Origin of the sequence: Duganella aquatilis (assembly GCF_009674565.1) — a bacterium.
In the GTDB taxonomy this organism is placed as follows: domain Bacteria; phylum Pseudomonadota; class Gammaproteobacteria; order Burkholderiales; family Burkholderiaceae_D; genus Rugamonas; species Rugamonas aquatilis.
In genome coordinates, this window is record NZ_WKJL01000011.1 from 1 (window position 1) to 56,373 (window position 56,373).

The 56,373-nt window shown below is 64.3% G+C and carries 55 protein-coding genes and 1 pseudogene (1 of these 56 only partly in view); 24 read left to right on the plus strand and 32 right to left on the minus strand.

Annotated features, from left to right (window positions below; all coding sequences use genetic code 11):
* Positions 1-42: 42 nt before the first annotated feature.
* The 3 genes and pseudogenes from GJ698_RS15625 to GJ698_RS15635 form a co-directional block, all read right to left on the minus strand.
* Positions 43-969, minus strand: a pseudogene (locus GJ698_RS15625) (ExeA family protein); the annotation flags it as partial.
* A 25-nt stretch (positions 970-994) separates the two neighbouring features.
* Positions 995-1,501: a hypothetical protein gene (locus GJ698_RS15630; protein ID WP_154358630.1), complete on the minus strand. Its 507-nt coding sequence runs from the start codon at positions 1,499-1,501 to the stop codon at positions 995-997.
* A complete protein-coding gene (locus GJ698_RS15635; RefSeq protein WP_154358631.1) occupies positions 1,501-1,686 on the minus strand; it encodes a hypothetical protein in 186 nt (61 codons plus the stop codon). The genes GJ698_RS15630 and GJ698_RS15635 overlap by 1 nt, the downstream gene beginning before the upstream one ends.
* 242 nt (positions 1,687-1,928) lie before the next feature.
* Between GJ698_RS15635 and GJ698_RS15640 the strand changes: the two genes are divergently transcribed.
* The 12 genes from GJ698_RS15640 (at position 1,929) to GJ698_RS15695 (ending at position 15,283) form a co-directional block, all read left to right on the plus strand.
* Complete coding sequence (locus GJ698_RS15640) at positions 1,929-3,023, plus strand: GIN domain-containing protein (protein WP_154358632.1); 1,095 nt, start codon at positions 1,929-1,931, stop codon at positions 3,021-3,023.
* A 311-nt stretch (positions 3,024-3,334) separates the two neighbouring features.
* Complete coding sequence (locus tag GJ698_RS15645) at positions 3,335-4,204, plus strand: glucosamine kinase nucleotide-binding domain-containing protein (RefSeq protein WP_154358633.1); 870 nt, start codon at positions 3,335-3,337, stop codon at positions 4,202-4,204.
* Positions 4,205-4,207: 3 nt separating this feature from the next.
* Positions 4,208-4,942, plus strand: a complete 735-nt coding sequence (locus tag GJ698_RS15650) for a GntR family transcriptional regulator (RefSeq protein WP_154358635.1) — start codon at positions 4,208-4,210, stop codon at positions 4,940-4,942.
* Entirely contained in the window at positions 4,939-6,036 is a 1,098-nt protein-coding gene (gene nagA, locus GJ698_RS15655; protein ID WP_154358637.1) for an N-acetylglucosamine-6-phosphate deacetylase, read from the plus strand. Before GJ698_RS15650 ends, nagA begins: the two co-directional genes overlap by 4 nt.
* A gap of 5 nt (positions 6,037-6,041) precedes the next feature.
* The gene (locus GJ698_RS15660; RefSeq protein ID WP_154358639.1) at positions 6,042-7,055 is read left to right on the plus strand and encodes an SIS domain-containing protein; all 1,014 of its coding nucleotides are present in this window, start codon (positions 6,042-6,044) and stop codon (positions 7,053-7,055) included.
* A 50-nt stretch (positions 7,056-7,105) separates the two neighbouring features.
* The gene (locus GJ698_RS15665) at positions 7,106-8,323 is read left to right on the plus strand and encodes an ABC transporter substrate-binding protein (protein ID WP_371865341.1); all 1,218 of its coding nucleotides are present in this window, start codon (positions 7,106-7,108) and stop codon (positions 8,321-8,323) included.
* A gap of 1 nt (position 8,324) precedes the next feature.
* A complete protein-coding gene (locus tag GJ698_RS15670) occupies positions 8,325-9,182 on the plus strand; it encodes a carbohydrate ABC transporter permease (protein WP_154358643.1) in 858 nt (285 codons plus the stop codon).
* Entirely contained in the window at positions 9,179-9,982 is an 804-nt protein-coding gene (locus tag GJ698_RS15675) for a carbohydrate ABC transporter permease (protein WP_154358645.1), read from the plus strand. The genes GJ698_RS15670 and GJ698_RS15675 overlap by 4 nt, the downstream gene beginning before the upstream one ends.
* The gene (nagZ, locus tag GJ698_RS15680; RefSeq protein WP_154358647.1) at positions 9,979-11,481 is read left to right on the plus strand and encodes a beta-N-acetylhexosaminidase; all 1,503 of its coding nucleotides are present in this window, start codon (positions 9,979-9,981) and stop codon (positions 11,479-11,481) included. The genes GJ698_RS15675 and nagZ overlap by 4 nt, the downstream gene beginning before the upstream one ends.
* Positions 11,482-11,502: 21 nt before the next feature.
* A complete protein-coding gene (locus tag GJ698_RS15685; RefSeq protein ID WP_154358649.1) occupies positions 11,503-12,795 on the plus strand; it encodes an MFS transporter in 1,293 nt (430 codons plus the stop codon).
* Positions 12,796-12,799: 4 nt separating this feature from the next.
* A complete protein-coding gene (locus GJ698_RS15690; protein ID WP_154358651.1) occupies positions 12,800-13,930 on the plus strand; it encodes an ABC transporter ATP-binding protein in 1,131 nt (376 codons plus the stop codon).
* 45 nt (positions 13,931-13,975) lie between these two features.
* Positions 13,976-15,283, plus strand: a complete 1,308-nt coding sequence (locus tag GJ698_RS15695; protein WP_154358653.1) for a tetratricopeptide repeat protein — start codon at positions 13,976-13,978, stop codon at positions 15,281-15,283.
* A gap of 49 nt (positions 15,284-15,332) precedes the next feature.
* Here the strand turns inward: GJ698_RS15695 and GJ698_RS15700 are convergent, their stop codons facing one another.
* Together GJ698_RS15700 and GJ698_RS15705 are read right to left on the minus strand one after the other, a co-directional pair.
* The gene (locus tag GJ698_RS15700) at positions 15,333-16,547 is read right to left on the minus strand and encodes a glycoside hydrolase family 18 protein (protein ID WP_154358655.1); all 1,215 of its coding nucleotides are present in this window, start codon (positions 16,545-16,547) and stop codon (positions 15,333-15,335) included.
* Positions 16,537-17,292, minus strand: coding sequence for a GntR family transcriptional regulator (locus GJ698_RS15705; RefSeq protein WP_154358657.1), 756 nt, complete (start codon positions 17,290-17,292; stop codon positions 16,537-16,539). The genes GJ698_RS15700 and GJ698_RS15705 overlap by 11 nt, the downstream gene beginning before the upstream one ends.
* A gap of 397 nt (positions 17,293-17,689) precedes the next feature.
* Here GJ698_RS15705 and GJ698_RS15710 point away from each other — a divergent pair, with 397 nt between their 5' ends.
* Entirely contained in the window at positions 17,690-20,431 is a 2,742-nt protein-coding gene (locus GJ698_RS15710) for a TonB-dependent receptor (protein WP_154358659.1), read from the plus strand.
* Between the two features lie 76 nt (positions 20,432-20,507).
* Positions 20,508-21,470: a cupin-like domain-containing protein gene (locus GJ698_RS15715; protein ID WP_154358661.1), complete on the plus strand. Its 963-nt coding sequence runs from the start codon at positions 20,508-20,510 to the stop codon at positions 21,468-21,470.
* Here the strand turns inward: GJ698_RS15715 and GJ698_RS15720 are convergent.
* Positions 21,467-22,321 (minus strand): NAD(P)-dependent oxidoreductase, encoded by an 855-nt coding sequence (locus GJ698_RS15720; RefSeq protein WP_154358663.1) that lies wholly within the window; start codon positions 22,319-22,321, stop codon positions 21,467-21,469. The two genes, GJ698_RS15715 and GJ698_RS15720, sit on opposite strands and share 4 nt — an antisense overlap.
* A 91-nt stretch (positions 22,322-22,412) precedes the next feature.
* Between GJ698_RS15720 and GJ698_RS15725 the strand changes: the two genes are divergently transcribed.
* Positions 22,413-23,345 (plus strand): LysR family transcriptional regulator, encoded by a 933-nt coding sequence (locus GJ698_RS15725; RefSeq protein WP_208023830.1) that lies wholly within the window; start codon positions 22,413-22,415, stop codon positions 23,343-23,345.
* A 3-nt stretch (positions 23,346-23,348) separates the two neighbouring features.
* On the opposite strand, the gene GJ698_RS15730 is transcribed toward GJ698_RS15725, so the two are convergent.
* Together GJ698_RS15730 and GJ698_RS15735 are read right to left on the minus strand one after the other, a co-directional pair.
* Positions 23,349-24,260 carry an NAD(P)/FAD-dependent oxidoreductase gene (locus GJ698_RS15730; RefSeq protein ID WP_154358665.1) on the minus strand — a complete coding sequence of 304 codons (912 nt, stop codon included), beginning with the start codon at positions 24,258-24,260 and terminating at the stop codon, positions 23,349-23,351.
* A complete protein-coding gene (locus GJ698_RS15735; protein ID WP_154358667.1) occupies positions 24,247-24,690 on the minus strand; it encodes an Rrf2 family transcriptional regulator in 444 nt (147 codons plus the stop codon). Before GJ698_RS15735 ends, GJ698_RS15730 begins: the two co-directional genes overlap by 14 nt.
* Positions 24,691-24,757: 67 nt before the next feature.
* Between GJ698_RS15735 and GJ698_RS15740 the strand changes: the two genes are divergently transcribed.
* Positions 24,758-25,711, plus strand: a complete 954-nt coding sequence (locus GJ698_RS15740; RefSeq protein WP_154358669.1) for a glycosyl hydrolase — start codon at positions 24,758-24,760, stop codon at positions 25,709-25,711.
* Between the two features lie 3 nt (positions 25,712-25,714).
* On the opposite strand, the gene GJ698_RS15745 is transcribed toward GJ698_RS15740, so the two are convergent.
* The 8 genes from GJ698_RS15745 to rpsP all read right to left on the minus strand — a co-directional run bounded on the left by GJ698_RS15745 (position 25,715) and on the right by rpsP (position 32,853).
* Positions 25,715-28,465 (minus strand): M16 family metallopeptidase, encoded by a 2,751-nt coding sequence (locus GJ698_RS15745; protein WP_154358671.1) that lies wholly within the window; start codon positions 28,463-28,465, stop codon positions 25,715-25,717.
* 75 nt (positions 28,466-28,540) lie between these two features.
* Entirely contained in the window at positions 28,541-28,870 is a 330-nt protein-coding gene (locus GJ698_RS15750) for a DUF3579 domain-containing protein (protein ID WP_154358673.1), read from the minus strand.
* Between the two features lie 164 nt (positions 28,871-29,034).
* Positions 29,035-30,000 (minus strand): CobD/CbiB family protein, encoded by a 966-nt coding sequence (locus tag GJ698_RS15755; RefSeq protein ID WP_154358675.1) that lies wholly within the window; start codon positions 29,998-30,000, stop codon positions 29,035-29,037.
* 52 nt (positions 30,001-30,052) lie between these two features.
* Positions 30,053-30,724 carry a CoA pyrophosphatase gene (locus tag GJ698_RS15760; RefSeq protein ID WP_371865330.1) on the minus strand — a complete coding sequence of 224 codons (672 nt, stop codon included), beginning with the start codon at positions 30,722-30,724 and terminating at the stop codon, positions 30,053-30,055.
* Between the two features lie 63 nt (positions 30,725-30,787).
* Positions 30,788-31,171 carry a 50S ribosomal protein L19 gene (gene rplS, locus GJ698_RS15765; RefSeq protein WP_154358677.1) on the minus strand — a complete coding sequence of 128 codons (384 nt, stop codon included), beginning with the start codon at positions 31,169-31,171 and terminating at the stop codon, positions 30,788-30,790.
* Between the two features lie 84 nt (positions 31,172-31,255).
* Positions 31,256-32,002: a tRNA (guanosine(37)-N1)-methyltransferase TrmD gene (gene trmD / locus GJ698_RS15770; protein ID WP_154358679.1), complete on the minus strand. Its 747-nt coding sequence runs from the start codon at positions 32,000-32,002 to the stop codon at positions 31,256-31,258.
* A gap of 24 nt (positions 32,003-32,026) precedes the next feature.
* Positions 32,027-32,590: a ribosome maturation factor RimM gene (gene rimM / locus GJ698_RS15775; protein ID WP_154358681.1), complete on the minus strand. Its 564-nt coding sequence runs from the start codon at positions 32,588-32,590 to the stop codon at positions 32,027-32,029.
* 14 nt (positions 32,591-32,604) lie between these two features.
* Positions 32,605-32,853, minus strand: coding sequence for a 30S ribosomal protein S16 (rpsP, locus tag GJ698_RS15780; RefSeq protein WP_154358683.1), 249 nt, complete (start codon positions 32,851-32,853; stop codon positions 32,605-32,607).
* Between the two features lie 222 nt (positions 32,854-33,075).
* Between rpsP and GJ698_RS15785 the strand changes: the two genes are divergently transcribed.
* Both GJ698_RS15785 and GJ698_RS15790 read left to right on the plus strand, forming a co-directional pair.
* On the plus strand, positions 33,076-33,504 hold the full coding sequence (locus tag GJ698_RS15785) for an NINE protein (protein ID WP_154358684.1): 429 nt from the start codon (positions 33,076-33,078) through the stop codon (positions 33,502-33,504).
* Positions 33,505-33,517: 13 nt separating this feature from the next.
* On the plus strand, positions 33,518-34,105 hold the full coding sequence (locus tag GJ698_RS15790) for a glycine zipper 2TM domain-containing protein (protein WP_154358686.1): 588 nt from the start codon (positions 33,518-33,520) through the stop codon (positions 34,103-34,105).
* A 17-nt stretch (positions 34,106-34,122) separates the two neighbouring features.
* Here the strand turns inward: GJ698_RS15790 and GJ698_RS15795 are convergent, their stop codons facing one another.
* A complete protein-coding gene (locus tag GJ698_RS15795; protein WP_154358688.1) occupies positions 34,123-34,335 on the minus strand; it encodes a type II toxin-antitoxin system HicB family antitoxin in 213 nt (70 codons plus the stop codon).
* 115 nt (positions 34,336-34,450) lie between these two features.
* Between GJ698_RS15795 and panE the strand changes: the two genes are divergently transcribed.
* Together panE and GJ698_RS15805 are read left to right on the plus strand one after the other, a co-directional pair.
* A complete protein-coding gene (panE, locus tag GJ698_RS15800; RefSeq protein WP_154358939.1) occupies positions 34,451-35,374 on the plus strand; it encodes a 2-dehydropantoate 2-reductase in 924 nt (307 codons plus the stop codon).
* Between the two features lie 14 nt (positions 35,375-35,388).
* Positions 35,389-36,366 carry a proline dehydrogenase family protein gene (locus GJ698_RS15805; protein WP_371865331.1) on the plus strand — a complete coding sequence of 326 codons (978 nt, stop codon included), beginning with the start codon at positions 35,389-35,391 and terminating at the stop codon, positions 36,364-36,366.
* Here the strand turns inward: GJ698_RS15805 and GJ698_RS15810 are convergent.
* The 10 genes from GJ698_RS15810 to ugpQ form a co-directional block, all read right to left on the minus strand.
* Positions 36,353-36,574: a hypothetical protein gene (locus GJ698_RS15810; protein ID WP_154358690.1), complete on the minus strand. Its 222-nt coding sequence runs from the start codon at positions 36,572-36,574 to the stop codon at positions 36,353-36,355. The two genes, GJ698_RS15805 and GJ698_RS15810, sit on opposite strands and share 14 nt — an antisense overlap.
* 153 nt (positions 36,575-36,727) lie before the next feature.
* Positions 36,728-38,518: an acyl-CoA dehydrogenase gene (locus GJ698_RS15815; RefSeq protein ID WP_154358692.1), complete on the minus strand. Its 1,791-nt coding sequence runs from the start codon at positions 38,516-38,518 to the stop codon at positions 36,728-36,730.
* A gap of 75 nt (positions 38,519-38,593) precedes the next feature.
* Positions 38,594-39,526: an electron transfer flavoprotein subunit alpha/FixB family protein gene (locus tag GJ698_RS15820; RefSeq protein ID WP_154358694.1), complete on the minus strand. Its 933-nt coding sequence runs from the start codon at positions 39,524-39,526 to the stop codon at positions 38,594-38,596.
* A 12-nt stretch (positions 39,527-39,538) separates the two neighbouring features.
* Entirely contained in the window at positions 39,539-40,288 is a 750-nt protein-coding gene (locus GJ698_RS15825) for an electron transfer flavoprotein subunit beta/FixA family protein (protein ID WP_154358696.1), read from the minus strand.
* 172 nt (positions 40,289-40,460) lie between these two features.
* Positions 40,461-40,718, minus strand: a complete 258-nt coding sequence (locus tag GJ698_RS15830) for a sulfurtransferase TusA family protein (RefSeq protein ID WP_154358944.1) — start codon at positions 40,716-40,718, stop codon at positions 40,461-40,463.
* Between the two features lie 213 nt (positions 40,719-40,931).
* Positions 40,932-43,541 (minus strand): alanine--tRNA ligase, encoded by a 2,610-nt coding sequence (gene alaS, locus GJ698_RS15835; protein ID WP_154358698.1) that lies wholly within the window; start codon positions 43,539-43,541, stop codon positions 40,932-40,934.
* Positions 43,542-43,612: 71 nt separating this feature from the next.
* Positions 43,613-44,035, minus strand: coding sequence for a hypothetical protein (locus GJ698_RS15840; RefSeq protein WP_154358700.1), 423 nt, complete (start codon positions 44,033-44,035; stop codon positions 43,613-43,615).
* A gap of 82 nt (positions 44,036-44,117) precedes the next feature.
* Positions 44,118-44,747: a helix-turn-helix transcriptional regulator gene (locus tag GJ698_RS15845; protein WP_154358702.1), complete on the minus strand. Its 630-nt coding sequence runs from the start codon at positions 44,745-44,747 to the stop codon at positions 44,118-44,120.
* Positions 44,748-44,866: 119 nt separating this feature from the next.
* Positions 44,867-46,843 (minus strand): TonB-dependent receptor, encoded by a 1,977-nt coding sequence (locus GJ698_RS15850; protein WP_154358704.1) that lies wholly within the window; start codon positions 46,841-46,843, stop codon positions 44,867-44,869.
* Positions 46,844-46,983: 140 nt separating this feature from the next.
* Positions 46,984-47,736, minus strand: coding sequence for a glycerophosphodiester phosphodiesterase (gene ugpQ, locus GJ698_RS15855; RefSeq protein WP_154358706.1), 753 nt, complete (start codon positions 47,734-47,736; stop codon positions 46,984-46,986).
* Positions 47,737-47,784: 48 nt separating this feature from the next.
* On the opposite strand from ugpQ, the gene GJ698_RS15860 reads away from it, so the two are divergent.
* Entirely contained in the window at positions 47,785-48,498 is a 714-nt protein-coding gene (locus tag GJ698_RS15860; RefSeq protein ID WP_166454883.1) for a M48 family metalloprotease, read from the plus strand.
* Positions 48,499-48,546: 48 nt separating this feature from the next.
* Positions 48,547-49,776, plus strand: a complete 1,230-nt coding sequence (locus GJ698_RS15865) for a CaiB/BaiF CoA transferase family protein (RefSeq protein WP_154358710.1) — start codon at positions 48,547-48,549, stop codon at positions 49,774-49,776.
* Between the two features lie 3 nt (positions 49,777-49,779).
* Here the strand turns inward: GJ698_RS15865 and GJ698_RS30500 are convergent, their stop codons facing one another.
* From GJ698_RS30500 to GJ698_RS15880, 4 genes are all read right to left on the minus strand, one after another.
* Entirely contained in the window at positions 49,780-49,941 is a 162-nt protein-coding gene (locus GJ698_RS30500) for a hypothetical protein (protein ID WP_166454884.1), read from the minus strand.
* Positions 49,931-50,188 (minus strand): hypothetical protein, encoded by a 258-nt coding sequence (locus GJ698_RS15870; protein ID WP_154358712.1) that lies wholly within the window; start codon positions 50,186-50,188, stop codon positions 49,931-49,933. The genes GJ698_RS30500 and GJ698_RS15870 overlap by 11 nt, the downstream gene beginning before the upstream one ends.
* A gap of 36 nt (positions 50,189-50,224) precedes the next feature.
* A complete protein-coding gene (locus GJ698_RS15875) occupies positions 50,225-50,554 on the minus strand; it encodes a hypothetical protein (protein WP_154358714.1) in 330 nt (109 codons plus the stop codon).
* Positions 50,555-50,663: 109 nt separating this feature from the next.
* Complete coding sequence (locus GJ698_RS15880) at positions 50,664-51,566, minus strand: LysR family transcriptional regulator (RefSeq protein WP_154358716.1); 903 nt, start codon at positions 51,564-51,566, stop codon at positions 50,664-50,666.
* Positions 51,567-51,682: 116 nt separating this feature from the next.
* Between GJ698_RS15880 and GJ698_RS15885 the strand changes: the two genes are divergently transcribed.
* Positions 51,683-52,741, plus strand: coding sequence for an NAD(P)-dependent alcohol dehydrogenase (locus tag GJ698_RS15885; RefSeq protein ID WP_154358718.1), 1,059 nt, complete (start codon positions 51,683-51,685; stop codon positions 52,739-52,741).
* Between the two features lie 86 nt (positions 52,742-52,827).
* Positions 52,828-55,287, plus strand: coding sequence for a sensor domain-containing protein (locus tag GJ698_RS15890; RefSeq protein WP_229260013.1), 2,460 nt, complete (start codon positions 52,828-52,830; stop codon positions 55,285-55,287).
* Here the strand turns inward: GJ698_RS15890 and GJ698_RS15895 are convergent.
* Positions 55,284-56,373 carry the 3' portion of an MFS transporter gene (locus GJ698_RS15895; RefSeq protein WP_154358720.1) on the minus strand. It continues 125 nt past the right edge of the window, so 1,090 of the gene's 1,215 nt are visible here — the last part of the coding sequence; the start codon falls outside the window, past its right edge — the gene reads right to left on this strand; the stop codon is at positions 55,284-55,286. The two genes, GJ698_RS15890 and GJ698_RS15895, sit on opposite strands and share 4 nt — an antisense overlap.

Sequence of the window (56,373 nt, forward strand, 5' to 3'; positions counted from 1 at the left end):
TGACGGGCACGTCACGACGGTTCACAGCGATGGCGCGGATCTGGCGGATCTCGCCGCACTGATGACCACGCCGCCAAGCACGCCCGCCGCCACCAGCGGCCAGCGCGCCCTGCCAGTCCGCGCGCCCGCGCCGGCCGCCACCGCCTCCTGCCCGGCAAACACCTCACTGGCGGCCCGCTTCAAAATCGTCCGCGTCACCTGCGGCTGATTCTCCACATACGCGCCCAGCATGGCGCGGTCGCACAGCAGATTGATACGGCGCGGCACGCCCTTGGTCAGACCATGCACCAGCCCCATCAGCTTGCGCGGGAACGGCGCGATCGCCGTCGCCCCCGCCACCGCCAGCCGGTGCTCGATATACGTGCCCGTCTCCGTCTCCGACAGCGAACCCAGGTGATATCGCGCAATCACCCGCTGCGCCAGCTGCTCCAGCTCCGGCTGCGCCAGGATCGCGCGCAGCTCCGGCTGGCCGATCAGAATGATCTGCAGCAGCTTGCGCTCGCTGGTCTCCAGATTGGTCAGCAGGCGCAACTGCTCCAACACCTCGGCCGACAGGTTCTGCGCCTCATCGATGATCAGCACATTGTTCTTGGCCTGCGCATGGCTGGCCAGCAGGTAGGCATTGATCGCATCCACATAGCCCTTGACGCTGACCGCGCCCGCGCCCTGCGGCGGCAGCTCGATGCCGAACTCGTCGCAGATCGACAGCAGCAGCTCCTCCACCGACAGCTTCGGATTGAAGATGTAGCCCAGTTTGCAATTCGCGGGAATCTGCTCCATGAAGCAGCGGCACACCGTGGTCTTGCCGGCGCCGATCTCGCCGGTCAGCAGCACGAAGCCGCCGCCCGAGCCGATGCCGTACAGCAGATGCGCCAGCGCCTCGCGGTGGCGTTCGCTCATGAACAGATAGCGCGGGTCCGGCGCGATGGAAAACGGCGATTGCTTCAGATTGAAAAAATGCGTGTACATGAAAACCCTGGGAGTGCGCGACTCCCTATTTTAGCCGTTGTCGCACCGGCGGCGGCTGGACCGGCGGCAGCGGCTTGAATTTAGCGCAGTAAATCTTGGCCTTGGTATCGAAATACACGATGCGGCTGGCCGGCTTGGCCTCGCGCACCGGATAGGCGGAGGTGTCGATCACGGTGTAATGCGTGCCGACCTGCTGGATGATGGCCTTCTCCAGGTTTTCCGGCGTGGTCTCGGCCACCGCGCCGACAAAGATAAAGGTGCTGGTATCGTCGCTGACCATCACCTCGGAAATCTCGGTGCCCCACAGCGACGCCCCGGCGGTGCGGAACCAGTAGGCGCCGCCCTCGTGCTTGTACCAGTTGCCGAAATGCTTGACCAGGTAATTGTAGTAATAGAAATTATCGGTATGGTCGCGGCACAGCAGGCCGTTGCCCATGATGGTGCCAAAGGTGGTCGGCACCGATTGCGCCGCCGTGCCGCCGGCGGCCAGCGCCAGCGCGGCGCCCAGCAGCAGAGCGTGACGCCGCCGCATTATGTTTTGGATAACCACGCGCGGTTCGCGCTGATGCGCGCCTTGGCCGTGGCCGGCAATGCTTCATAACAACCTGGGTATTGTTTCAAGGCGTGTTCCCGGATTTCCTTCTGCAAGCCGTTGATCAAAAAAATATACAGCACGCCGCCGTCGTTGGTATTTTTGGTTCCGATGTATCGAATCATGTGCGCTCCTTTCCACCTGCGCATGCCTGTCTCAGCGGCATAGTGATGCACCATTATGACATCACCGTCGCAGCGGGGCCACACAAACGGTAACGGCCGCGCGCGGCCGGAATTGAGCTGCCGCTCAGCCCCGGATTTTTGCAGTTGGTCCCACGCTTTGGCGCGTCCATCCCATGGAGCGCGACGGCGATGGCGGTTTGCCATATCGTCCAGTTTTCGCCACCATCCTTCGAGATCCCGACATGAAGCACACGCTCACCCACGCCGCGCTGGCTAGCACCCTGCTACTGGCGGTCGCCGGCGGCGCCCACGCCGCCGACAAGCCGGACGACAGCTACGGCACCGAAACGCGCACCGTCGCCGCGTTCAGCAACATCAACCTGATCGGCCCGTTCCGCGTGATCGTCACCGCCGACGCCGGCAACACCATCGAACTGTCCGGCCTGCGCCGCCAGTTCGCCGACATCGAAACCGCGGTCAACGGCGACACGCTCACCGTGCGTCAGCCGCGCAAGGCCAACGGCTGGACCTTCAACTTCAGCTTCGGCAACAGCAAGCAGCGCGAGATGACGGTGCGCATCAGCGCCGCCAACCTGAAAAGCCTGCGCAACGCCGGCAGCGCCGACGTCGACCTGCGCCAGTTCCAGGGCAAGCAGCTGACCCTGGTATCGGACGGCCCCGGCGACATCACCGCCAGCGGCAAGGTGGCCGAACTGAGCGTGACCAGCAACGGCAGCGGCGACCTCGACCTGCGGGCCCTGCAAGCGGCCAGCCTCAACCTGCAAATGAACGGCCCCGGCGACGTCGAGGCCAGCGGCGTGACGCAGGACCTCAACCTGGTGGTCAACGGCTCGGGCGACCTCGACATCAGCGACATCCGCGGCAACCGCGTCAGCGCCGCGCTGCACGGTCCCGGCTCGGTGGCGCTGCACGGCAGCGCCAAGGAAATCCGCGCCGAAGTACACGGCTCGGGCGACCTCGACGCCTGCACGCTGAGTGCCGAAGCGGCCAGCGCCGTGCTGCGCGGACCGGGCGAAGCCTGCCTGGCCGGCCACCTCAAGAAACTCGACGCCGAAGTGCACGGCTCGGGCGACCTGACCGTGCGCGGCCTGGAAGCACAAAGCGTGCGCGCGCGCCTGACCGGTCCCGGCGACATGAGCCTGTCCGGCGCCACCGCCGTGCTGAGCGCGCAAGTGAGCGGCTCGGGCGGCCTCGACGCGCGCCAGCTGACGACGCGCCAGAGCGACGTCACCGTCAACGGCCCCGGCAACGCCACCGTCGCCCTGGCCGACAAGGCCGACACCAGCCGCACCCACCTGGTCACCTACCACCGCTAACCACCTCCGGGGTCAGGTCCGTCATTTCTACACGAGCTCAGCCATAGCCACACCTAAGGCTGAGCTCGTGTAGAAATGACGGACCTGACCCCGGAGTTTAAAAGTGGCATGCAAATGCCACACTCGGCGGGTGCGCGAAAAATTCTCTTAAATTATTTAAAAACAATGACTTATAAAACGATTCCAAGACGACAATGCCAGTCCACTTCAATATTTTTTAATACCAGTTAAATACCTGTTGACAAGCTGGTTTTGGCTACCCTATAGTGCCCTCATCACAGGCCATTCCGGCCAAGCACTCTCAGGTAGACATGATCGAATTTTTCATCGGCGTTGATGGCGGCGGCAGCGGCACCAGGGTACGCCTGGCCCGCGCCGATGGCGTCGAATTTGCGGAAGGCGCGGCCGGACCGTCCGGCCTGATGCATGGCATCGCCAAGGCCTGGGCCGCCGTCAACGACGCCGCCGCCCAAGCCTTCACCACCGCCGGCCTGAGTTTCCCCGACAAATCCCGCATCGCCATCGGCCTCGGCCTGGCGGGCGTGCACAACCGCCAGTGGGCGGCGGAATTCGTCGACGCCAATCCCGGCTACGCCCGCGTGGCGCTGGAAAGCGACGGCCATACCACCGTGCTCGGCGCCCACGCCGGCCAGCCGGGCGCCATCATCGCGCTGGGCACCGGCAGCGTCGGCGAAATCAAGCTGGCCGACGGCCGCCACGTCGAAGTCGGCGGCTGGGGCTTCCCCGCCGGCGACGAAGCCAGCGGCGCCTGGATGGGCCTGCGCGCCATCAACCACGTGCAGCAGGTGCTGGACGGCCGCATGGCCGCCAACGCCTTCGCCACCGATGTCGCCAACGCCTGCGGCGGCGAGCGCAACGCCATCCAGACCTGGCTGGCGCAAGCCACGCAGACCAACTACGCGCAACTGGCGCGCATCGTCCTGCAGCACGGCGACAGCAACGACACCGCGCGCGCCATCCTGCTGGCCGCCGGCCGCGAGGTGGAATTGATGGGCAACGCGCTCGACGCCAGCGGCAAGCTGCCGATCGCGCTGTGCGGCGGCCTGGCCGCGCCGCTGCGTCCTTACCTGCCGGTGTCGATGTTGAAGCGCATCGTCAATCCGCAAGGCGACTCCGCCGCCGGCGCGCTGCGCCTGATCCAGCAGCGCCTGAAGGACTGACCGATGCTAGCCCAGTTGAGCGCCTTCAAACCCGACGCCACCAGCGACACGCCGTTGTACATGCAGCTTGCGAACAAGCTGTCCGACGGCATCGTCGGCGGCGACTGGCGCGCCAACGAGGCCCTGCCGTCCGAGCGCGTGCTGTCGGACATGCTCAACATCTCGCGCGTCACCGCGCGCAAGGCGATCGACATGCTGTGCGAGCGCGGCATGCTGACCCGCAAGCGCGGCTCCGGCACCTACATCACGCCGAAACTCGAACAGCCCTTGTCGCGCCTGACCAGCTTTTCCGAGGAGCTGCGCGAACGCGGCTTCACGGCCGGCTCGCGCTGGCTGCAGCGCGAGATCGGCATCGCCTCGCCGGTGGAGCTGCTGTCGCTCGGCCTGTCGCCGAACATGCCGGTGGCGCGCCTGAAGCGCCTGCGCACCGCCGACGACGTGGTGATGGCGATCGAAACCACCACCATCCCGGCCCAGTACATGCCCAATCCGCACAGCGTGACCGATTCGCTGTACGGCTACCTGGAAGCCAACGGCACCATCCCGATGCGCGCGCTGCAGCATATCCGCGCCGTCAACGCCAGCGCCGAACAGGCGCGCCTGGCCAGTATTCCCGCGGGTGCCGCCATGCTGCACATCACCCGCGTCAGTTATCTCGACAACGGCGCGGCGGTGGAACTGACCCACTCGTACTGCCGGAGTGATTATTATGAATTCGTAGCGGAGTCGCGCAGATGAGCGATGCAATCAAAGGCAATATCCTGACACCGTCCGGCTGGATCCACGGTGAAATCACATTCGACGAACGCATTGCGGCCATCATCGGCAGCAGCGCCGACCCGGCGCTCAACGAAGCAGTCTATATCCTGCCTGGCTTTATCGACCTGCACGTGCACGGCGGCGGCGGCAAGGACGTGATGGAAGGCGGCGATGCCGTCCACACCATCGCCGCGGTCCACGCCAAACATGGCACCACCAGCATGCTGGCCACCACCATGACGGCGCCGCCGGAAGACATCGACCTCGCCCTGCGCGGCATCGGCAAGGCCGCCGCCCAGCGCGGCAAGGGCGAAGCGCGCGTGCTCGGCGCCCACCTGGAAGGCCCGTTCATCAACTCCGGCAAGCTCGGTGCGCAGCCGCCGTTCGCGCGCTCCGCCAAGCTGGCCGACGTCGAGAAGCTGGAACAACTGGCGCCGCTCAAGGTCATCACCGTGGCGCCGGAAATCGCCGGCCACCTGGAACTGGTCAAGGAATTGTCGGACGCCGGCATGCGCGTGCAGATCGGCCACACGCTGGGCACCTATGAAGACGGCGTCGCCGCGCTGGGCCAGGGCGCGCGCAGCTTCACTCACCTGTTCAACGCCATGCCCGGCCTGCACCACCGCGAACCCGGCATGGTCGGCGCCGCGCTGGCGCACGGCACTTTCGCCGAGCTGATTCCCGACCTGCTGCACGTGCATCCGGGCGCCATCCGCACCGCGCTGCGCTGCATCCCGAATCTCTACTGCGTCACCGATTCCACTTCCGCCACCGGCATGCCGGACGGCGAGTACATGCTGGGCCGGCACAAAGTCATGAAATGCATGGGCGGCGTGCGCCTGCCCGACGGCACGCTGGCCGGCAGTACCCTCACTATGGACCAGGCGCTGCGTAACCTGGTCGGACTCGGCCTCGATCTGGCGGATGCCTCGGCGCGGGTCTCAACGTATGCGGCCGATTATCTCGGCCTGCCAGAGCGGGGCCGCCTGGCCCCCGGCGCGTTTGCCGACTTCGTTGTGCTCGACCGTGACCTGAACCTCAAAGCCGTCTATATCGAAGGAGAATTGTTGTGACCTCAATGATGTTGAAAGAAGCCCTGTCCGCCGCGGATTGCGTCGCCACGCAACTGGCGCATGACGGAGACCGTTACGCGGAGCTGGGCCGCAAATTGAGGAGCACGTCCTTCTCGACCGCGCTGACCATCGCGCGCGGCAGCTCGGACCATGCGTGCGCCTATGCGGCCTACCTGATCATGGCTCGCCTGGGCCGCGTGGTGGCCTCGCTGCCGATGTCGCTGGTGACCTTGAACAAATCGCCGCTGATCACGCGCGACACGCTGGCCATCTCGATTTCGCAATCGGGCCAGAGCCCGGACGTGGTCGAGCCGATCAAATACTTCCGCGACGGCGGCGCCACCACCATCGCGCTGGTCAACGATATCGATTCGCCGCTGGCGCACGCCGCCGAATTCGCCATGCCGCTGCGCGCCGGCAAGGAGCAGAGCGTGGCCGCCACCAAGAGCTTCATCACCAGCCTGGTGGCCGGTGCCCGCCTGGTGGCCGCATGGCAGAACGATCCGGAGCTGCTGGCCGGCCTGGAAGCGCTGCCCGAGTCGCTGCGCGCCGCCACCACCGAAGACTGGTCGTCGGCGATCGAAGTGCTGGCGCCGGCGCGCAACATCATGGTGGTCGGCCGCGGCATCAGCTTCCCGGTGGCGCTGGAGGCGTCGCTGAAGTTCAAGGAAACCTCGGCCTTGCAGGCTGAAGCCTTCAGCGGCGCGGAAATCAAGCACGGCCCGATGGCGCTGATCGAAGAAGGCTACCCGCTGGTGATCTTTGCCACGCGCGGCCCGACGCAGGCAAGCCTGCTGGCGCTGGCGACCGAGATGCGCGGCCGTGGCGCGCGCGTGCTGCTGGCCGCTCCGGCCGACGTGGCCGACCGCGACCTGACCTTGCCGGTCGCCGCCACGCCGGACCTCGATCCGATCGTCGCGATCCAGACCTTCTACGTGATGGCGGCCAAACTGTCCGCCGCGCGCGGCATGGACCCGGACCAGCCGCGTCACCTGAGCAAAGTCACCAAGACCAACTAAGCGACCACGCACCATCAATGAAACTACGCTTTTTGCTCGCGGCATTGATGGTGCACTCTTTGTCTGCGTACGCCGCCGACAAGATCGAATTCTGGACCTTCAGCATGAAGCCCAAGTTCACGCCGTACTACGAAACGCTGGTTCGCAACTACGAATCGGCCAACCCCGGCGTCAAGGTCGAATGGGTCGACTTCCCCTGGGATATCATCCAGACCAAGCTGGTCACGCGCATCGTCGCCGGCACGCCGCCGGCGCTGGTCAACCTCAACGTGCCCTGGGCCGACGAATTCGCCCGCGACGGCCTGCTCGCACCGGTCGACGACCTGCTGGCCGACGCCCGCCCGCGCTACCTCGCCAGCACGCTGCAAGACCTGACCTTCAACGGCAAGACCTACGGCTTCCCGATGTACAGCAACGTCGCCGTCATCGCCTACAACACGCAGATCTTCAAGGCAGCCGCCATCCCGCACGCGCCGCGCGACCTCGATGAGCAGCTGCTGTTCGCGCGCCAGATCGCCGCGCGCACCGGCAAGGCCGGCCTGTGCCCCGCCCTGTCCAAGATCGACGGCCTGATGATGCAGCAAGGCCTGGCCGTCATCGCCAACGGCCGTGCCGTATTCAACTCGCCAGCCCACGTGGCGCTGATCCGCAAGCTGGCCGACACCTACAAGGCCGGCGGCCTGCTGAAGGACGCGCTGTTCGCCGAAGATAACTTCCCCGCCGCCATCGACGCCTACAAGGGCGGCCGTCTCGGCATGCTGCTGGCGCCGCCGACGGCGGTCAAGCGCATCGAGAGCGACGCCAGGGACATCTACGCCATCACCGACGTCGCCCCGGCGCCGCTGGGTCCGACCGGCATCGCCGACGGCGGCTGGCTGATTCACTACGCCGTGCCGAAGAACGTCGATGCCAAACTGCTGCCGGCCATCGGCAAGTTCGCCCGCTACCTGACCAACGACGCCAACCAGCTGGCCTTCGCCAGGCAGGCCAGCGTCTATCCGGCGATGGCGCAGGCGGCCAACGATCCATTCTTCACCACCGTGCCGCCGAACGCCGGCGCGGCGGAAAAAGCCGTCGCCGCCGGCGCCGTGTCGATGCCGCATTCGCACACGCTGTACGTGGCCGGCATCACCGACTACGACGAATTGCGGCGCTACCTGGTGAAGGCGGTCGAAGCCGGCGTCACCGGCAAGCAGGACATCCAGCAGGCGCTCGACCAGGCCGTCGCCATCTGGAACAAGAAACTCGCCACGCAGCGGAGTCACTGAAATGGGCCGCAACCTGACCGCCTGGCTGTTCCTCGCGCCCGCGCTGGCGCTGCTGGCCGTGTTCTCGTTCTGGCCCGTGGCCTTCGGCTCGCTGCTGGCCCTCACCGATTACAGCCTGATACGCGAAACGCACTGGGTCGGCCTGGACAACTTCCGCTACATCTTCGACAACGAGATGTTCACCACCGGCCTGAAAAACTCGCTGCTGTTCCTGCTGATGGTGCCCTTCGTTCAGATCGGCGCCCTGAGCCTCGCGGTCCTGGTCAACAACCAGCTGCCCGGCATCCGCTACTTCCGCGCCGCCTTCTACGTGCCGGTGGTGACCACGGTGTCGGTGGTCGGCATCATGTGGGGCTTCATGTTCCACGAACAGGGCACGCTGAACTACGTGCTGCAAACGCTGCAACTGGTGAACGCGCCCGTGGGCTGGCTGTCCAACGACACCATCGCGCTGTTCGCGATCATGTTCGTCACGCTGTGGCGCGGCCTGGGATGGTATATGGTGATGTACCTGGCCGCGCTGCAGGCCGTGCCCGCCGACATGCAGGAAGCCGCCATCCTCGACGGCGCCAACCGCTGGCAGCGATTCTGGAAAATCACTGTGCCGATGCTGCGCCCGACCATCATGATCTGCTCCGTGCTGTCGGTGCTGGCCGCACTAAAGGCCTACCAGGAAGTGGACGTGCTGACGCAGGGTGGCCCGATGAACTCCACCTTCACCGGCCTGTATTATGCCTACGACCAGGGCCTCAAGCACCTCAAGCTGCCGCGCGCACTGGCCGCCAGCTTCGTCGTCTCCATCTTCTGCGTCGGCATCGCCCTGCTGTGCCTGCGCTACATCAGGCCGAAACACCGATGAAGACCGTCAGCCACTACCTGCTGCTGTGCGTGATCGCCATCGTCTGCGTGTTCCCGTTCTGGTGGACGCTGGTCACCGCGCTGTCCACCGAAGGGAATATCTTCGCCTACCCGCCGACCTTCTGGCCGCAGGAGCCGTCGCTGGCCAACTTCATCGAAGTGTTCAACACCATTCCGATCTGGTCCTTCTTCCGCAATTCGGTATTCATCGCGCTGTGCACCGTGTTCTGGAAACTGGTGCTGTGCTCCGCCGCCGCGTATCCGCTGGCGCGCATGCAGTTCAAGGGCCGCAAGCTGGTGTTCGGCCTGATACTGGCGACGCTGGTGCTGCCGTCGGAAGTCAACTTCCTGGTCAACTTCATCACCGTCACGAAACTCAGCCTGGTCGACACCTACGCCGGCGTGATCCTGCCCAACGTGGTCAACGCGGTCGCCATCCTGCTGCTCAAACAGGCGTTCGAGGAAGTCCCGCAGGACCTGATCGACGCCGCCCGCGTGGACGGCGCGTCGGAATGGATCATCTTCAGCAAAATCGTGCTGCCGCTGATCGCCCCATGGCTGGCCACAGTCGGCATACTGACGGCGGTGGAAGCCTGGAACGAATACATCTGGCCCTCGATCGTCATGAGCAAGCCGGATGAATTCCCGCTGTCGGTGGGTGTGCTGTATTTGCGCGGCACCTTCGGCAGCAGCACGCGCGTGATTGCCGCCGGCACCGTGCTCACCATCCTGCCCACGCTGGCAGCCTTCTTATTTACTCAACGATTCTTCATGCGCGGCATGGACGGAGCAGTGAAATGACAACTCAAAACGAATTTAAAAAAATCGCCGGCCAACTTATCATGATCCGCTTCCCCGGCACCGTGCTGGATGCGGCCACCGCTGAATTCCTAAAAGCGAACAGCATCCGCGCCGTCTGCCTGTTCCGTGGGAACATGACCGATTCCGAACAGCTGGCCAAGCTGACCGCCGACCTGCGCGCCGTCATGGGCCCGGATTCGCTGATCGGCATCGACCAGGAAGGCGGCGCCGTGGTGCGCTCCACCTGGGTGCCGGCGCCGCCGGCCGCCATGGGCCTGGGCGCCGCCAACGACACCGACCTGGCCTACCGCACAGGAGCCGCCGTCGCGCGCGCCGTCAAAGCGCTGGGCTTCAACTGGAACTTCGCGCCGGTGCTGGACCTGAACAACAATCCGCACAACCCCGTCATCGCCGAGCGCTCCTTCGGCGCCGAACCGCAGCGCGCCGCCGAACTGGCGATGGCGTGGATGGCCGGCAGCCATGCCGAAGGCGTGGCCTGCTGCGTCAAGCACTTCCCCGGCCACGGCGACACCAACGTCGATTCGCACCGCGACCTGCCGACCGTGAACAAGCCGGTGGAGGAACTGAACCGCCTGGAACTGGCGCCGTTCCGCATCGCCTCCGGCGCCGCCCCGGCCATGATGACCGCGCACATCGTCTACCCGACGCTGGACGCCGACAATCCAGCCACCATGTCGCGCCGCATCCTCACCGGCCTGCTGCGCGATGAATGGCAATACAAGGGCGTGCTCATCACCGACGGCATGGACATGCACGCCATCGCCGGCCGTTACGGCGTCGGCAACGCCGCCGTGCGCGCGCTGACCGCCGGCGCCGACATGGTCATGGCGCTGGGCACCACCGAAACGCAGGAAGAAACCCTGAACGCCATCGCGGCCGCCCTCGCATCGGGCGAACTGTCGCAACAGGAGGTGCAGACGCGCCTGGACCGCCTGGCCGCGCTGGCCCGCGCCTACCCATGCAAGCCGCGCTCCTACAAGGAAGATGCGGCCGACCGCGAGATCATGGCCGAAGGCTGGCGCCGCAGCCTGACCGCGTATGCTGGCCCGTCCGGCGCGCCGCAGCGCCCTGCCGCCGGCGCCAAGGTGCGCCTGGTCGCGCGCCAGGACGTGGTCAGCGACGGCGTCTCCGAAGCCGGCGTGCCGGCCGGCGTGGTGGCCGACTCGCTGCGCAAGCTGTACGACGTCGAACTGGTCACCTTCGCCGACGCCGACACCTTCGACTGGAACGCGCTGCCGCAGGATGGCCGTTTCACCATACTGGCCTCCACCTCGCGCCTGCGCTACGGCGAGCACGCGCGCGGCAGCTGGCGCCCGGACCTGCACCTGGCGCTGTGGAATCCCTACCAGGCGCTGGACATCCAGGCGCCCGCGCTGATGACCTACGGCTTCGCCAAGCCGGCGCTGGACGCCATCAACGGCTGGCTGTCCGGCGAACTGCAAGCCACCGGCAACGCACCGGTGCCAGGTTTTAAATAAAAACGACAACGAGACTTCACAATGACCGACACCATCCGCAATCCCAAGCTGTGGGTTCCCAGCCTGTACCTCGCGCAAGGCCTGCCCTTCTTCGCCGTGGCCATCGTGGCCAACCAGATGTTGAAGAGCATGGGCGTGCCGAACGACGAGTTGAATCACTGGACCGGCTTGATCGGCTTCGCCTGGGTGTTCAAGCCGTTGTGGAGTCCCTTCCTGGAACTGGCGCCGAGCAAAAAGCTGGTGGTGACCTTCTTCCAGATCTTCGGCGGCTTCTGCCTCGGCGGCGTCGCGCTGGCGCTGCAGGCGCCGTTCTGGTTCGCCGCCAGCATGGCGATGCTGGCCCTGGTCGGCATCTCCGCCGCCACCCACGACATCGCGTGCGACGGCTTGTACATCACCAGCCTCGATGAAAAAGGCCAGGCCACCTACGCCGGCTGGACCGGCACCTTCTTCAACGCCGCCAAATTCTTCACCACCGGCGCGCTGCTGCTGCTGGCCGGCCATTTCGAGAAGACCATCGGCGTGGTGCCGGCATGGACCATCTGCTTCTGCATCCTCGGCGCGATGATGATCGCGCTGGGCATATACAACAGCTGGGCGCTGCCGCTGGCCCGCAACACCGTCAGCGAAGACACCAACGCCGCCGCCATCGCCCGCACGCTGTGGGAAGTGATCATTGAATTCTTCAGGAAGCCCGGCATCTGGGTCTCGATCGTCTTCATCATCCTGTTCCGCGCCGGCGAAGCGCAGGTGCAGTCCATCGGCCCGCTGTTCCTGCGCGAAGCGCGCAGCCTCGGCGGCCTGGGACTGACCACCGCCGAAGTGGGCGCCGTGTACGGCACCGTCGGCACCGTGGCCTTCCTGGTCGGCTCCATCGCCGGCGGCTACTTCACTTCGTGGTTAAGCCTCAAGCGCGCCATCCTGTGGCTGATCCTGGCGGTCAACCTGCCGAACGTGGCGTTCTACCTGCTGTCCTACTTCCAGCCGACCGAACTGTCCATCATCGCCACCGCGTTGAGCGTCGAGATGTTCGGCTACGGCTTCGGCTTCGTCGGCCTGATCCTGTACATGATGCAGGTGGTCGCGCCGGGCAAATACCAGACCGCGCACTACGCCTTCGCCACCGGCATCATGCAGCTGGGCTTTGTGATCTTCAAGCTGTTCAGCGGCGACATCCAGATCGCGCTGGGCTACCAGCATTTCTTCATCTGGGTGATGGTGTGCGCGATTCCGGTCGCCGTGCTGTCGCAGGTGATCCCAATGGCCGCGCGTCCGCAGCCCCAGGCCGCGCCGGCCGAAGGACAGGTGGTCTAAGCACATGGCCAGTGTCAGTCTCAAGAACATCGTCAAGCATTACGACAAAACGCCCGTCATCCACGGCATCGACCTGGATATCGCCGATGGCGAATTCATGGTCTTTGTCGGCCCCTCGGGCTGCGGCAAGTCCACCCTGCTGCGCATGATCGCCGGCCTGGAAACCATCAGCGAAGGCACGCTGCACATCGGCGGCACGCTGGCCAACGACATCGCGCCGGCGCGGCGCAAGCTGGCCATGGTGTTCCAGTCCTATGCGCTGTACCCGCACATGACGGTGTACGAAAACATGGCCTTCGCCCTCAAGCTGGCCGGCCACAAACCGGCCGAGGTGCAGGCCGCGGTCGAACGCGCCGCCGGCATCCTGCAGATCGCCCCGCTGCTCAAGCGCAAACCGAAGGAGCTGTCCGGCGGCCAGCGCCAGCGCGTCGCCATCGGCCGCGCCATCGTTCGCAAGCCGGAAGTATTCCTGTTCGACGAACCGCTGTCCAACCTCGACGCCAGCCTGCGCGTGCAGATGCGCGTGGAAATCAGCCGCCTGCACAGCGAACTGAAAACCACCATGATCTACGTCACCCACGATCAGGTGGAGGCGATGACGCTGGGCCAGCGCATTGTGGTCTTCAACGGCGGCCGCATCGAGCAGGTGGGCACGCCGCATGAGCTGTACAACGCACCGGCCAACCTGTTCGTGGCCGGCTTCCTCGGCACGCCGAAGATGAATTTCATTCCCGGCGAAGTGGTCGCGGTGGACGCAGCGCGCGTCACGGTGCGGCTGCCCGGCGGCGCCCTGGTCGGCGTCGAGTCGGCCACCGGCGCCCAACAGGGCGACCAGGTCACGCTTGGCGTGCGTGCGGAACACCTGTCGCTCGCTGCACCGCAGCACGCCGAGAATGTCATCGATGTCGGCATCGGTCACGTCGAATACCTGGGCGACCTGTCGATCGTCTACACCACCTTGGCCGGCGTGCCGGACATGATCGCCGTGAAGCTGCCGGCCGAAGCGGCGCCGCTGCACGCTGGCGCAAGCGCGCGCCTGCACCTGCCGCCGTCACGTTGCCAGCTGTTTAACAGCGCAGGCCGGGCCTTGCACCGCAACACGGTTGAATTCGGAAATCCCGCCGGTTTTGTGTAACAATACGCGGGTTTACATTCCCCCTAGTTTGATTGAAGGATAACCATGTCCCACTCCCGTCTTGCTCGTATTAGTCTGCTGCTGGCCGCCATCGGCCTGAACGCCGCGCCTGCCATCATGGGCATGGCCCCTGTCCACGCCGCGGAAGAAAAGAAAGCGCCGGAACCACCGAAAGACGTTGTCCGCCCTGAGATCTATAAACTGATCGAACCAGCACAGACCAAGCCTCTGCTGGAAGCCAAGAACTACACCGAATTCCAGAGCCGCATCGACCAGGCCGCCGCCATGCCGAACATCACCCCGTACGAAGAATTCGTGCTGAACCAGATGCGCGTGCAACTGGGCCAGGCCTCGGGCAACAACGAGATGACCGTCAAGGGCCTGCAAGCGATGGTGGAGTCGGGCCGTCTGAAGCCGGAAGACAAACTGCGCTTCATCGACGCCATCGCCACCACCTACTACAGCGGCATGAAGGACTTCGACAACGCCATCAAATGGTTCGACCGTTACGGCGCCGAGTCGGGCGACAAGGTCAAGGAACGCCAGTTCATCATCCGCTCGTACTTCCTGAAAAACGACTTCGAGACCACCAAGGTCGAAGTGCTGAAGGATATCGACGCCGCCAAGAAGGCCGGCACCGTGCCGCCGAAGGACACCCTGAACCTGCTGGGTAACGTCGGCATCAAGACCAAGGACACCGCGCTGTACCTGCAGGCCGTGGAAGAGCTGACGCGCTACTACCCGACCGAAGACTACTGGAACGACCTGCTGAACCGCACCCGCGGCAAGAAGACCTACAACAACCGCCTGGACCTGGACCTGGTGCGCCTGAAAGCCGTGGTGGTGCCGTCGAAGATGGAACCAGAAGACTACGCGGAACAGGCCGAACTGGCCGTGCTGGGCGGCTTCTTTACCGAAGCGAAGATCGCGATGGACAAGGGCTACCCAGGCGCCATCCCTGCCGGCAAGGACAAGGCCGCGCTGGAAAAAATCAAGGCCAGCGCCAACAAGGGCGCGGCTGACGATGCGAAAAACATCGACAGCGGCATCGCTGCGGCACAGAAGTCGAAAGACGGCGTCGGCCTGGTCAACCTGGGCTACAACTACGTCACCCTGGGCCAGTTCGACAAAGGTATCGACCTGATGAAGCAAGGTATCGCCAAAGGCGTATCGAAGAATCCTGAAGACGCCAAGCTGCGCCTGGGCTACGCCCTGGCCATGGCCGGCAAGAAGGATGAATCGGTTGAAGTGCTGAAGCCACTGACCGCCGGCGCCGATCCGCGCGCCGACCTGGCCCGCTACTGGATCATGTACGAAACCGGTCCGAAAATCGGCGCCGCCGAAGCGAAGTAATTCGTCTCACTCCGGCGGCGGCCACGCCGCCGGACTGCACTACCGAAGCTCACTGCCGGAGCGACTCCGACAGCGTATTCAAAAGCCGGTGCTCGCCATCGGCGCTCAACTCCCAGAACATCGCACCGCGCAGCCCTTGCTGCCTGATATAGCGGGCCTTCTCCTTCAGCGATGCCGGATCTTCATACGTGATCCACACCTGTTCCCTGGCGTTGTACATATACGGCACGCGCGCCGAGGCATTCCAGTACCGCTTGTAGCCTGCGCCACGCTGCAGCAGCTGGCCGTAGCCATATGAATTGCCGCCGTTGATCCCGTCCGTCACGCCGCCGCTGCACGCCTGGTACTGGCCGTCGCCATCCGGTCCCGGCGCACAGCCCTTCCAGCCGTAGCCATAGAACGGCACGCCCAGCACCAGCTTGTCCGCCGCCACGCCGGCGCCCAGGTAGCGCTCCACCGAGCGCGATGCGTAAAAACCGTTGGCCGTCACCGGATCTTTGGGATCGGCGAACAGCGCGGCGTGGTGGCCGGTGTTTTTTTCCCATGGCATGTGATAGTCGTAGGCCATGATGTTGATCCAGTCCAGGCTTTGCGCCAGCTCCTTCACCCACGCGCCGTCGCCGACGTAGTTGCCGTTGCCGCCGGCGGCGATGGTGATGCTGTAATGCCGGCCGTCCTGCCTGCCCGCCGCATCGAAGGCCGCGCGCAGCTCGCGCGCCAGCACGATGAAGTTCTGCCTGTCCTCCGGCCGCGCGCACACTTCGCCCGCCGCGCAAGGCACGCCGGCCTCGCCGGGATATTCCCAATCGAGATCGATGCCATCCAGCCCGTAGCGGCGCATGGCCGCCAGCGACGAGGCGATGAAGCTGGTGCGCGCCGGCGCGGACGCCGCCACGTCGGAGAAGCGGTTCGACCAGTTCCAGCCGCCGACCGAGATCACCACCTTGAATTGCGGATGCGCCTTCTTCAACGCCACCAGCGCGCGCAGGTTGGCGCCGTCCTCCGCCTCGTTGCGCCAGGCCAGCGCGCCGTTCTGCGGCGCCTGGCACGGCGCCACGTCGTTCACCGACGGATCGGAATTACCGTGCCTGCCATCCCAGCATATATCGACGAAGGCATACAGCGCCATGGTCAGTTTGCCGGCATCGACTTTCGATACAGGGAAGGATTCATGCTTCCAGCCGGGATAGTAGCCGACGACTTCCGATGCCCCGGCCTGCAATGCCGCCGCCAGCGCAGCGGCGAGTAGGAGATTAGCTTGCATTCAGTTCCGCCACAAAGTCATACATATCGCCACGGAAGTAGGAGCGGCAGAATTCCACCGCGCGTCCGTCGCGCAAAAAGCCCAGGCGTTCCACCGCCAGGCCGGCATCGCCCTCCTTCGCCTGCAACAGGGTGGCCTGCTCGGCGTTCAGCAGCAACGCCGACAGCCGCTGCAAGGCGCGCACCGGCCGGTTGCCCGAGCGTTCCAGCGCGTCGTACATGGAGACGTCCACCGCGTCCAGCGACGGCAGGCAGGAGGCGACGATGGTCGCATATTCAAGACACATCGGCACATCGTCCGCATAGCGCATGCGGTTGAAGCGGTACACCTTGGAGCCGGGACTGAGTCGCAGCCGCATCGCCTCGTCCGGCGTCACCGTGCCTTCCGAACGCTTGAGCCACACGCTGCGCGGCGTGCGGCCGCGTGCGCGCATGTCCTCGGAAAAGGAGGTCAGCTTGGCGAAGTTCTTTTCGATGCGGGTGTTGATGAAGTTGCCGGAGCCGGGCCGGCGTATCAGCACGCCCTCGCCGACCAGGCCATCGATGGCCTTGCGCACCGTGATGCGCGAGATGTCGAGATCGGCGGCAAGCTGGCGTTCGGCCGGCAAAGCGTCCTCGGGCTTGAGAAGATGCTGGTCTATCGCGGAACGCAGCGCGCGCTGCAGACGTTGATACAGGGGCAGGTTACTGGTCTCATTGAGGTGCTGTCGAATGTGTACCAGTGGGGTCATTTTGTCGCTGTTCATCACGATCAAGACATCCTCTCTGTAATTGTTCGACGATAATACCAAAAAAATACCAGCGGATATTCAGCCGCCCCTCCGCCACCTTCAAATATTTTCATCTGATTCGCATAACGCCTTTAGGTAAAGGCTTTATCGCTGTTGCGTTCCCGCACAAACGCTTTCCATACCACCCACCATCCGGTCTTATGCCGTTGCTGAAAGGATACTTTGTATGCTGCATACAACATAACAAAAAAGAATTTTAAAGTGGTAGTGATCTGGTATGCAAACGCAGGTATATTGGCGTTGGATTGGTTTTGAACGTGATTTAGAAAAGAAGACACATCAACAATCGGTTGGCTCGGCGGAGCCTTCATCAACGGGAGGGAACATGCAACACAATACGAATAAAATCAAAATGTCCAAACTGACCCCTATCGCGACTGCGACGGCCATCCTGACGCTGAGCGTCGCGATGACCGCCCAGGCGCAGCAGGCAGCGACCGACAAGGAGCCGGAGACCGTTATTGTTAGCGGCATCCGCGGTTCGCTGCAGCAGTCGCTGTCGGTGAAGCGTAATGCGTCGAGCAACGTCGACGTGATTACCGCCGAAGACGTAGGCAAGATGCCGGACAAGAACGTGGCCGACTCGCTGCAACGCGTGCCGGGCGTGAACATCTCCACCTCGGGCGCAGGCTCAGGCGGCTTCGATGAAAACGACCGCGTGTCGATGCGCGGCACCGCGCCTTCGCTGACCCAGACCCTGATCAACGGCCACGCCGTATCGACCGGCGACTGGTTCGTGCTGGACCAGGTGGGCGGCGCCGTTGGCCGTTCCGCTTCCTACTCGCTGCTGCCGTCGGAAATCGTCGGCCAGGTGGTGGTCTACAAAGCGCCGACCGCCGACCAGGTGGAAGGCGGTTCGAGCGGCTCGATCGACATCCGCACCCGTCACCCGCTGGACTTCAAGCAGCCGATTTCGATGGAAGCCACCGTGCAGGCGGTGTACTCCGACCTGGCGGAAAAAACCGATCCACAAGTCAGTGGCCTGTTCAACTGGAAGAACGAAGCCGGCACGCTGGGCCTGATGGTACAAGGCTTCTCGGAAAAACGCTCGCTGCGCCGCGACGGCCAGGAGCTGCTGCAATGGACCCAGGTCGCACCGACCAACGCCGCCGTCAAGACCAACCCTGACCTGGCCAACGTCTGGTTCCCGCGCCTGATCGGTTCCTCGCTGTTCCAGCAGGAGCGCAAGCGCAAGGGCGGTTTGATCGACCTGCAATTCAAGCCTAGCCGCGACTTCTCGCTGGAAGCGACCTACTTCCGTTCGAAGATGGACGCGTCGAACTACAACACCAACTACATGACCGACATGAACGGTTCGGGCATGCTGGGTTCGGGCGTCGCGCCTGATCCAGGCTACGTGATCCGCAACGGCACGCTGGTGTCGGCATCGTTCACCAACAAGGGCACCGCCGCCGCGCCACTGCGCTACGGTATCGTCGACAACATCGTGCGTGACGGCGCTTACGCCCAGACCGAATTCTTCGATCTGGACGGCAAATGGCGCGCCACCGACCGCCTGGTGTTCACCGCCAAAGCCGGTTCCACCAAAGGCAAGGGCGTGACCCCGAGCCAGGGCGTGTTCGAAGGTGACGTCAACAACTCCGGCGCCAGCTACCAGCTGAACGGCCTGGGTTCGCCGGCCACCGTCAAGTTCCCGAACATTAATACCGCCGTCTTCACCGGCACCGCGCTGGACTGGGTGTTCGGCGTGTCGCCGGCCACCACCGACGACAAGGAAACCTACGGCCAGATCGATGCCGCCTTCCAGCTGGATGCTGGTCCGCTGCGTGAACTGAAGTTCGGCGTGCGTGGCACCCACCACACCCGCTCCAACTTCGAAGTGGCGCAGGGTCCTAACTGGGCCAACACCGACGTGGGCGGCAGCAGCACCAACCCGGCCTGGAACGGCACCACCTACCCTGGCAACTTCGGCAGCGACCTCGGTGGCGACTTCCCGAAAAACGTCTGGATGCTGGACCCGTCGATCCTGAATGCCTGGGGCGACCTGCACTCGAACCGCGATGTCAGCCGCACCTACTATCAGGACATGTTCAACCTGAAAGAAAACACCAAGGCGATCTACGTCCAGGGTGAACTGGAAGGCGAAGGCTGGAGCGGCAACGTCGGCCTGCGCGTGGTGCGCACCGAAGGCACCTCGAACGGCTACCAGATCCTGCCGAACCAGCCTGCCGGCCAAAACCTGCCAGCCTATCCATGGGGCGGTTTCGTCAAGCAGACGGCGATCGACAACAACACCACCATCCCGCTGCCTAGCCTGAACCTGAAGTTCGACCTGCGTTCCGACGTGGTCGGCCGTCTGGGCATCTCGCGCACTATGACCCGTCCTGACTACGGCGCATTGGGCGGCGCAGTGCTGCTGACCGACGAAACCCATACCGGTAACGGCGGTAACGCAGCACTGAAGCCTGTCAAGTCGAACAACCTGGATGCGTCGATCCAGTGGTACTTCGCACCGCGCGCCCTGCTGTCGGCCGGCGTGTTCTACATGGACCTGAAAGACTATGTGGGCTACGGCACCAGCACCGGCAACTTCCTCGACACCCGCGCTTCGCAAGAGCAGAACAAGCCAGTGTTCGCCAACTACACCATCACTTCGCCGATCAACGTTGGCGCCAAAGTGAAGGGCATGGAGCTGGCTGCGCAAGTACCGATGGGCATGGGCTTCGGCATCGACGGCAACGTCACGCTGACCGATTCGCACCTGGACTTCGGCGCCTGCCCGGCGATGCAAACCTCGACCTCCGGCGATCCATGCGACATGCTGGGTGCTTCGAAGACCACCGCCAACGGCGGCATCTTCTTCGAAAACGACAAGTTCAATGCCCGCGTAAGCTACGCATGGCGCTCGTCGTTCCTGGCTGCGCAGGACCGTGGCACGCCGCTGTATCAGGATTCGACCGGCACCCTGTCGGCATCGTTCAACTACAACATCAGCAAGAACATCGTGCTGACGCTGAGCGGTCAGAATCTGAACAACCCGATCCTGAAGAACTACATCTACAACAAGGATCAACCGGCGCGCTTCTACGCCAACGGCGCGCAGTACTACGCTGGTCTGCATATCAAGTACTAATCGGCTTCATTGTGTAGTCTGTGCCCGCCTCGGCTTCCCCAGCCCTGGCGGGCTTTTTTATGCCATCATACGTTGCATGAACACGCCCACCGAATACCGCGACCTCGATCCGGCCAGCTTCTTCAGCGAAGTGGCGGGCAGCTACCGCCCCGCCATCCTGCGCGGCTTCGTGCGCCATTGGCCGGCGGTGCGCGCCGCCCGGCAGTCGCCGGAAGCGCTGTGCCAGTATGTGCTCGGCCTGGCCAACGATTTCGAAGTGGATGCGGTGATGACGCCGCCCGCCGAACGCGGACGGCTGTTCTACAAGCCGGATATGGAAGGCTTCAACTTCGTCCGTAACAAGGTGCCGGTGGCGCGCGTGATCGAGCAGCTGGCACGTTACTCGCAATTCGATGCGCCGCCTTCGGTAGCGGTGCAAAGCGCCTTGATCGACGACTGCATGCCGCGCTTCGCGCTGGAGAATGTGGCGCCGGCGCTGCCGCTGTCGGCGCGGCCACGTCTGTGGCTGGGGAACACCATCACCACGCCGGCGCATTTTGACGAATCCTACAACCTGGCCTGCGTGGTCAGCGGCCAGCGCCGCTTCACGCTGTTCCCGCCCGAACAGGTGGACAACCTGTATATCGGCCCGCTGGATTTCGCGCCGACGCCAACGCCGATCAGCATGGTCAACTTCCGCGAACCGGATGTCGACCTGCATCCACGCTTCAAGGACGCGCAGGCCGCCGCGCTGGTGGCCGACCTGCTGCCCGGCGACGCGCTCTACATCCCAACGCTGTGGTGGCACCACGTGCAGTCCACCGGACCGCTGAACATGATGGTCAACTACTGGTGGAAGAACGAACAGCCGGCGCAGGATGCCGGCACCACTTTCGACGCGCTGGTCGCCACGCTGAAAGCCATGAAGCACCAGCCGCCGGAAGTGCGCGCCGCATGGGGCGCCATCTTCCAGCACTACGTATTCGATCCGGCGCAGGATCCATCGTCGCACCTGCCTGAACACAGGCAGGGCGTGCTGCGCAAGGCCAGGCCAGATTAGCGCTGGCGGCGGATGGTCGCCGCCACCGACCAGTCGCGGTCTTCCAGCCCCTGCGCCATCGCCTGCTGCATATTCTCGCGCACCTGCTCGGCCACCGGCAGCACCGCGCCCCTGGCCAGCGCAGCAGATAGGGCCAGGTTCACATCCTTGAGCCCCAGCGGCAGCTTGAAGCCCGGCTCGAAGGTGTTGGTGGCGATGAAGCCGCCGTAGCGCTGATAGCTCGGCGCCGCGAACAGCGTATTGGTCAGCACATTGAGCAGGTCCGCTGCCGACACGCCATAGCTCTCGCTCAGATACGCCGCCTCGCCCATCGCGGTGAAAGCCTGCGCGATCATCATATTGCCCGAGATTTTGACGACATTGGCGCGCTTGGGATCATCGCCCAGCCGCCAGGTCTGGCGGCCCACCGCATCCAGCAGCGGCTGCACCGTGGCGATGGCCTGCGGGTCGCCCGCCGCCAGTACATTCAGCTGCGCGCCTGCCGCCGCAGCTGGCACGCCGAACACCGGCGCCGACACATAGCCTATGCCGGCCTCGCGATGGCGCGCCGCCAGCTCGTCCACCAGCCCCAGCGAAATGGTCGCCATCATGATGTGGACGCAGTTCTTGTTGGCGCCCGCCAGCGCGCCGCTGTCCAGGATCACGCCGCGCACCGCGTCGTCGTTGGCCAGCATGGTCATCACCGCATCGGCCTGGAACGCCTCGGCCGGCGTATCCAGCACCGTCACGCCCTCGATCGCTTCCGCCGCCGCGCGGTTGCGGTTCCACACGCTGACGTTATGGCCCGCGCGCACCAGATTCGGCACCATTGCCGCGCCCATGGCGCCAATTCCAATAAAGCTTACTTTCATTGCATGCCCTCCTGTTGAAGACGACCAGTATGCGGCGGCACGCCATAGAAAGGTAGTGGACCGCCCCGTATAAATACTATACGCTCGTCGTATGACAGACGCCCGCACCGCCGCCGACCGCATCGACCTGATGCAAACCTTCGTCCGCATCGTGGAGGCGGGCAGCCTGTCCGCGGCGGCTGCACAGCTGGGCACCACGCAGCCTACCATCAGCCGCCGCCTGCAAGCGCTGGAGCGCGAACTGGGCCTGCGCCTGATCCAGCGCACCACGCACGCCATGCAGCTGACCGAGGACGGCGAACGCTGCCTGGTGCGCGCACGCGAACTGCTGGCGCACTGGAATGCGCTGGCCTCGGAAGTGCATGGCGCGCAACTCGCGCCGGAAGGCACGCTGCGCGTGGTGGCGCCGCACGCCATCGGCCAGCAGCAGCTGATCGCCCCGCTGGTGGATTTTTTGCAGCGCTATCCGCGCGTGTCGGTGGAGTGGTTGCTGCATGACCGCACGCCGGATTTCATCGCCGAGAATATCGATTGCGCCATCCATGTGGGCGAAGTCAGCGAACCGTCGGTGATCGCCATCAAGCTGGCGGACATCCGCTGCATCGTGGTCGCCTCCCCCGCCCTGCTGAACGGCGCCGCACCACCGACACATCCTGACGAACTGGCGGCGCTGCCCTGGCTGGCGCAGCGCACCTTCTACCGCAGCGAAGTCACACTCACCCATGCCGCCAGCGGCGAAACGGTACGCCTGCCGATTCAGCCGCGCCTCAGCACCGACAACCTGTACGCCGTGCGCAACGCCGCCAGCATGGGTCTGGGCGTGTGCGCGATTTCCGCCTGGGCGCTGCAGGAGGAACTGGCCGACGGCAGGCTGCTGCACCTGCTGCCGCAGTGGCGTGCGCACACGCTGCCGCTCTACCTCGTGTATCCGCATGCGCGCCACTATCCAGCGCGTCTGCGCAGCTTCATCGACTGCATGCGCGAGGCCATGCCGGCGATCCTGTCGGAAGCCGGCTTGATCTGACGTTCAGGCAGCCGCCGCGAAGGCGCCGAAGATCAGCGACTGGTGCGCGCCGACGCCGGCCATGGTGCCGTCGGCCACCGCCAGCGCCACGTTGCCGGTCGCCCGCGCCGCATCGCCGCAGGCATACACGCCGGTGACGCTGGTGGCCTTGACCATGTCGGTGCGCACATACTGGCCCATCGGACCTTCCTCCATCTCGCAGCCCAGCTGGTCGGCCAGCGGGCTGCCGCTGTACAGGCGGCTGACGACAAACAGGCCGTCCATCTCCACCGCGCGGCCATCCCGCAATTCCACCGTCGAGCGGCCGCTGATGGCGCGCACCGGCGTGCGTTCGATGGTTACGCCGCGCTGCGCCAACCTGCCCAGCTGCTCGGCGTCCGGCTCGAAGGCGCCGTTGAGGAACAGCGTCACCGTGCCCCAATCGGGCAGCATCAGCGCGTGATGCATGGATAGCGCGCTGGTTGCCAGCACGCCGATGCGCCCCTGCTCCAGCTCATAGCCATGGCAGTACGGGCAGTGGAATACGGTATCGCCCCAGCGTTCGGCCAGTCCCGGCAGTGCCGGCAACTGGTCCACCACGCCGGTGGCCAGCACCAGCCGCTGACCCTGGAACGCGCTGCCGTTGGCCAGCGTGATACGGAAGCCGCCGTCCTGCTCCACCGCCTGCGTGGCCGCGCCTTCCACCCAGCGCACGGTCGGATACTTCATCAGCTGCGCGCGGCCGTCGGCGGCGATGGCGGCGGCCTCGCGCCCATCCTGTCCCAGGAAGCCGTGAGAGTGGCGCGCGTAGCGGTTGCGCCGCTGGCCGGAGTCCACCACCAGCACGCGGCGGCGCGCGCGCGCCAACTGTGTCGCCGCTGTCAGTCCCGCGTAACTGCCGCCGATAACGATCACGTCGAATTCATCGATGTCCATGCTGTACTCCCTTGTGATGTGTATTGAAACTGGCCGACAGCTCGGCCAGCGTCACGTCCTTGAAGCGCGAGATCAGCAAGGCCTCCGCCTCGTCAAAGGCGCTGCCCAGCGCCTCGTTGACGGCGCGCTCCACCAGGCATTGCGGCTGCTCGACGCGGTTCCCCATCGCGAACACGGTCGGCGTGCCGACCGCCTCGTAAATGTCGTGCAGCGTCACCTCGCGCAGGTCGCAGGTGATGCGCCAGCCGCCGCCATGCCCCTTGTCGGAACCGACGTAGCCGCGCTCGCGCAGCCCGGCCAGCACGCGCCGCACCAGTACCGGATTGGTGCCGAGGAAGCCCGCCAGCTCTTCGGAAGTGAAAGGCCTGTCGCCGTGCGCCATATGCAGCAGCACGTGCAGGACGGAGGAAAGTTTGCTGTCTTGTCTCATGTAACTAATGATAGTACATAATCAGAGAATCTGCACGCGCCGCGCCAAACACAGGTAAATTACCGGGATGAGATACCTCGCCCTCCTCCTTGCCTTCGCCCTGCTGCCAGCCAGCGGTGCGCCACTCAACGCCAAAACCCAGGCGGTGTACGACTACCTGCTCGGCGTCTGGGGCAATCACATCATCGCCGGCCAGTCTGACCTGACCTGGCGCGACGCCACCGACATGGCCGAGCGTGTGCACGCCGACACCGGCAAGTATCCGGCGCTGATGGGCTACGATTTCCTGAACTATTACGACGCCACCGAAGCCGATGGCCGCCACCAGACCGAGGAAGCCATCGCCTGGTCGCGCAAAGGTGGACTGGTGAGTTTCCACTGGCACTGGCGCATGGAGAACGGCAAGTTCTACAGCAAGGAGACGCCTTACACGGCGCCGGTGGACGACTACCGCAAGATCGACCAAGCGATCGACCGCATCGCCGTCGAACTGAAACGGCTGCAGGACGCGGATGTGCCGGTGCTCTGGCGTCCGCTGCACGAAGCGTCGGGCGGCTGGTTCTGGTGGGGACGCGCGCGCAGCGACGGCGTCTCGCCGGCCGCCGCCTACATCCAGCTATGGCGCCACATGCACGCGCGCCTGACACAAACGCACGGCCTGCGCAATCTGATCTGGGTATGGAATGGACAGGACCCGGCCTGGTATCCGGGCGATGATGTGGTGGACATCACCGGCTACGACATCTACGACAAGACCTACAGCGCGGCCTATCGCAAGGCGCGGCAGCACGCCAAGCCGATCGCGCTGACCGAAACCGGCTACATCCCCGATCCCGTCCAAAGCGCGGAGAACGGCGAATGGTGGCTGTGGTTCATGGTGTGGAACGACGCCGCCGGAGAGGCTGGCGTCACCAGTCCGGATAACTTCTGGACTGGCGAGTACCACAACACCGCCGCGCACAAGCGCGAGGTGTATAACGATCCACGCGTGATCACGCTGGACCGGCTGCCGAAGTTCTGACGCTTACTTCGCCGGTGCAGGCGATGCAGCCTTGGTCTCGTCGCCCGACGTCGCGATCGACATCTTCGCCGGATCGATCGCTTTGCGGAAGGCGGCGTTGACCTGCGCCAGCGTGGCCGCATTCAGCTTGGCCTCGAACTCCTTGCTCCAGGCGAAGGTGCGGCCCAGGTACAGGTTGCGCGACCAGCCGCCGGCCAGCGCCGTGTCCTTGGCGCGCGTCTGCTGGCGCTCCTGCAGCAGGCCGGATTTGGCGTTGGCCAGTTCCGCTTCGGTGAAGCCGTCCTTCAGCACGCGGTCCAGTTCTTCGCGGATCGCCGCTTCCAGCTTCTTCAGGTTCTGCGGCGCGGCGATGGCGCCGATACTGAAGCTGCCGGCGCGGTCCTGCGAACCGGGACGCAGGTCGCTGCCGCCGCCGTAGGACAGGCCGTCCTTCTGGCGGATGCGGTCCATCAAACGCGATTTCAGCGAGCCACCGCCGAACATGTAGTTGGCCAGTTCCAGCGCCGGATAATCGGCGTCGTTCGAGTTCAGGTCCACGTTCAGGCGCGCGGTGTAGAAACCGTTCTCCTTGTCCGGCGCGTTCAGCATGGTGTGCAACGGCGCCTTGTCCACATTGGTGTTCAGCACCGGCGCGTAGGAGACCTTGCTGTTCCAGCCGTTGAAGCTGTCGGCGATGGTCTTGCTGACGGCGGCCTTGTCGAAATCGCCGACGATGGCCAGTTCGCCGTGGCTGGCGCCGTAGTAGTCGCGGTGGAAGGCGATCACGTCTTCCAGCTTGAGCGCCTTGAGGGCAGCCAGTTGCTCGTCGAGGCTCTGCGCATTGCGCACGTCGCCCTGTGGATAGTGATTGAAGTGCTGCGCGATGGCCTGGCTGGCCAGCACCTGCGGCTCGCTGCGCGACGCTTCCAGGCCGACGATCCACTGCTGGCGCAACTGCTCGAATTCCGCCGCCGGGAAGCTCGGCTCCTTCAGCACGTGCGCCACCAGGCGCAGCGCCTCGTCCAGGTTCGGACCGGTGGTCTCGAAGCGCTGCGGGCTGCCGCTCACCTTCAGCTTGGAGAAGGCGTCGGCCAGCTGCTCGCGGTTGTACCTGGTGGTGCCGCGCATCAGCATCTGGTTGGTGAAGGCCGACACGATCTGGGTGTTGACCAGGTTCTTCTCGTCACCCCAGTCCAGTTGCAGGTTCACCGCCACCGTTTCGCCGCGGTTCTTCTTCGGCAGCAGCGCCACTTTCAGGCCGCCGATGGTCTTGATTTCGGTGCGGGCGTTGATGTTGTCGTTGCTCGGGTCGAACACCTCGGACGTCAGCACATTGTCCTTGGCCTTGAAGCCTTTCATCGCATCTTCCACGCTCGGCGCGGCCGGGATGTCGGCGCGCTGCGGATTGTCTTCGGGGATGAACTCACCCACCACGCGGTTGTCGCGCTTCAGGTAGCGCGCGGCGACATCGGCCACCTCCTTCGAGGTGATGGTCGGCAGCTTGTCGCGGCCCTGGAACAGCAAACGCCAGTCGCCCAGCGAAATCTCTTCCGACAAGGTCACGCCAACGCGCTGCGGATCGTTCAGCGACTTCTCGATGCTGTTGGCGAAGTTGCGGCGGGTGCGTTCCATTTCCTCTTCGGTTGGCGGCGTCTTGGCGAAATTCTCGACCGCTTCGGTCAGCGCCTCGCGCACCGGTTCCAGCGGCTGGCCGGCCTTGACCACCGCGCCGATGATCTGCAGGCCCGGCGCGTAACCGGTCTCGCCGAAGCTGAACACCTGCGCCGCCTTGCCGGTTTCCACCAGCTGCTTGTGCAGGCGGCCGGTCGGCGTGTCGCCGAGGATCTCGGACATGAAGCTCAGCGCATCGCTATCCTGCTGCAGCGCGCTTGGAATCTTGTAGCCCAGCGCGACGATCTGCACGTCGCCCTTGCGGCGCACGACGAAACTGCGCTCGCCGTCCTGGGTCGGTTCGACGGTCCAGAATGGCGGCAGCACGCGTTTCGGTTTCGGGATCGCGCCGAACGATTTGCTAATCCATTGCAGCGTTTGCGCCGCGTCGAATTTGCCGGCCACCAGCAGCACCGCATTGTCCGGCTGATAGTAAGTGCGATAGAAGGCCTGCAGGTTATCGATCTTGACGTTTTCGATGTCGCTGCGGTTGCCGATGGTCGAGCGGCCATACGCATGCCAGTCGTAGGCCACGCTCTGCATGCGCTTCAGCAGCACGCCGAACGGGCGGTTCTCGCCGCTCTCGTATTCGTTGCGGACCACCGTCATTTCCGAGTCCAGATCCTTGCGCGCGATGAAGGAATGGACCATGCGGTCCGCCTCCATGTCCAGCGCCCACTTCAGGTTGTCCGGGCTGGCCTGGAATACTTCATAGTAGTTGGTACGGTCGTTGGCGGTGGTGCCGTTGAACTCCATGCCGCGCGCGGAAAACTCCTGCGGGATGCTCTTGTTCTTCGGCGAACCCTTGAACATCAGGTGCTCCAGCAAGTGCGCCATGCCGGTCTCGCCGTAGTTCTCGTGGCGCGAGCCGACCAGGTAGGTGACGTTGACGGTGACGGTGGGTTTGGAAGCGTCCGGGAACAGCAGCACCTTCAGGCCGTTCGGCAACCGGTACTCGGTGATGCCTTCCACCGCCGGTCCCTTGACCACACCGGCCGGCAGCGCGGCGGAAGCGGCGGCCCAGGCAGTTCCGGTGGCAACAAAGGACATTCCGCACAGCAGGAAGCTGGCGGCGGCGACGTGTTTCAGACGGCTGTTGTTCATGGTCTCTCACGATAAAAGATAAGAACAAGCAGCATACCCCCACCGCGCCAGGGTGGATAGATACTTAAGGAAAAATTAATTTTTCTCGGGAAGCAGGCAGGCGTCGACCACCTGCAAGTCGTTGTCTTTCGCGAAAGACAAAACGAAGTGATAGGCCAGCGGTTCGAGCTGGCGCAGCTTGCCGTTGACCACCACCGACTTCACGCCGTTGACCACGGTCGGCGTCACGTATGGAGAAAACTGCAGGTGGGAATCGCGACCGCCGCCGGTGCCTTCCGGCTTGAAACAGGCCATCACGCCGCACAGGCGCTCGGCCCAGTCGCTGGGACGGAACTGCCTGCCATTACTGGTCTGGCCAACGATGAAGAACGAATCTTGCTGTTCTGCCGGTTTTTGAACTGACATAGGCGCGGCTGCTTCTGCGTAGAGGGGATGGGATCTTACGTATTATATCTTATAGAAGACTAAAAAAAGTAAGCCCTTGATGGATAAAGCTTTTTTCCAGCAACTTTCCACTTTGGTGCAGGAAAGACTACATCCTGCACCAAGGCAATACCTCTATTGTACTCTTAAGGCGATGCTCCGAGCCACCATGCGCTCGACAGCAGCAATAACAGCATCATCCACAACAACAGTGCGCGCCACACCAGGCCGACCGTGCTCTGCAGCGAGCGGACGCTGGGTTCGTCGCCCGGCATCACGTCCGGTTCGATCTCGATATCGACCGTGGTGGCGTCCACCATCTGGGCCTTGACGGCGTTCTCCGCCGGCGTGCCGAGGCGTACGCCCATGGCGCCGCCACCGGCCGCCAGGATGATGCCGATCGCCTCGTTCGACCAGCGGTGGGCGAAATTGCGCCAGGCGTAGATAGCGTCCTCGAAGTTGCCGACCACGGCAAAGGCGACGGCGGTCAGGCGCACCGGGATCCAGTCGATCCAGTAGAAGGCGCGCGCGGCGAACTGGCCGAAAGCCTCGTTGCGCATGTGTTCAGGCTCGTTCCAGGCGCGCGCCAGGTGCTCGGACACGCGGTACATCACGGCGCCGGCCGGGCCGAGCGGCATCAGGAACCAGAAGAACACGCCGAACACATTGCGGTGCGTGGTCACCAGCGACTTCTCGACCGCGATGCGGGCGATCTCGGTCACTTCCATGCCCACGGTGTCCAGCTTGGTCCACTCGGCCAGCAAGGCGCGCGCGGCGGCTTCGTCGCCGGCGTTCAGCGCCAGCTGGATCGAGGTGAAATAGTGGCTGTAATGGCGGAAGCCCAGCGTCAGGTAGACGATCAGCACGTTCCACGCGAAGGCGGCCAGGAACCAGTCGTAGTGGCGCAGCACCCAGTAGATGGCGGCGGTCGGCACCATCAGGATCGCCATCATCAGGAACCAGCCCATGCGGCCGTGGGTCGAGTGGCCGGCGTTGAACCAGGTCTCCATCCGCAACGCCAGACTCTTGATCTCGGCGTAAATCGGATTGTCTGCGCGCAGCGGTTTCATCTGCTCGATCAGCAGCGCGCATAGAATCGAAAGAAAAGTCATTAGTGTCCTTGTAGTCGTCCTGCCCTTAATGGACGTAACGATAGCCTAGTTCTCACTCTGCACGCAAGAAATGGAACAGATTGCGCAGCATGCCGGCCGTCGCGCCCCAGATGTAATAACCTTCATACGGCATCGCATAAAAGCTGCGGCGGCCCGTCGGCAGCTCGGCCGACAGGCGCTGGTGGTTCATGCCGTCCATCAGGAAGGCCAGCGGCACCTCGAAGATGGCGGCCACCTCGGACGGGTCGGCGGCGATCTCGAACGGCGGCTGCACCAGCCCCACCACCGGCGTGACGCAGTAGCCGGTGCCGGTCAGGTAGTTCGGCAAGGCGCCGAGGATCTCGACGTGGCGGCGCGCCAGGCCGATCTCCTCTTCCGACTCGCGCAGCGCGGTGTCGACCGCATCGACATCGTAGTCTTCGGCGCGGCCGCCGGGAAAGCTGACCTGGCCGGCGTGGTCGGTCAGGTTGGCGTTGCGCTGGGTCAGCAGGATGGTCAGGCCGGCCTCGCGCTGCACCAGCGGGATCAGCACCGAGGCCGGCGTCGGCGCGCGGCCGGCGCGGGCCGGCAGCACCTGCTCGCCGCCTTCCGGCGTCCACACGGCCGGCGGCGCGGCAAAGCGCTGGCGCAGCCAGGCGGGCGTCAGGCGCACAGGCGCGACCGCCGGTTCGCCGGCGATGGCGTCTATCGGCAACTTCTGGGGATCGAACGGAGGCTGGGCCACTTGAGTTCCTTTGAAACAAAAAGGGGCACCCACGGGCGCCCCTTTTCTCCAAACACAACCGTATTAAACGGCTGCTTTCGCCGCTGGGCGACGGTTTGGCAGTTTTTCCTTGATACGTGCCGATTTACCGGAACGATCACGCAGGTAGTACAGCTTAGCGCGACGTACGTCACCGCGGCGTTTCACTTCGATCGAAGCGATCAGCGGGGAGTACAGCTGGAAGGTACGCTCAACGCCTTCGCCGGACGAGATCTTGCGAACGATGAAGTTCGAGTTCAGGCCACGGTTGCGACGGGAGATGACCACGCCTTCGTAAGCCTGGGCGCGCTTGCGGGTGCCTTCGACTACGTTAACGTTAACGATCACGGTATCGCCAGGTGCAAAATCAGGAACGTTCTTGCCCAGGCGAGCGATTTCTTCTTGCTCGAGTTGTTGAATCAGGTTCATTTTTAATGACTCCATAAACCATCGTGCTGGCGCGCTATGAGTAAAACTCTTGCCCAGTAGAGGATGGGGTTATAACAAGCAGGCTCAGAGGCCTGCCAAAAATTGCTCGTCGCGCTTGGTGAGCAGTCCTGCCTCACGCGCTTTGATAAGCAAATCCGGTCGCTTGCGCGCGGTCGCCTCCAGCATGCGCTGGCGGCGCCATTTTTCTATCTCGGCGTGGTTGCCGCCCATCAGTACCGGCGGCACGCCCACCCCTTCATACGTTTCCGGCCGCGTGTAGTGCGGCGAATCGAGCAGGCCGTTGACGAAGCTGTCTTCGATGGCCGAGGCATCGGTGTTCAACACGCCGGGAATCTGGCGGATCACCGCATCCATCAAGGCCATCGCCGGCAGCTCGCCGCCGGACAGCACGAAATCGCCGAGGCTGATTTCTTCATCGACCACGCGGTCCAGCAAACGCTGGTCCACGGCTTCGTAGCGGCCGCACAGGATCACCAGACCGGCTTCCTGCTTCAGCTGCATCACGCGCTCATGCGTCAACTGCCTGCCCTGGGGCGACATGAACAGCACGCGGGGCGCGGGCAGACCGGCATCGGTCTGGCGCTGCTTCGCCGCGTTGAGCGTCGCTTCCAGTGGCTTGGCCATCATCACCATGCCGGGGCCGCCGCCATAGGGGCGGTCATCCACGGTGCGGTGATTGTCGGTGGTGAAATCCCGCGGATTCCACAGCGACAGGCCACATTTATTCTGTTCAAACGCGCGCCGGGTGACACCCGACTGCGTTATCGCGGCAAACATCTCGGGGAACAGGGTTACGACATCGAATTGCATGGCGAACCGCCCTCAATGTTACGCTTAGTAATCAAGGCCCCAGTCGACGATGATCTTCTTGGCTTCCTTGTCCACCTTGTTGATGAACGCGTCCACAAATGGGATCAGGCGCTCCTGCGCCGCAACTTCTTCTGGATTGGCATCTGCGGCTGCGGCTGGCGTAATGCGCAAGATCGACTGCGGACCATTGCTCATCATGTCAGTCACCGTACCGAGGTGCTCACCTTGCAGATTTTCTACTTCCAGACCGATCAGATCGGTCCAATAAAACTCGTCGGCTGGCAGGACCGGGAAGCGGCTTTGCGGAATGAAGACTGCGGCGCCCTTGAGCGCTTCAGCGACGTTCCGGTCAGTCACACCGACCAGACGCGCCACGACATCGCCGCCATGCAGTTTGACCTGCTGGACGTCCACGTCGCGCAACGCTGGTTTATCCAGCCACCAGGTTTTGACCTTGAGGAGTGCATCCGCATCTTCCGAGAAAGGACGAATCCTGACCCAGCCAGCAACGCCGTAAGCACCGAAGACAAAGCCTACCTGTGCCAGATCGTCGGGGACTTGCACCCCGGATGCATTCTTATCGGTCAAACCAGTAACCAGACTTAGGCTGCTTTTTTGTTCTGAGCGACCAGACGGGCAACGGTAGGCGACAGTTGCGCGCCAACCGATTCCCAGTGAGCCAGACGGTCAGCGGTAATACGCAGCGACACTTCTTGACCCGAAGCCATTGGGTTGTAGAAACCAATGCGCTCGATGAAACGGCCATCGCGACGATTGCGCGAATCAGTTGCAACGATGTTGAAGAAAGGGCGCTTCTTGGCACCACCACGAGCTAAACGAATAACGACCATAATATTTCCAAAAAATTTGTGCTAGGACGGAAAAAGCCGCAAATTATAGCGCGCTTTGCCACGGAGCAGCAAGCGTTAATGAAATAATTGGGCATGTTGGGGTAATCGAAGATTATCCCTTGTTCCGGCGTCCGGGGCAATAGGCTTGCCCGCAAAAAAGGCGTGCCGGGGGCGGTATTATGCCTGATACTGCTGGCTTGCCGACTATTTTACTGAGCAACCATGACTGATTTGCATCAGACGCGTCACAAAAACAAGACACTTGCCGCCTTCCTGGCGTTTTTGCTCGGCGCTTTGGGCCTGCAGCGGCTGTATCTGCGCGGCTGGCGCGATGCGTGGCTGTGGGCGCACCTGGCCAGCCTGCCGGCCGCCCTGCTGGTGGCGCTGGCGGCGCCGCAGGCCGACAACTTCTACAAGCTGCTGCCGATCATCGTTTCCGGCCTGGCCGGCTTCCTGGAAGCGCTGGTCATCGGCGTCACGGCCGACGAGAAATGGGATGCGCGCTACAACCCGCAGTCCGGCCGGCAGTCGGACACCCACTGGCCGGTGGCCGTGGTGCTGGTGGCCAGCATGATGATCGGTTCCGGCGGCCTGATCGCGACCATCTCCCGCCTGTTTGACTTGCTGTACACTGGCGGCGCCTACGGTTAACAAGGAGAACAACATGACCCATCGCCCCCTGATGGCCGCCCTGCTGCTGGCCCTGGCTGGCGCCGCCCAGGCGCAAAGCCCGAAAGCGCAATTCGACGCCGAAACCAAGCGCATCGCCACCCGCTACGCCGACGACAAGCAACTGTGCGGCGACGAGCGCGATTCCGGCCGCCGCATGCAATGCCTGCGCGATTCCAAGGCCGAATACGACAAATCGATGGCGCAGGCGCGCGCCCAGTACAAAGGCGCGCCGGTCAAGCCGGGCGCCTGCCATGAATGCGGCAAGGTCACCTCGGTGGTGGTCGGCGAGAAAGCCGGCGAAAGCAGCGCCCTGGGCCTGATCGCCGGCGGCGTCGCCGGTGCGCTGATCGGCAACCAGGTCGGCAGCGGCCATGGCCGCCAACTGGCCACCGTGGCGGGCGCCGCCGGCGGCGCCTATGCCGGCAAGAAGGTCGAAGAGAAAACCAAGTCCACCAAGGTGTGGACCGTACACGTGCAATACGAGGACGGCCGCCACGCCTCCTTCAACTTCGACCACGACCCGCAGATGCTGACCGGCGACCGCGTCGACCACGTCAACGGCACCATCGTCCGCCGCTGATCCGCCAGCCGACACGATCAAGCCGCGACGTCAAGATAAGAGACCACACTGACCGGCGGCGGCACCGGCAAGCCATCTTCACGCATGCCATCGAGATGGAAAGCAATTGCCTCGCGCAACGAGGCCTCCGCCTCCGCCAACGTCGCTCCGGTGGCGACGCACCCCGGCAAGTCAGGCACGTAACCGGAATAGTTACGTCCGGCTTTTCGGATGATCGCGCGAACCTTCATTCACAAGCTTGTCGGCTCGTTATAGACGCACCTGGATCTCGCGCAAGATCTTGTGCCGGCAAGCTTCAGAGCACGGTGCTAGACTGTCCGTCGGTTTCTTCGGCGGAGATAAATGATGAAATTTCTGGTGGTTGGCGCGGGAGCGCTTGGTGGTTATTTCGGCGGACGCCTGCTGGCGGCAGGCCAGGACGTTACCTTTCTCGTGCGCGCCGGCCGCGCCGCGCAACTTCAGCAGCATGGCCTGCGCATCAGCAGCCCCAAGGGCGACCTGACGCTGCCCTCCCCGCCGCATCTGCTGGCGGAAAACATCGCCCAACATTATGACGTGGTCATCGTCGGCTGCAAGGCCTACGATCTCGACGTCACCATGACATCCTTCGCCGCCGCCGTCGGCCCCAACACCGCCATCCTGCCCGTGCTGAACGGCATGGCGCACCTGGAACAGCTGGCCGCGCGCTTCGGCAAGGAGCGCGTGCTGGGCGGCCTGTGCCTGATCTCCGCCACACTCGGCGAACAAGGCGAGGTGCAGCACCTGAACGACGCCCATGCGCTGGTCTTCGGCGAACTCGACACGGCATCCTCCAAGCGCGTGGCGGCGATTGAAAGCGCCATGGCCGGCGCCAACTTCGACGCCCGCGCCAGCACCGCCATCCGCCAGGAGATGTGGGAGAAATGGATCTTCATCACCTCGCTGGCCGGCGCCACCTGCCTGCTGCGCGGCAGCGTGGGCGACATCGTCGCTGCCGGCCAGGCCGACGTTCCGCTGGCGCTGCTGAAAGAATGCGGCGCCATCGCCGCCAGCCACGGCTATCCGCCGCGCGAGCAGCCGACCGAACGCGCGCGCACCATGCTGACGGCGGCCGGCTCGCCGATCACCGCTTCGATGCTGAAAGACCTGGAGCGCGGCGGTGCCATCGAAGCCGACCACATCGTCGGCGAGATGCTGGCGCGCGACCAGCACCAGGCCTCGCCAACCCTGAAGATCGCCTACGCCCATTTGAAAACCTACGAAGCGCGCCGCGCGCGCGAAACCAAGTAAGCCAAGGAGACATTGTGTCCGCACCAAACTTCCCATCCGAATGGCAACCGCTGGTCGACCAGGCCGCCACCACGCTGCGCGCGCTGGCGCTCGACGAAACCGCCAAGGAAAAATTCTGCAACGATCCGCTGCTGCGTCCCTTCATGCACAAGGTATCGCAGCGCTACGTGGCCGGCCAGACGGTGACGGAAGCCTTGCAGCGCGTCGAGCAGATCATCGCGCGCGGCCATGCCGCCTCGGCCGAGTACATGGGCGAAAGCGTGCGCGACGAAGCGTTTGCCATGGCCGAGACGAAAGTGTTCATGGACCTGGTGCGCGGCATCGGCCAGCGCAATCTGAATTGCTCGATTTCGTTCGACCTGTCGCACGTCGGCTCGCTGGTGGACAGCGAGCTGGGCTACCGCAACGCCCGCCGCATCGCGCTGGCCGCTGCGGAAATCAACCGCGAAGTGATGATTTCGATGGAAGGCGCCGACCGCGCCGATGACATCTATGCCATCTACGCGCGCCTGCACCAGGAAGACGACCTGCGCAACGTCGGCATCACCGTGCCGGCCAAGCGCCACCGCACGGCGCAGGATCTGCCGGCGCTGATGAAGATCCCCGGCCGCATCCGCCTGGTGAAAGGCGCCTTCCTGGAACCGGCAGGCGTGGCCTACAGCCGCAACAGCCCGGAGCTGGCCAGCGCCTACCGCCACTACGCGAAGGAACTGCTACTCAGCGGCCACAAATGCTCGATCGCCACGCATGATCGCAGCATCCAGGCCGACATCAGCGCGCTGATCCTGGAAGAGCGCCTCGATCCGCGCTGGTATGAATTCGAATCGCTGATCGGCCTCGGCGGCGAGCAGCTCGACGCCCTGCAGGCGCGCGGCTTCCCCACCCGCGAATACGCGGTGTTCGGCGCCGAGCACTTCCTGTACGTGCTGAACCGCATCGCCGAAGAACCGGTGCGCGTGTATCAGGCCATCATCGACCTCAATGCAGGCTGAGCGACGCTGACGCCGTCATGGCGCGCGCCAGCGCACGCGCCGACGGCCGCACCCCGGCCGCCACCGCCCAGGCCAGCACCCACTGGCCGGCGCGGATCTCATCAGCGATGGTATGGGCATGCAACAGGCGCTGCGCGGCCTGGCTCATGCGGTCGATGGCGTAAGCTTCGCGGTCGAAGCGGGCGGGATGAATAATGATGTGTTTCATGCTGGCCTCATTCAGGTGACCCAGCTTATACGCACATCAAATTACTTTGGATTCACTTTTAATGCATAACCGGTGGCCAGAAACTCCGGGGTCAGTTCTGCCAATCGTACACGGGCTCATGTACCAATGGCAGAACTGACCCCGGTTTTGGGCTTAGAACTGCTCGATGTCCAGCGCCAGGACGCCGGCGCTGCCGTTGATGATGGCGTTGCGCAGGCCGGAGGCTTGCGACAGGATGTGATCCGCAAAGAAGCGCGCAGTGGCGATCTTGGCTTTGTAGAAGGCGGCGTCGCCCTCGCCTGCTTCCAGCTTCTGCTGCGCGATCACGGCCGCGCGCGCCATCTGCCAGCCGCCCAGCACGATGCCGGCCAGTTTCAGGTACAGCACGCTGCCCGAGAACACGCCCTTGACGTCGGTCTTGACGTTGGCCACCACGTAGTCCACCACCGCCTCCAGATCCTTGCTGCCGGCCGACAGTTGGGCCAGGATGGCCTTGAAGTCAACATTGTCGACATCCGCCAGCGCCGCCTCGGTGGCGCGCACCTGGGCCAGGATGTTCCTGGCCACTGCGCCGCCATCGCGCACGGTCTTGCGGCCGACCAGGTCGTTGGCCTGGATCGCGGTCGTGCCTTCGTAGATGGTCAGGATCTTGGCGTCGCGGTAGTGCTGCGCCGCGCCGGTTTCTTCGATGAAGCCCATGCCGCCGTGCACCTGCACGCCGTCACGCGCCACGTCCTGCGACATTTCGGTCGACCAGCCCTTGATGATCGGTACCAGGTATTCGTACACCGCCAGGTTGACCTTGCGTACTTCCGCATCGGCATGGCTGTGGGCGACATCGCTGAGGCCGGCGCCGACGTAGGCCAGCGCGCGCGCCGCCTCGGTCTGCGAACGCATCGACATCAGCATGCGGCGCACGTCCGGATGGTGAATGATCGCCACCGGACCGGCCGAACCGGCCAGGTCGCGCGACTGCACGCGGTCCTTGGCGAACGCCACGGCCTTCTGATACGCGCGTTCCGCCAGGCCGATGCCCTGCAGGCCGACGCCGAAGCGCGCCGCGTTCATCATGATGAACATGTATTCCAGGCCGCGGTTCTCTTCGCCCACCAGCGTGCCGATGGCGCCGCCATGGTCGCCGAACTGCAGCACGGCGGTCGGGCTGGCCTTGATGCCCAGCTTGTGTTCGATCGACACGCAGTGCGCGTCGTTGCGCTCGCCCAGCGAGCCGTCGGCGTTGACCAGGAACTTCGGCACGATGAACAGCGAGATGCCCTTCACGCCCGCCGGCGCATCCGGCGTGCGCGCCAGCACCAGGTGGACGATGTTGTCCGAGAAGTCGTGCTCGCCGTAGGTGATGAAGATCTTGGTGCCGAACACCTTGTAGGTGCCGTCGCCCTGCGGCACGGCGCGGGTGCGCACGGCGGCCAGATCGGAGCCGGCTTGCGGCTCGGTCAGGTTCATGGTGCCGGTCCACTCGCCGGACACCAGTTTTTCCAGGTAGATGGCCTTCTGCTCGTCGCTGCCGGCGGTCAGCAGCGCTTCGATGGCGCCGTCCGACAGCAACGGGCACAGCGCGAACGAGATGCTGCCGGCGTTGAGCATTTCGATGCACGGCGTCGCGAACAGCTTCGGCAGGCCCTGGCCGCCGAATTCGACCGGATGCTGCACGCCCTGCCAGCCCGCCTCGCCGAACTGCTTGAAGGCTTCCTTGAAGCCCTTGGAGGTGGTGACCTGGCCGTCATGCCACCAGCTCGGCTCCTTGTCGCTTGGCGCGTTCAGCGGCGCGACCACGCCGCTGACGAACTTGGCGTTTTCTTCCAGGATCGCTTCGGCGGTGTCCGCGGTGGCGTCTTCATTGCCCGGCAGCGCGTTGACGGCGGCCAGGTCGGCCAGTTCGTTCATCACGAACAGCATGTCTTTCAGGGGTGCTTGATACGGCATCTTATGTCTCCAAGAAAAAGGCCACGGCAATCCGGCGTTCCGGATCAGCGTGGCCTGAGTGTGCTTTATGCGGGTTTAGCCCAGTTCAGCAACCAGTTGCGGCACGACTTCGAACAGATCGCCGACGATGCCGTAGTCGGCCACCGAGAAGATCGGCGCTTCCGGATCCTTGTTGATGGCAACAATGGTCTTCGAATCCTTCATGCCGGCCAGATGCTGGATCGCGCCGGAAATACCGACCGCGATGTACAGGTTAGGCGCAACGATCTTGCCGGTCTGGCCCACTTGCCAGTCGTTCGGCACGTAGCCCGCGTCCACCGCTGCGCGCGAGGCGCCCATGGCGGCGTTCAGCTTGTCGGCCAGCGGTTCCAGGATCTTGAACGCTTCGCCCGAACCCATGCCACGGCCACCGGACACGATGATCTTGGCGGCGGTCAGCTCCGGACGGTCCGACTTGGCCACTTCGCGGCCCACGAACGACGACTTGCCCGAATCGGCCACGGCAGTGGCGGTCTCGGTCGCGGCCGAACCACCGGTGGCGGCAGCGGCGTCGAAGCCGGTCGAACGCACGGTGATGACCTTGACCTTGTCGCCCGATTGCACGGTGGCGATGGCGTTACCGGCGTAGATCGGACGCTCGAAGGTGTCCGGCGCATCGACCTTGGTGATTTCCGAAATCTGCGCCACGTCCAGCTTGGCGGCCACGCGCGGCAGGATGTTCTTGCCGTAGGCGGTGGCTGGCGCCAGGATGTGGCTGTACGCAGCGGCGATTGCCAGCACTTGCTCGGCAACGTTCTCGGCCAGGCCGTCGGCGAAGTGCGCGGCGTCGGCAACGATCACTTTCGAGACGCCGGCGATGGCGGCGGCAGCGGTGGCCACCGCGCCTGCGTTGGAGCCGGCCACCAGGACGTGGACCTCGCCGCCGCACTGGGCGGCTGCGGTAACGGTGTGCAGGGTGCTGGCCTTCAGGCTGGCGTTGTCGTGTTCTGCGATAACTAATGCGACCATTTTCGGTTTCCTTTAGATGACTTTAGCTTCGGTGCGCAGCTTGGCGACCAGGGTAGCGACGTCCGGGACGATGATGCCGGCGGAGCGTTTGGCAGGCTCGGCGACTTTCACGGTTTTCAGGCGCGGGGTCACATCGACGCCCAGATCTTCCGGCTTGGTCACGTCCAGCGTTTTCTTCTTCGCTTTCATGATGTTCGGCAGCGTCACGTAGCGCGGCTCGTTCAGGCGCAGGTCGGTGGTGACGATGGCTGGCAGCGTCAGCGACAGGGTTTCCAGGCCGCCGTCCACTTCGCGGGTCACGGTGACCTTGCCGTCGTCCAGCACCACTTTCGAGGCGAAGGTCGCTTGCGGCCAGCCCAGCAGCGCAGCCAGCATCTGGCCGGTCTGGTTGGAGTCGTCGTCGATCGCCTGCTTGCCCAGGATGATCAGTTGCGGCTGCTCTTTGTCAGCCAGCGCCTTCAGCAGCTTGGCCACGGCCAGCGGCTCCAGTTCGGTAGTGGTTTCGACCAGGATGCCGCGGTCGGCGCCGATGGCCATGGCGGTGCGCAGGGTTTCCTGGCACTGGGTCACGCCGGCCGACACGGCCACCACTTCCGTCACTTTGCCGGCTTCTTTCAGACGGGTCGCCTCTTCCACCGCGATCTCATCGAAAGGGTTCATCGACATTTTGACGTTGGCGATATCAACGCCGGTGCCATCGGACTTCACACGCACCTTGACGTTGTAGTCGACCACACGTTTGACGGGTACCAAGACTTTCATAGCTGTGCCTTTGGGAAAAATAGAATTCGGGACAAATTAGTGGGCTAGATTATATGAGAAATCCGCTCCGCACAATAAATTAAAGCACGATCGTGCGATTTTTCGCTAGTAGAAATCGTCTAAAAAATAAATCTTCAAGACGGATTTCTATGGAGGAAGAGTACAGCGGCTGTTATTTGCGCTGCATCAAAAATACAAATTCACGGCCAGTCTGGACGTGCGACAACAGGGCGTTGCCGGTCTGCTTGCTAAAAGCCTGGAAATCGCGCACCGAACCCGGGTCGGTGGCCATGATGCGCAGCACTTCACCACTTTGCAGTTCCGACAAGGCCTTTTTGGCCTTCAGAATAGGCAACGGGCAATTCAGGCCACGCGCATCCAATTCCTTGTGGAATTCGATGGTTTCGTTTTCAAGTATCGTTTCGCTCATCAAGAAACCCGCTCGTAGGTAAGGAGGTGACGCCATACTACTCCTTTTTGGAGGGGATGACGCGCTGCACCAAAATAGTTCGTTGTACGTTGCAAGTTCGCAACGCAAGCCGGAAAGTATACAACACTACTCCACATACGACAACGGCCCGCGTTCGATCGTCAATCGAGCGCAGGCCGCATAAATACTGCTTTACAGCGGGGTTTTAATGCTTTATACGCGCTCGCCCACCCATGCCGCAACGCCCGTCAGGGCGCCGGCCAGACCGCTAGGATCGGTGCCGCCGGCCTGCGCCATATCAGGGCGTCCGCCGCCTTTGCCGCCCACTTGTTGTGCGACGAAGTTGACCAGCTCGCCTGCTTTGACCTTGCCCACCGAGTCGGCGGTAACGCCGGCGATCAGGCTGACCTTGCCGTCGTTGACCGATGCCAGCACGATGGCGGCGGTCTTCAGCTTGTCCTTCAGCTTGTCCATGGTTTCGCGCAGCGCGGTGACGTCGGCGCCTTCCAGCGTGGCCGCCAGCACCTTGATGCCCTTGACGTCGACCGCCTGGCCGGCCAGCTCATCGCCCTGGCCGGCGGCCAGTTTCGATTTCAGCGCCGCCAGTTCCTTCTCCAGCGATTTGACCTGGTCCTGCACCGCGCCAATCTTGGCGGTCAGCTCGTCCGGATTCGATTTCAGCGCGGCAGCCGCTTCGTTCAGCTTGCGGGCCATGCCCTGCACCAGCGCCAGCGCGCCTTCGCCGGTCACGGCTTCCACGCGGCGGATGCCGGCCGCGACGCCGCTTTCACCGATGATCTTGAACAGGCCGATGTCGCCGGTGCGCTGCACGTGGACGCCGCCGCACAGCTCTTTCGAGGTGCCGATGTCCAGCACGCGCACTTCGTCGCCGTACTTCTCGCCGAACAGCGCCATGGCGCCGTGCTTGACCGCGTCGTCGAACGACATGTGCTGCGCCTTGGTGGCGTGGTTTTCCAGGATCTCCTTATTGACCTTGGCTTCCACTTCGGCGATCTGCTCGGCGGTCAGCGGCGCGTTGTGGCTGAAGTCGAAACGGGTTTTGTCCGGATCGACCAGCGAGCCTTTCTGCGCCACGTGCGAACCCAGCACTTCGCGCAGGGCTTTGTGCATCAGGTGGGTGGCCGAGTGGTTGCGGATGGTGCGGCCGCGCTTGTGCAGGTCGACCTGCGCCGACACGGCGTCGCCGACCTTCAGCGAACCCTGCGCCAGCACGCCGTGCTGGCCGAACACGTCGGCCTGGATCTTCAGCGTGTCTTCCACGTTGAACACCGCGCCGGCAGTGCTGATGACGCCCTGGTCGCCGACCTGGCCGCCGGACTCGGCGTAGAACGGCGTGGTGTCCAGCACCACGATGCCCTGCTCGCCGGCCTTCAGTTCCTGCACCGGTGCGCCATTGGCGTACAGGGCGATCACTTTGGAATTGACGTTCAGGTCGTCGTAACCGACGAATTTGGTTTTCTCGCCCGAGTACTCGACGTTGGCGGCCATCTTGAACTTGCCGGCGGCGCGCGCGGTCTTCTTCTGCTGTTCCATCGCGGCGTTGAAGCCCTCTTCATCCAGCGTGATGTTGCGTTCGCGGCAGATGTCGGCGGTCAGGTCCAGCGGGAAGCCGTAGGTGTCGTACAGGGTGAAGGCGGTGCCGCCATCCAGCTTGGTTGGATCCTTGGCCAGCTGCGCTTCCAGGATCTTCATGCCGTTTTCCAGCGTTTCGCCGAAGCGCTCTTCCTCGGCCTTCAGCGTCGCGGCCACGCGCGCCTTGGCTTCGGTCAGCTCCGGATAGGCGGCGCCCATCTCGATGTCCAGGTCTTCCACCAGCTTGTAGAAGAACGGCTTGGTCTGGCCCAGCTTGTGGCCGTGGCGCAGCGCGCGGCGGATGATGCGGCGCAGGACGTAGCCGTGGCCTTCGGCGCCAGGAATGATGCCATCCACAATGAGGAACGAGGCGGCGCGGATGTGGTCGGCGATCACGCGCAGCGATTTCGATTCCAGGTCGGCGGCGCCGGTTTCGCGCGCGGCCGCCTTGATCAGGTTCTGGAACAGGTCGATTTCGTAGTTGCTGTGCACGTGTTGCAGCACGGCGGCCAGGCGCTCCATGCCCATGCCGGTGTCCACGCATGGCTTCGGCAGCTTGTGCATCACGCCCGCTTCGTCGCGGTTGAACTGCATGAACACCAGGTTCCAGATTTCGATGAAGCGGTCGCCGTCTTCCTCGGTCGAGCCCGGTGGGCCGCCCCAGATGTCGGCGCCGTGGTCGTAGAAGATCTCGGTGCACGGACCGCATGGGCCGACGTCGGCCATCTGCCAGAAGTTGTCCGAGGCGTAGCGCGAACCCTTGTTGTCGCCGATGCGGATGATGCGCTCTTTCGGCACGCCGATCTCGTTGGCCCAGATGTCGTAGGCTTCGTCGTCTTCAAAGTAGACGGTGACGGTCAGCTTCTCGGCCGGCAGCTGGTAGACCTTGGTCAGCAGTTCCCAGGCGTAGTTGATGGCGTCGCGCTTGAAGTAGTCGCCGAAGCTGAAATTGCCCAGCATTTCGAAGAAGGTGTGGTGACGCGCGGTGTAGCCGACGTTTTCCAGGTCGTTGTGCTTGCCGCCGGCGCGCACGCAACGCTGCACGGTGGTGGCGCGCGAGTAAGGGCGCGTATCCAGGCCCAGGAACACGTCCTTGAACTGCACCATGCCGGAATTGGTCAACAGCATGGTTGGGTCATTGCCTGGCACCAGCGGGCTGGACCGGACAATGGTATGACCCTTAGATTCGAAAAATTTGAGGAACTTCTCGCGGATTTCAGATGATTTCATGTCGTTATAGGGTAAATAGCTGGCTGGTGCAAAAAAAGGATTATGCCACAGCCAGCCCGTACTTCCCCCAACTAACGCGTCGCCAGCCTCACCACCTGCTCGGTGATTTCCCCCGTGGCGAGGTTACGTTGCGGCTGCGCCATCAGCACTTCGCCGCCGGCCTCGCCATCGTCGGCGAAGTCGATCCGCACCTGCAGCTTGCGGTCCAGCGCCACGAAGGTGTTGTGGCGGGTGGCGACCATGCGGTGCGGCCCCTGGTTGTCGATTTCACCATACAGCGCCGTGCCGCCGCCGCGCACGTGCAGCGTCTGGCCGTTGGCAAGATCGTATGATCCGCGGAATTGCCGCATTTGCCAGTCCTCCATGTAATAGCGCTGATCCGGCTGGTCGATCGTCAGGCGCGGCGCGGCAACGGTCACGATCTCATCGCTTTGCTGCGCTTGCGCGCCCATGGCAGCGCACAGCGCCAGGCCCAACAGCCATTGAATTTTCATTTTCCCCACTCCCTGTCTTGTTGATCTCGCACCGCCGGCCGGCAGCGTGTCACAAGTCTAGGCAGCGGTGCGAGCAGATACATCACTCGAACGATTGAGCGCGCACGGCGGCCGGCACGCCGTGCAGCATCGACACCAGCTCGCCCTGGCGGCGCGTGCCGGTCTTGCGGAACAGCTTTTGCAGATGGGTTTTGACGGTGTGCAGGCTGATGTCGAGCGCGGCCGCGATGTCTTCCAGCGCTTCGCCGTGGGCCAGCGCCTGCGCCACGCCGGCCTCGGCCGGTGTGAGGTCGAACAGCTGCATCAACAGCTGGCGCGGCAGGCGGTGCGTCTCGGGATCGCCGGCCATCACGATGGCGCAGGCCGGCAGCGCGGCCAGCTCGTCCGGCGGCAGGAAGGGCACCACCGTCAGCAGCAGCGGCTGGCGGTTGCGACGCGGTAAGCTGAGAGCATACAGATGGGCCGTATCGTGTGGCGAACCGAGCGCGGCGGCAACCAGCTGCGCCAGCGACTTGTCGCCGCAGGCGGCGTCCTGCAACAGCTTGTCGCCGTGCAGCCGCAAAGCCGTATCACGTTCCAGCAATTCGCCGGCGGCGGCATTGGCGTGCAACAGGCGCAACTCCGCATCGACCAGGAACACCGCGATGTCCATGTGATTCAAGGCGGCGTCCAGATAGGTAGCAACCGCATAGGACGTTAGCGCCAGCTGCATGTCCTTCCCTTCGCTAATTCTGGAATCAGCTTAGAAGCCGATCGCCAGAATATATACTCGGAATGTCACGCCGGGCGAAAAAATTTAAATGAACATGCTGTTTGGTTTAGCTGACTTGCTTAAAACTTGTAGCGTCCGGTCACCTGCAATTCGCGCGGATTGACCGGCGTGATGGTATAGCCATCCGAGGTGTAGCCGCGCTTGTCGCCGCTGTTGACCAGGGTGACGTCGATGCTCCATTTCTTGGTCTTGTAAGTCGCCGTCAGGTCGATGCTCGACATGGCCGGCAGCGTGACGCCGTTGTCCGGCAAGGTCGCCACGCGGCGCGATTCGAACACATAGCCGGCGCCCAGGCTCCAGGCCGGATTCAGGTCGTAGCCCAGGTACAGGCTGGTGAACCATTTCGGCACGCCGGCCAGCGCGGCGCCGACCGGCAGCACGGTGTCGTGGCTGACGTAGGCGCTGGTGTAGGAAGCGGCCGCGTCCAGCTTGAGTTCCGGCGTGAAGGCGTAGCTCAGGTCTTCCTCGACGCCACGGCTGCTGCGGCGGCCCGAGTCGATCTGGAAGTTGGGGCTGGCCAGATCCTGCGTCAGCACGTTCTTGCGGGTGATGGAAAACAGCGAGGTGGTGGCCTTCAGCGATTCGTCCGGCGCCGTGTATTGCAGGCTGCCCTCGACCTGCGTGCCCGCTTCAGGACGGAACAGCTTGCCGCTGGCGCTCTTGGCGCCGATCTGCGGCCGCGACGAATTGGTCCAGCTGAGCGCGGCGATCCATTGCGGATTCAGCTGATAGGTCAGGCCCACGCGCGGCGAGAACAGCGCATCGTTCTGCGACACGCGCGTCTCGCCGGCCTCCTGCAGATAGTCGCGATAACGCTCGACGCGCACGCCCAGCAGCAGCCGCATGGCCGGGCTCAGCTGGAAGCGGTTCTGCGAATACAGCACCAGGTTGTCGGTGCCGTAGACCTGATCGGCCAGCGTGGTCAGCGCGCCGGACATGGCGGCGCCATACACCGGATGGTGGATGTTGATCGATGCGCCATCGCCGACGTCGAGCCTGTAGCTGTAGTCGAAACGCCCTACTTCCAGGCCCAGCAGATAATCCACCGGCACCTGCCACAGCGCGGCGCGGCCGAAGATTTCCGACTGCGACACGAAGATGGTCTGCTCGGCGTGGTCGCGCTGCGACACCCGCTTGACCATGCCGCTGGCGTCCACCAGTTCATCGAGGCCGTAGTGGAAGGTGTCATAGCTCAGGCCGCTGTCGCGGTAGCTCTCGGACTGGTACATGAACGCCTGGCGCAGGTGCGCGCCGTTCGCCAGCTTGTAGTCCAGTTCCAGCCGGCCGGTGTTGTCGACGATGCGCGCCTGGTTGACCGGCTCGCCGAGGAAACGCTGCGCCGGCAGCGACATCAGCGCCTGGTTGGCCACCAGCTGCGGATTCCAGGTGGTTTGCAGATAGCCGCCGTTGTAGGCCGCCGTCAGCTTCAGGTCCGGCGTCACGCGCCACTCCACCACCGGCACGATGAAGACCGAATCGCGGCTGTTGCGGTCGGTATAGGTGGCGCCCTTGTAGGCCTGGGCGTTGACGCGGTAGGCCACCGTGTCGTCCACCACATCGGCGACGTCGACCCGCACGCGGCTCAGGCCGGGGCTGCTGGCGAACAGGCTGATGTTGCGGTAGTCGCTCAGGCCCGGCATCTTGGCGATGCTGTTCAGGTCGCCGCCCGGCTTGCCGTTGCCGTACAGCGCCGAGGCCGGGCCTTTCAGCACTTCGATCGATTCCATCGAGCAGAAGCATTCGGTGCCGAGGTAGCCGTAGTCGCGATGGCCGTTGCGCAGCGCGCTGTCATTCTTGAAGCCGCGCAGGAAGTCGCGGTTGTACTCGGAACCGCCGAAGGTGGCGGGCGCGACGGCGCCGGCGGCGTCCAGGTCGGTGCGCTCGACCACCAGCGCGGTGACCGGGCGGTCCAGCGCGGCCGCCTTGGCCGCCTCGGTCGGCGTGCCGGCGTCCTGGGCGCGCGCGGTGGCCGCCGCGCACAGCGACAGCATCAGCGCCGAACGGCGCAAGGTACTAGGGGAGATCGTCTTGGACATGATTTCTTGTTGTGGGAAAGAGGAGGAAAAATTGACGCGGAAACAACATGTGGACGCATGATAGCGGCGGACAGGCAGCAAAAACCGCCGTGTAGCACGTTTGTGCTACACGGACCGGTTCAGACTGTGGCGGAAGAGACTCAGGCGAAGGTGGGGCCGATCAGATCGATGCGGTCGGTGCAGAAGCCGTCCACGCCCCAGGCCAGGATTTCCCGGCCGCGCGCGGCGTCGTTGACGGTGTAGCAGAACAGGCCGAAGCCGGCGGCCTTGATCTGCGCGGCCAGTTCGGCCGTCAGGTGCTTGTGGTTGGTATGGATGGCGACCGCGCCCAGCTCCTGCGCCTGGGCTTGCCAGTCGGCCGGGATCTGGTCCAGCAGATAGCCGCGCGGCAGTTCCGGTGCGGCGTCGCGCGCGGCGGCCAAGGCCTCGAAACTGAATGAGGACAGCAGCGGATAGCCGGCCGGGTCGCCGGCGGCCAGTTCGGCGGCATAGCTGTCGCGCGTGACCTTGGCCACCCAGGCGCCGGTGTCGGCCTCGAAACCGTCGGCCGGCTTGATTTCCACGTTCATCCAGATGCGCTGCGCCTTGCAATAATCGATGAACTGGGTGTAGAACGGTATCGGTTCGTCGCGGAATGCCGAGCCGAACCAACTGCCGGCGTCCATGCCGGCGAGGTCGACGGCGTCGGTCTGCGGCACGCTGCCCTGCCCGGCCACGGTGCGGCCGAACTCGGGATCGTGGATCACCATGCCGATGCTGTCGCGCGACAGCATCACGTCGAACTCGACGGCGCGAAAGCCGTAAGCCAGGCCGGCGCGCAGGCCGGCCACGGTGTTTTCCGGCGCCAGCGTGCCGCCGCCGCGATGTGCAACAATTTTTGGATAGGGCCACATGGCTAGCCTTGAAAGGTTGTTATGGCAACGATAGCAACGTTATCACGAATGGCCGCTTTGCTGCTAGCGGCGGCCTGCTGCCGCGCCGCCGAAGAACCGACGCAGGACGAGGTGATGGCGCGCGCCGCCGTCATCTATGCCGACCGTTTGGGGGAGTTCGTGGTCGATCGCGATCCGCGCTTTACCGCCCGCGTGCGCGGCGTGGCCGACGTGCTGATCGCGCAGGCCCGGCGCGACTATCCGGAAACCGCCGGCTGGGCCTGGGAAGTCCACACCACCGACGACGCGCGCCAGAACGCCGACTGCATGGCCGGCGGCAAAATCCTGGTCAGCCAGCAGTACGTCGAACGCCTCGGCCTGGGCGACGCCGAGCTGGCCATGCTGCTGGCGCACGAGATCGAACACGCGGCCCTGCATCACAACCTGCTGGAATACCAGGCCGCGCTGCGGCTGGAACCGGCGTGGGCGCAGCGGCCGTTCGCCGAACTGGAATACGCGGTCGACAACGACGCCGGCCTGATGGCCAGGCTGGCCGACCTCAACTACGGGCAGGAACAGGAAGCCGACCGCGAAGGCCTGCGGCTGGCGTGGCGCGCCGGCTGGCCGGCGGCGCAGCTGGCCGGCTACTTCCGCAAGATGGTGCGCGCCAGCGACTGGCCGCACGGCAGCAAGCCGGATTATCCGTCGCCGTCGCAGCGGCGGCGCGATGCGCAGGCGCTGGCGCTCCTCTTGCAAAAAAACCACGTGCAGCCGGGCGACTGAACCACTACACTAGCGGCCTGATTGTTCGCTCAAAAGGTTATACACATCATGACAGCTCCCAAAGCGCTGGGCCACATCCGCGTGCTCGACCTGAGCCGCGTGCTGGCGGGACCGTGGTGCTCGCAGAATCTGGCCGATCTCGGCGCAGACGTGATCAAGATCGAACGCCCCGGCAACGGCGACGATACGCGCGCCTGGGGCCCGCCGTACGCGCGCGACGCCGAGGGCAAGGACACCACCGAAGCGGCCTACTACCTGTCGGCAAATCGCGGCAAGCGCTCGGTGACGGTGGACATCGCCAGCGCCGAAGGCCAGCAGCTGATCCGCGAGCTGGTGGCGCACAGCGATGTGGTGCTGGAAAACTACAAGGTCGGCCAGCTGAAGCGCTACGGCCTGGACTATGAATCGCTGAAGGCGCTCAAGCCGGACCTGGTGTACTGCTCGGTGACCGGCTTCGGCCAGGACGGTCCGTATGCGCACCGCGCCGGCTATGACTTCCTGATCCAGGGCATGGGCGGCCTGATGTCGGTGACCGGCGAGCGCGACGACCTGCCGGGCGGCGGCCCGCAGAAAGCCGGCGTCGCCCTGACCGACCTGATGACCGGCATGTACGCCACCATCGCCATCCTGGCCGCGCTGACGCACCGCGACCGCAGCGGCGAAGGCCAGTACATCGACATGGCCTTGCTGGATGTGCAGGTGGCGATGCTGGCCAATGCCGGCAGCAATTACCTCAACAGCGGCAAGGCGCCCAAGCGCTGGGGCAATGCCCATCCCAACATCGTGCCGTACCAGACGTTCCAGTGTACGGACGGCTACATCATCGTCGCCACCGGCAATGATGGGCAGTACCAGAAGTTTGTCGAAGCGGGCGGCCGCGCCGACCTGGCGTTCCACGAACGCTATGCCACCAATCCGCTGCGCGTGAAGAACCGCGACGAGCTGGTGCCGCTGCTGGCGGAGATGGTGTTGCAGCAATCGCGCGATTTCTGGATTTCGAGGCTGGAGGAAGTGGGCGTGCCGTGCGGCCCAATCAACGACCTGGACGACGTCTACAAGAATCCGCAAGTCGAAGCGCGCGGCATCGTCATGGAAGTGCCGCATCCGACGGCCGGCACCACCAGGCTTGTGCGCAGCCCGATGCGCATGTCCGCCACGCCAACCGACAACGCCGTCGCCCCGCCCCTGCTCGGCCAGCATACCGACGCCGTCCTGCACGACCTGCTCGGCCGCAGCGACGCCGACATCGCCGCCCTGCGCGCGAAAGGAGTGCTGTAAGGCCTAACGTCGTCGCAAACGTTCGAGATCACGGTCGTCACGCCGCATTTCCGCTCGAATTGCCCGGCGTGCGCCGCGTATCGCACCGGTCAACGGCGCAAAATAACGGCGCAAGCTGTCTCTGAACATCCGCTTGATGAAGCTCTCTTCATGATCAGTTTTCATTGGCAGCCCTCCGCAGTAATTTTCTGGCCGAGAAATACATGATAAGGACAAGCAGCACGACGTCCATGGCCAGCAGGAGGCGGGCAGCGCCGGACAAAAGATAATAGGAAACGTCACTGACGCCAAGCCAACTCAGTCCGCGTGCCGCCATTTCAATCACGGCGGCGCCAGCGGCTACCACCAGCACATATAAAACGCTGAATCCGAAATGCATGATCAGCTCCAGGTTGATTTGCTTGTTTTCCATGATTAATCAGGCCCCGTGCTGGCGGCCTGCTCCCCTTTAGACACTCATGTCACGCTTCAGTTCCTCAATCTGGCTGTGCATGTGGCTGACCGCGCCTTTGATCTGGCCGGACAAGGTGGGGATGTAGTTGCAGATGCGCCGCGCGCGTTCGGCCAGGATGTCGAGCTCGCGCACCAGCTTGCGGATGCGCGCCTCGTCGGCCGACTGCAAGATCTCGCGCGCGCCGTCCGCATGCTTGTCCATCAACTCAAGACAGTTGCGCAACTCCCTCGGCAAGCCCGGCTCGGCCGAGGCCGCCTGTGACGCCAGGCGCACCGCGCGTTCGACGAAATAAAACCGGTGCTGGATATCGTTTGGATGCAGCATGATGGTCTCCTCCATGAAGCAGGCACCAATGTGCCCGTGCGGATGAGACAGCGGAATCCCAAACCAGTTGCGCCAATCAGGCCCGGCACTGACGCAGATCAGGCCGCAATCAATTAGGGTTTTCCGCCGGCATGCGCGCCATATCGACAAAGGCGCGCAAGGCCGACGACATGCGCCGCTGGCGCGGGTAGTACATCATCAATCCGGTGGAAGGCGGACACCAGTCCTCCAGCACGCGCACCAGCTGGCCCGCCTCGATGTAAGGCAGCAGCCGGAACTCCGGCAAAAACGTCAGGGCCACGCCATCCAGCGCCGCCCGCAAGCCCAGCTGCGAATCGCCGACCGACAGGCGTCCCGGCACATCCACCTCCAGCCTGATATCGCCCTTGCCCAGTTCCCACTTGTAGATATTCCCGCGCGGGAAGCGGTAGCGCACGCAGTGGTGCCGCGCCAGGTCGTCCGGATGCCGCGGCACGCCGTGCTGCTTCAGATACGCCGGCGAACCGACCACCACAAAGCGCTGCGGTCCCCACACCGGCACGGCGATCATGTCCTCCGGCACATGCTCCTCGTAGCGGATGCCGAGATCGAAGCCGCGCTCGACAATATCGACCAGCCCATCTTCGCTGACGATGTCCAGCGAGATATCCGGATACGCCTCCAGGTAGCGCTGGATCAGCGGCCCCACCACCATCACCGCCGCATCGCGCGAGCTGTTGATGCGCAGCGTGCCGGCCGGCGACGCGCGAAACAGATTCATCTCCTCCAGCGCCAGGCTGACGCCGCCCAGCGCCGGCTGCAAGCGTTCCAGCAAATGCTTGCCGGCCTCGGTCAGCGCGACGCTGCGCGTGGTGCGGTTGAACAGCCCGACGCCCAGCCGGTCCTCCAGCGTGCGCACCGCATAGCTGACCGCCGACGCCGACAAGGCCAGTTCGGCCGCCGCCTTGCGAAAACTGCCGTGGCGTGCCACAGCGGTAAAAACAGCCAGGTGCGAGAGATTATCGAGCTGCATGATTGTGCAAATTTCCTGTTCAATTCATGCAGGTGTACGCGCTTGTTACCTGCATAGGCCAACAATTATAGTGCAGGAACAGATAACAATCGTTTATCCTCACCAAGGAGTTCCCCATGTTCCAGGCCCACGGCTACGCCGCGCACGACAAGCATTCCCACCTCGTCCCCTTCAGCTTTGAGCGCCGCGCGCCGGGCCTCAACGACGTGGTCATCGAGATCCTCTACTCCGGCGTCTGCCACTCCGATCTGCACCAGGCGCGCGACGACTGGGGCGGCTCGATTTACCCGATGGTGCCGGGCCACGAAATCATCGGCCGCGTCACCCAGGTCGGCAGCGGCGTGCACAAGTTCAAGGTCGGCGACCTGGCCGGCGTCGGCTGCCTGGTCGATTCCTGCCGCCATTGCTCGGCCTGCGAGGAAGACCTGGAGCAGTACTGCGAGAACGGACCGACCGTCACCTACAACGGCCGCGAACGCGACACCGGCGCGCCGACCTACGGCGGCTACTCGGACATCATCGTGGTCGACCAGCACTTCGTGGTCAAGGTGTCGGACAAGCTGGACCTGAAAGCCGTGGCGCCGCTGCTGTGCGCCGGCATCACCACCTACTCGCCGCTGCGCCACTGGAAGGTCGGCCCCGGCCAGAAAGTCGGCGTCATCGGCCTGGGCGGCCTGGGCCACATGGGCGTCAAGTTCGCCAAGGCCATGGGCGCCACCGTGGTGATGATCACCACCTCGCCGTCCAAGAGCCAGGACGCGCAGCGCCTCGGCGCCAACGAGGTGCTGCTGTCCACCGATGCGGACGCGATGAAGGCGCACGCCAACAGCTTCGACTTCCTGCTCAACACGGTGCCGGTGCCGCACGACATCAATCCTTACCTGGCGCTGCTGCGCCGCGACCGCACCATGGCCATGGTCGGCGTGCTGACCGAGCTGGACCCGCCGCCGAACGGCGTCAGCCTGATCCTGGGCCGCAAGTCGGTGGCCGGCTCGGCCATCGGCGGCCTCAAGGAAACGCAGGAAATGATGGACTTCTGCGCCGAGCACAACATTGTCAGCGACGTCGAGATGATCGCCATCCAGGACATCAACCAGGCTTACGAGCGTCTGCTCAGGAACGATGTCAAGTACCGTTTCGTGATCGACATGGCCAGCTTGAAAGATCCGTCGTAAGACCAACACACGAGCTAGCTGTGTGGGGGATATACACCGTGTTCTGATAAGATCAAGCAAGACCGTCTTTGCTTGGGCAACACCACATGGAAAACCTTCCGCAGCCAGCTTCCACCCGCGCGCCCAAGCGCCAGCGGACACAGCACGGAAGACTGACTAGCAAATCGCAAGGCGACGCTTTCGACCAGATGTTCGGCGGCAGTCCCTATTTCGCCTTCGTCATCAACGAAGCCGGCCGCGTGGTGGCTTGCAACACCCACACCCACTCCCTGCTTGGCCCCCTGGCGGACGACGCCCCGGCCGCGCAGCTGTACGCCGGCTGGGTGCTGCCGATGCTGCAAAACGAAGCGCTGCCCACCGCCCGCATGCGCGGCCACTGGCGCGGCGAGGTCGAACTGGTGGGTAAGGATGGCAGCAGCCATCCGGTCACCCAGACCATCGAATGGCGCGCCAAGGCGCAGCCGCCCTCCTTCCTGTGCCTGGCCTACCCGCTCGACGACTACGATGTGTACGAATCGCGGCTGCGCTTCAAGTATCTGTTCGAAGCCCATCCGCAGCCGATGTGGGTGTACGACCTGGAAACGCTGCGCTTCATGGTGGTGAACGCCGCGGCAGTAGTCCAGTACGGCTACACCGAGGCGGAATTCCTGTATATGACCATCCGCGACATCCGCCCGCAGGAGGAAGTGGAGCGGCTGGAGCAGAACCTGGCGGCAACGCCGCGCAAGGGCGCCGACCAGTCCGGCGCCTGGACCCACGTGCGGCGCGACGGCAGCCGCCTGAAGGTGGAGATTTCCTCGCACGCGGTCACGCTGTCCGGCCGTCCCTGCCGCCTGGTGTTCGCGCACGACATCACCGAACGCCTGCGGCTGCAAGCCGAACTGCAACTGCGCGGCCGCGCGCTGGAAGCCAGCGTCAACGCCATCGTCATCACCCGCCACGCGGCCGATGGCGACCGCGTCGAATACGCCAACCCGGCCTTCGCGCAGCTGCTCGGCCACGCGCCGGAAGGCGTGCTGGGCCATCAACTGGAAACGCTGCTGGGCCTGCACGCCAAAGACGAGCAGCAGCAGGCGCTGCACGCCGCCATGCTGTCGCACCAGGAGGTGACGCTGCTGCTGCACATCCGCCACCGCGACGGCTCGCAGCTGTGGACGCAGATGCACGTGGCGCCGGTGCGCGCGGCCGACGACGCCATCGCCCACCACGTTTGCGTGCTGACCGACATGACCGCCATCCTCGATTACCAGGCGCAGCTGGAACACCAGGCCAACCACGACGCGTTGACCGGCCTGCCCAACCGCGCCCTGCTCAACGACCGCATGGAACAGGCGCTGACGTTCTCGCAGCGCTTCGGCCACAGCCTGTGGCTGGTGTATATCGACCTCGACAACTTCAAGCTGACCAACGACCACCTGGGCCACCAGGCCGGCGATGCGCTGCTGTGCGTGATCGCCAACCGCCTGCGCGCCTGCGTCAACGAAGGCGACACCGTGGCGCGGCTGGGCGGCGACGAATTCCTGTTGCTGCTGCCGGTCGCCAACCAGCGGCCGATGACCAGCCTGCTGCAACTGGTGCAGGAAGCGGTGGCGGCGCCGGTGACGCTGGAACAGCAGGTGGTCACGGTCACCTGCAGCATCGGCGTCAGCGTGTATCCGGCCGATGGCGCCGAGCCGGAACAGCTGCTCAAGCATGCCGACATCGCCATGTACCGCGCCAAGGAAGCGGGCCGCAACCAGGTGCAGTTCTACGAATCGGCGATGCACGCGCGCATTGCCGAACGCGCCTCCATCGAAGCCGAACTGCGCCACGCGCTGGCGCGCAACCAGCTGAGCCTGGTGTATCAGCCGAAGATGGATGTGCGCAGCGGCGCCGTCACCGGCATGGAAGCGCTGCTGCGCTGGCAGCATCCGACACTGGGCGCGGTGGCGCCGGCGCGCTTCATCGGCGTGGCCGAGGAAACCGGCATGATCGTCGCCATCGGCCGCTGGGTGCTGCGCATGGCCTGCACCCAGGCGGTGGCGTGGCAGCAGGCCGGACTGCCGCCGCTGCGGGTGGCGGTCAACCTGTCGGCGCGGCAGTTCCGCGACCAGGCGCTGCCGGCCGAGGTGCACGCCGCGCTGCATGACAGCGGTCTCGACGCGCAATACCTGGAACTGGAATTGACCGAGAGCCTGATGATGGAAAATGCCGACGAAGCGGCGGCGGCCATCGCCAAGCTCAAGCAGCTTGGCATCGCGCTGTCGATCGACGATTTCGGCACCGGTTATTCCAGCCTGGCCTACCTGAAGCAGTTCCCGGTCGACTACCTGAAGATCGACCAGTCGTTCACGCGCGACATGCTGGCCGAGCCGAAGGTGGCCGCCATCGTGCGCTCCGTGATTGCGCTGGGCCACAGCCTGGGCTTCAAGGTGATCGCCGAAGGCGTGGAGACGGCTGCCCAGCTGGATTACCTGCGCAGCAGCGGCTGCGACGAAATGCAGGGCTTCCACTTCAGCCGCCCGCTGAGGCCGGACGCCTTCGCCGCGCTGCTGCGGACGCGCTAGCGTTCGGACTGGCCCAGCGGCGCCAGCGTGCGCAGGCGCAGGCCGACCAGCAGCGCCAGCACCAGCGAGCAGGACAGCACCGCCACCACGCCCGGCCATTGCGCGCGGCCCCACATGATGCCGGTCGCCGAGCCGACCACGCTGGAGCCGAGGTAGTAGAAGAACAGGTACAGGGCCGACGCCAGCGCCTTGTTGCTGGTGGCGCGCCGCCCGACCCAGCTGCTGGCCACCGAGTGCGTGGCGAAGAAGCCGAAGGTGAACACGGCCACGCCCGCCAGTATCAGCGGCAGCCAGTTCGACAAGGTCAGCAGCAGGCCGCCGAACATGATCACGGCCATCATCCACAGCACGTTGCGGCGGCCGTAGCGGTCGGCCAGCCGGCCCGCCCACACCGAGCTGTAAATGCCCAGCAGGTAGAAGAACGACACCGCGCCCACCACGCTCTGGCTCAGCGAGAACGGCCCGCCCAGCAGGCGGTAGGCGATGTAGTTGTACAGGCTGACGAAAGCGCCCATCAGCAGGAAGGCCAGCGCGAACAGCCACGGCAGGCCCTCGTCCGACAAATGTTGCCGGAAGCCGGCCGGCAGCGCGCGCCAGCCGCCGTGCGCTGGCGCGAAGTGGCGCGACGGCGGCAGGCTGCGCCAGAATTCGAACGCCGCCGCCACGCCGGCCGCGCCCACTGCCGCCAGCGCCAGCCGCCACGAGAAATGGTCGCTCAACACCGACGTGATCACCCGCCCCGCCATGCCGCCGAAGGCGCTGCCGCTGATGTACAGGCCCATCGACAGGCCCAGCGATTGCGGTTCGATTTCCTCGCCGAGGTAGGCCATGGCGATGGCCGGCATGCCGCCCAGCACGATGCCGAGCAGGCCGCGCATCAGCAGCAGTTGCGGGTAGTTGTGGGCAAAGGCGCACAGCAGCGTCATGATGGCGGCCACCGCCATCGCCGCCACCATCAGCGGCTTGCGGCCCAGGCGTTCGGAGATGGCGCTGGAGGCCAGCAGCGACACCGCCAGCGCGCCGGTCGACACCGACAGCACCATGCTGCTCTGCGCCGCCGTCAGCGCGAATTCGTGCGACAGCAGC

Coding starts and splice junctions, on each gene's coding strand:
- GJ698_RS15825 (WP_154358696.1), bottom strand. CDS start 40,288: ATGAAAGTCTTGGTACCCGTCAAACGTGTGGTCGACTACAACGTCAAG.
- GJ698_RS15630 (WP_154358630.1), bottom strand. CDS start 1,501: ATGCGGCGGCGTCACGCTCTGCTGCTGGGCGCCGCGCTGGCGCTGGCC.
- GJ698_RS15675 (WP_154358645.1), top strand. CDS start 9,179: ATGAAGACCGTCAGCCACTACCTGCTGCTGTGCGTGATCGCCATCGTC.
- GJ698_RS15705 (WP_154358657.1), bottom strand. CDS start 17,292: ATGAACAGCGACAAAATGACCCCACTGGTACACATTCGACAGCACCTC.
- GJ698_RS15880 (WP_154358716.1), bottom strand. CDS start 51,566: ATGCAGCTCGATAATCTCTCGCACCTGGCTGTTTTTACCGCTGTGGCA.
- GJ698_RS15645 (WP_154358633.1), top strand. CDS start 3,335: ATGATCGAATTTTTCATCGGCGTTGATGGCGGCGGCAGCGGCACCAGG.
- trmD (WP_154358679.1), bottom strand. CDS start 32,002: ATGCAATTCGATGTCGTAACCCTGTTCCCCGAGATGTTTGCCGCGATA.
- GJ698_RS15660 (WP_154358639.1), top strand. CDS start 6,042: ATGATGTTGAAAGAAGCCCTGTCCGCCGCGGATTGCGTCGCCACGCAA.
- GJ698_RS15810 (WP_154358690.1), bottom strand. CDS start 36,574: ATGAAACACATCATTATTCATCCCGCCCGCTTCGACCGCGAAGCTTAC.
- GJ698_RS15755 (WP_154358675.1), bottom strand. CDS start 30,000: ATGACTTTTCTTTCGATTCTATGCGCGCTGCTGATCGAGCAGATGAAA.
- GJ698_RS15795 (WP_154358688.1), bottom strand. CDS start 34,335: ATGAAGGTTCGCGCGATCATCCGAAAAGCCGGACGTAACTATTCCGGT.
- GJ698_RS15865 (WP_154358710.1), top strand. CDS start 48,547: ATGACAGCTCCCAAAGCGCTGGGCCACATCCGCGTGCTCGACCTGAGC.
- GJ698_RS15860 (WP_166454883.1), top strand. CDS start 47,785: ATGGCCGCTTTGCTGCTAGCGGCGGCCTGCTGCCGCGCCGCCGAAGAA.
- GJ698_RS15890 (WP_229260013.1), top strand. CDS start 52,828: ATGGAAAACCTTCCGCAGCCAGCTTCCACCCGCGCGCCCAAGCGCCAG.
- GJ698_RS15785 (WP_154358684.1), top strand. CDS start 33,076: ATGACTGATTTGCATCAGACGCGTCACAAAAACAAGACACTTGCCGCC.
- GJ698_RS15730 (WP_154358665.1), bottom strand. CDS start 24,260: ATGGACATCGATGAATTCGACGTGATCGTTATCGGCGGCAGTTACGCG.
- alaS (WP_154358698.1), bottom strand. CDS start 43,541: ATGAAATCATCTGAAATCCGCGAGAAGTTCCTCAAATTTTTCGAATCT.
- GJ698_RS15695 (WP_154358653.1), top strand. CDS start 13,976: ATGTCCCACTCCCGTCTTGCTCGTATTAGTCTGCTGCTGGCCGCCATC.
- GJ698_RS15745 (WP_154358671.1), bottom strand. CDS start 28,465: ATGAACAACAGCCGTCTGAAACACGTCGCCGCCGCCAGCTTCCTGCTG.
- rpsP (WP_154358683.1), bottom strand. CDS start 32,853: ATGGTCGTTATTCGTTTAGCTCGTGGTGGTGCCAAGAAGCGCCCTTTC.
- nagA (WP_154358637.1), top strand. CDS start 4,939: ATGAGCGATGCAATCAAAGGCAATATCCTGACACCGTCCGGCTGGATC.
- ugpQ (WP_154358706.1), bottom strand. CDS start 47,736: ATGTGGCCCTATCCAAAAATTGTTGCACATCGCGGCGGCGGCACGCTG.
- GJ698_RS15670 (WP_154358643.1), top strand. CDS start 8,325: ATGGGCCGCAACCTGACCGCCTGGCTGTTCCTCGCGCCCGCGCTGGCG.
- GJ698_RS15840 (WP_154358700.1), bottom strand. CDS start 44,035: ATGAAAATTCAATGGCTGTTGGGCCTGGCGCTGTGCGCTGCCATGGGC.
- GJ698_RS15685 (WP_154358649.1), top strand. CDS start 11,503: ATGACCGACACCATCCGCAATCCCAAGCTGTGGGTTCCCAGCCTGTAC.
- GJ698_RS15885 (WP_154358718.1), top strand. CDS start 51,683: ATGTTCCAGGCCCACGGCTACGCCGCGCACGACAAGCATTCCCACCTC.
- GJ698_RS15650 (WP_154358635.1), top strand. CDS start 4,208: ATGCTAGCCCAGTTGAGCGCCTTCAAACCCGACGCCACCAGCGACACG.
- GJ698_RS15635 (WP_154358631.1), bottom strand. CDS start 1,686: ATGATTCGATACATCGGAACCAAAAATACCAACGACGGCGGCGTGCTG.
- GJ698_RS15725 (WP_208023830.1), top strand. CDS start 22,413: ATGACAGACGCCCGCACCGCCGCCGACCGCATCGACCTGATGCAAACC.
- GJ698_RS15845 (WP_154358702.1), bottom strand. CDS start 44,747: ATGCAGCTGGCGCTAACGTCCTATGCGGTTGCTACCTATCTGGACGCC.
- GJ698_RS15735 (WP_154358667.1), bottom strand. CDS start 24,690: ATGAGACAAGACAGCAAACTTTCCTCCGTCCTGCACGTGCTGCTGCAT.
- GJ698_RS15720 (WP_154358663.1), bottom strand. CDS start 22,321: ATGAAAGTAAGCTTTATTGGAATTGGCGCCATGGGCGCGGCAATGGTG.
- GJ698_RS30500 (WP_166454884.1), bottom strand. CDS start 49,941: ATGAAAACTGATCATGAAGAGAGCTTCATCAAGCGGATGTTCAGAGAC.
- GJ698_RS15875 (WP_154358714.1), bottom strand. CDS start 50,554: ATGCTGCATCCAAACGATATCCAGCACCGGTTTTATTTCGTCGAACGC.
- panE (WP_154358939.1), top strand. CDS start 34,451: ATGAAATTTCTGGTGGTTGGCGCGGGAGCGCTTGGTGGTTATTTCGGC.
- GJ698_RS15790 (WP_154358686.1), top strand. CDS start 33,518: ATGACCCATCGCCCCCTGATGGCCGCCCTGCTGCTGGCCCTGGCTGGC.
- GJ698_RS15740 (WP_154358669.1), top strand. CDS start 24,758: ATGAGATACCTCGCCCTCCTCCTTGCCTTCGCCCTGCTGCCAGCCAGC.
- GJ698_RS15715 (WP_154358661.1), top strand. CDS start 20,508: ATGAACACGCCCACCGAATACCGCGACCTCGATCCGGCCAGCTTCTTC.
- GJ698_RS15710 (WP_154358659.1), top strand. CDS start 17,690: ATGTCCAAACTGACCCCTATCGCGACTGCGACGGCCATCCTGACGCTG.
- GJ698_RS15815 (WP_154358692.1), bottom strand. CDS start 38,518: ATGCCGTATCAAGCACCCCTGAAAGACATGCTGTTCGTGATGAACGAA.
- GJ698_RS15690 (WP_154358651.1), top strand. CDS start 12,800: ATGGCCAGTGTCAGTCTCAAGAACATCGTCAAGCATTACGACAAAACG.
- rplS (WP_154358677.1), bottom strand. CDS start 31,171: ATGAACCTGATTCAACAACTCGAGCAAGAAGAAATCGCTCGCCTGGGC.
- GJ698_RS15830 (WP_154358944.1), bottom strand. CDS start 40,718: ATGAGCGAAACGATACTTGAAAACGAAACCATCGAATTCCACAAGGAA.
- GJ698_RS15750 (WP_154358673.1), bottom strand. CDS start 28,870: ATGTCAGTTCAAAAACCGGCAGAACAGCAAGATTCGTTCTTCATCGTT.
- GJ698_RS15820 (WP_154358694.1), bottom strand. CDS start 39,526: ATGGTCGCATTAGTTATCGCAGAACACGACAACGCCAGCCTGAAGGCC.
- GJ698_RS15850 (WP_154358704.1), bottom strand. CDS start 46,843: ATGTCCAAGACGATCTCCCCTAGTACCTTGCGCCGTTCGGCGCTGATG.
- GJ698_RS15870 (WP_154358712.1), bottom strand. CDS start 50,188: ATGGAAAACAAGCAAATCAACCTGGAGCTGATCATGCATTTCGGATTC.
- GJ698_RS15640 (WP_154358632.1), top strand. CDS start 1,929: ATGAAGCACACGCTCACCCACGCCGCGCTGGCTAGCACCCTGCTACTG.
- nagZ (WP_154358647.1), top strand. CDS start 9,979: ATGACAACTCAAAACGAATTTAAAAAAATCGCCGGCCAACTTATCATG.
- GJ698_RS15700 (WP_154358655.1), bottom strand. CDS start 16,547: ATGCAAGCTAATCTCCTACTCGCCGCTGCGCTGGCGGCGGCATTGCAG.